Origin of the sequence: Nitrospira sp. (assembly GCA_029194535.1) — a bacterium.
Taxonomy (GTDB): Bacteria; Nitrospirota; Nitrospiria; order Nitrospirales; family Nitrospiraceae; genus Nitrospira_C.
Genome location: JARFXR010000001.1, coordinates 57,672 through 115,342, shown reverse-complemented (window position 1 = coordinate 115,342; position 57,671 = coordinate 57,672). Strand labels below are relative to the sequence as shown.

Sequence of the window (57,671 nt, the reverse complement as noted above, 5' to 3'; positions counted from 1 at the left end):
GTGCGAAGCTTCACCCTGCCCGAGGATGCCGATGGATCCAAGATTGCCGCCGAATACAAGGACGGCCTCCTCAAGGTGCATTTGCCCAAGTCCGAAAAAGCCAAGTCAAGAGCTGTGGAGGTCAAGATTGTCTGAGGCTCCGAGAGGCCGGGATCAAGACGAGGGAGGGCAGCATGTTTCGCCATCCGCATTATCTCGACGTTCCATGGGAGATTCACTGGCATGATACGTCCGGCACAACGCATCGGCGTCTGTGGTGGCTGGTCGCCATTGTCGTATTGTCGGCGATGTTCGTGATCGGTGTCGGAGTCCTCAGCGGAAAGATGTGAGCGTCCGTCTGATCGACGCCGTGTCGGGAAAGCCGAGTGGCTTGTGATTTTCCGAAATCGTGAAGAAGCGGGTCGACGGTTAGCGGGAAAGCTGCAGCAGTATCGCGATGAGCCGGACGGCCTGGTCCTCGCGCTGCCCCGCGGCGGCGTGCCGGTCGGCTATCAACTGAGCCTGGAACTCCATCTTCCTCTCGACGTGTTCGTGACGCGCAAGATCGGACTGCCCGAGAATCCCGAGTACGCCCTAGGCGCCATCAGCGAAACGGGAAATGTCTATTTGAATCCCGATGCCGTGGGCGAGTTCCGTTTGTCCTATCAGGAGGTCGAAGGCCTCGTGCAAATTCAGCGCGAAGAGATCCGCAGGCGGCAGGGGCTCTACCGGCGTGGCCGGCATTCAGCGTTGCTGAAGGATCGATGCGTGATTCTGGTTGACGACGGCGTCGCCACCGGCGCGACGTTTTTCGCCTCGGTGGCGGCCATCCGCAATGAATCGCCGCGCCTGTTGGTCGCTGCCATCCCGGTGGGTCCCATGGAAACCATCGAGAAAGCCAAGCCGCTGGTGGATGACCTGGTGGTGCTCGCGATGCCGGAGCCTTTCTGGTCCGTCGGAGAACACTATATCGAGTTTGCCCAGGTGTCGGACGACGAGGTCGTGAAGTACCTCAATTCGGCGGATGCGTCGCATCGTGATCGGATGAAAGGGCGTCGTCTTCACGGTTGAGTTGAACAGCAACGCCCTGTAGCATGCCCTGTCATGGAGATCAGGATGAGGACGTTGCCGGACCTCTCCGTTTGTCTGAAACTCAGCACTCAGACTCGGCGCTGAGCACTACTGGAGCGACAAGGATTGTCCGATGAAAATCGTGATGGGAGTAGACTGGTCGGAGGAGGCATTCACCGCGGTGAAGCAAGTGTTGCAGCTCTATCGCCCGACGGAGGTGATCCTGGTTCACGGCATCGAAATGGGCATCTTCGAATATCCGGCGCTCGCCCAGATCGCCAACGTGCAGGGGTACGAAGAATTTCGCCGCGCGCTGGCCGACGCGGGGAGGCAGGTTTTGGATCGGACGGAGCAATTGCTGCCGGCCGGCGCTGCCGCGATCAAGCGAGTGAACGAGATCGGCAACCCCGCCCGCCTGATTCTTGAAGAAGCGAAGACCAGGCAACCCGATCTGATTGCGGTCGGCGCGCGCGGCAAGGGCCGGGTGGCGGAGGCGGTGCTGGGCAGCGTGTCTCATCGAGTGTTGATGCATGCGACCTGTCCGACGCTGGTCGTCCGGGGTGAGGCCAGGCCGGCGCGGCGTGTGCTGGCGGCGGTGGAAGGGAAGGACGATGCCGAGCGCCTCGTCCAATGGTTGCGATGTCACCCGTTCATCAATCCGGTCGAACTCTGCGTCCTCAGCGTCGTGGTGCCGCTGAAGACCGGTGGGCTGTTCACGGCGGCGGGCATTGAATCGTGGGCGACGGCGGCGCAGGGCTATGCCGAGGACTTGGTGAGCAATGTCGCCGCATCCTTGTCGCCTCCCGCGTACAGAGTCACGACCAGAGTGGCGACCGGTGAAGCAGCCGCTACGGTGGCGGAGCAAGCGAAGGATATGGACCTCGTCGTCGTGGCCTCTCACCAGCGTCATGGCGTAGACCGGTTTCTCCTCGGAAGCGTGTCGCATTCCATCGTGCATCGGGTAGCCGGTCCCGTCCTCGTCATTCATTGAAAGGAGGAACATGAACGTCACAGGCCTTGTCATCGGACTTACGATCGTGTTCGCCGCGGCCTTGGGCGTATCAGCCCAAACCGTCCGCGGGAACCCTCAGGAAGGCGAATCCATTTTCAAACAACATTGCCTCCGTTGTCATGGAGAGAAGCTGGACGGAAACGGTCCGGACAGCGGAGATCTCATCGTCAAGCCCACGAATTTCCTTGCCCCCGCGATCCGCAACAAGTCGGATTGGGAGCTGCTCGTCACGATATCGAACGGCGTGCTGTTCACGCCGATGCACTCCTTCCGAGGCAAACTGAAGGATCAACAGATGCTGGATGTCCTGTCGTACATCCGTTCGGTCGCCCCGTTTGATACGGTAAGTTAGACGCTACCCGGTGGTGCCGGTCAATGCTGTGTCTCGTCGTCGCGCGGCAATCGAGTCGTTGAAGACCGTCACTCACTCACAGACCGTTGCCGTCATCGGGGCCTCGCGCGACAAACGGTCTATCGGCTCGCGGCGGCTCGAAGGGCTCCAAACCCGACGGGACTCGCAGACTCAAGATCGTCCGGCCCGCCGAAGCGATCGTCGTCCCATCGATCGCGCCGTGATCGCCGTGTCTCCAGAAACGTCCTTCACCGCCAGAGCTTGGCCGCGCGCCGCTCCAGCTTGGACCAGACGGCAGGCAACGACGCTCTCATCTCACGGCGACGCTCACACTGACGTTCGATGAGGCGGCCCAGGGAGACGGCGGTGAGCTTCCCTCGGGAACGCCGGAGCAGCTTGCGAAATCGTTGCTCGCAGACCACGGCATCCTGGTGTTCTCCCAGCAGGTCCTGAAGGGCTCGGATCTGACGGATGACTCGCGTGGCCGGTTTACCGAGAGAGGCCTCCGCCAGTTCAGTCGCGTACCGTGCCCGTTTGCCTTTGATGCGGATCTTGTGCAGCGCTTTGTCGCTCGCCTCGGAGCCGCCTTTACGCACGGCGCGGCGAAGTGTCCGGTACTCCGCGTGAGCGATCTCGAGCAGCGAGACCGTGTCTCCTGTGACCACTGGAAATTGAGCCGCGGCTTCCAATCGATCGAGCAGTGCAAGATAGCGGTCGCTTTCGAGCGCCTGCATCAGCAGATCGCGCGCTTCCGTTCGTTCGCGTTGCAATTCATCGATCACCGGCTGAAGCGCCCGCCGTTCCGGATGACGAAACGCGGCGCGTTCGGCGTTGAGATAGCTCAAGAGGACATCGAGGTCGCGCACCGGCCCAAGCATGCGACCCAGCCAGGCGAGTTCGGTCCTGAGGGCCTCAGCCCATTCAGGATTGAGCATTGGAGCTGCCGCGCGGAGGTAGGCTCGAAGCCGCCTGGCCGACACCCGCATTTGGTGAAGGTCCTCCGGGTCGCTGCCGAGACGCGTGCCGGGATCGTGCAAGAGCAGTCTGGACGTTTCTCCGCGCAGGAGGGCTTTTACCTGCTCGATCGGCTCGGGGCCTGAAGGGGTTCGGCTGATCGGGGATGGCGGCCATCCCAGGATCCGGAAGAACTTCGGCCGCGGGTCCCCGTCGCGCGCGCCGGCCTCGCGAAGCCTGTTCTCGATTCGCGCGAGATCCTTCTCCGAGCCGTTGAGGAGCTCGATTTCCAGCTCGTACAGACGATGTGTGACGCGCCGGCCATCCAGCGAGGCGACGTCATCCATGACGACCTCAGCCAAGGGACCGTCGTCTCCAGAGACCCGAACCCCGGTCCGCTTCGTGCGGAGTCTGGCGAGAGGCCTGAGCGGCCGGCTACGGGTGTGAGCGAGGAGGATCTCGGTCAGCGAAGCGGGAGGAGCGGTGAGTTTGCCCGCGAACTCCAATTCCAAACGGCTGCCGTTCCGGGGGAGCTTCAACTGCCAGACTCCCGCTCGCGCTTCTGTGCGATAGCGGAGCGTGATCCCGCTTCGTGCAAGCCGGTGATCTTCGGTATCGAAATAGGTCGAGGTAAACGTCCGGGGCTTGATGGGTTCGCCGGGCAGATCCGGCAAACGAAACCCCCTCTCCACGCCGAGCTTGGTTTCTCGCTCCAACGTGTGTTTCATGACGGGGGTCATGTGCGAAAGACTCCGAACACCGAGTTTTCTGGCCTGCTTCAGGGCGGTGTGTTACCCCTGGCCAAAATGTCGGCTACCTGCAGCATCTCCTCCATCTTCCGATGGACCACCGCCCGCTCCTCCGGCGTGGTTACTCCATCGATGGATGGATAGAGCACGCGTTCTTCTTTCATGTTGTGCGCGGCGAGGAGCCCCAACAGAGCTTGTTCCTCTGCATCGCTGTCGGAGTTCTGCGCTTCCACCTTGTCGTGAATCGCTTCCAGCTGTTCAGCAATCCGGCGGTGCTCGGTCCGCATCACCACCGTCGGCCCGCTCTCGTACATGCCCGTCTTCTCTTCCCAGAGCGGGAAGAGGAGCTCCTCTTCCCACTCAATGTGTCGCTGCAGTCCGAACCTGAACTGTGTAAACGCGTCTTTCGCTTTGTCGAAGTTCGACCGTTTGAGGGTCTGAAACGACTTGAACAATTCGTCCAAGCGGTCGTGATCGTCCTCGAAGTATGAACTGATGGTCCTTGCATCCGTCATGTTCTTCTCTCCCACTTGCCTTCTCTCAGATGAAGGCGCCAATCCTTGTTACAGAGTCCTGTCCCGACCATTCTACCGTGTATTCGAGCTGGCAGGCCACGCAGGCCTTCGGCACATTGTTGAATGAGAGCAGGATCCGCTTCAGATCTCGTCACTTCGGCAACTTCGGCATGTCGAACTTGATGGGCTCACCGGTCAGCGCTTTCAAAAACGTGACCAGGTCGGCCTTCTCCTGTGGAGTCAGAGCGAGCGGCGTCAGCATGGGGCTCAGGTGCGGATTCTGCCCGCCGCCCTGATCGAGAAAATCCACCACCTCTTCAAGCGTCTTGAAGACGCCGTCATGCATGTAGGGCGCCGTCTCGGTAACGCTCCGAAGCGTCGGAGTCTTGAACGCCCCCTTGTCCTTCTCCTGCCGGGTGACGTAGAAGCGCCCTAAATCCTCTTTCATCGGCCCGACCTGGGCCACGCCCAGGTTATGGAACTCATTGTCCGTGAAGTTCGGGCCGTGATGACAGAGCACGCAACGCGCCTTCCCTTTGAACAGCGCCATCCCCCGGACAGCCGATTCATCCATCGCCGTGCTATCCCCCAGCACGTATTTGTCGAACGCCGAGTTCGTGGACACGATCGTCCGCTCATACGCGGCAATCGCTTCGGCGATTCCCTGCAGATTGACCTCTGTTCCGAAGACCGCCCGAAACTGCTCTCGGTAGCCCGTGATCTTGCCGAGCTTCTTCACCACGTTCTCATGGGTCTCCGCCATTTCAACAGGGTTGGCGATCGGTCCGATGGCCTGTTCCTCAAGCGACCCGGCGCGACCGTCCCAGAACTGGAGCGGATTGTGTCCCGTGTTGTACACGGTCGGCGCCTGCCGCCCTCCCACGCCTCCGCCGACTCCGATCGAGGTCTGGCGGGGATCGGCAAATCCCGTCATCGGGTTGTGGCAGAAGGCGCAGGAAACGGCATTATTCTTCGAGAGCCGGCCGTCGAAGTAGAGCTGCTTGCCGAGGTCCACCTTGGCCTTGTAACTCAGGTTGGTGGCCGGAATCGGCACAACGGTGGGCATCGGCCCGATGTCCGGCACGGTGATACCGTCCACGATAACCGTTCCGGCCGTTGCCGGCGATTGTGCCTGCACCCTGCTTGAACCGATCGCCGCGCCGATCAACAAGCCGGCTGTGAGCCAGCCGATCGTGGCAACAAGAACTCTTCTTCCGGTCAGCATGTTTCCTCCCTCGTTCCGGTGAGCTTCCCTACTGCGACGCCTGAGACCTCTCGATCGGGCCTCGCCGACCTCATGCCCAACAAGTCGGCGGCAGGCCGTCCTCGGGGTCAATACGGTATCATGGGCGGTCTTACTGCGCCATGCCGTTAGGTAGGGCGAGCCGAGATGAAATTGAATGTGGGAGAACGCGCGACCCTCGTCGTGCAGCAGGTATCACGTGATCAGCGATTGCAGCCTTCACCCTCGCAGCCGCCCATCGAATCTTGATGCTCCCTGCCGCTCATCCCGCTCCCGGGATCTCCCATGCACCGGCCATGGCCCATCATGCCCCGTCCACGGCTGCCCGAAAAGCTTCGTTCGGCTTCGTTCCAGAGCCAGAGCACCACGTCATGCCCCCGCGCACTCGCCGTCTTTGCCGCCGTGAAGGGAAGCGTTGCATTGTCGGGTCGTCCGTTCCCCGGCTGCCTGAAATAATGAAACTCGCCATGCATTCTTCCTTGTCGTTCCTATCGAGCGAGCGTTCTGATGTAATGAATCAGTTGCCAGACCTGATCGTCCGGCAATGCCGCGAACGACATCATGCCGGTCCCGGGCGAGCCGTTCTTGATGATCCAGAACAGCTGACCGTCCGGTATGTCCTTCATCATCGGGCCGCATGTGAAGTTGCGCGGCGGCGGCACGAGCGCGGCGCCCATGAACCCCTTCCCATCCCCCAGCTCGCCATGGCACATGACGCAGGCGACAGGCTGTGCGGTCTTGAGGAACAGCGTCTTGCCGGCATGGATTGTTCCGGTTGAGGCGGGAAGCGGATTCGTCATTGAGAGGAAGCCGTCCGGCGCCTTGGCGGTCTTTCGAGGTTGCATGCAGGCGTCGCCCTGGTCTCCGCTCGGCACATTCGCCATGGCCGGCGCCCCTCTGAACGTCGCCTTCAAGTAGGCGATCACATCGGCCACGCCCTGCTGGCCGATCGTCAGATTCCAATAGGGCATGCTGGGGGACTTTCCCATGGCTGCGCCGCCGTGATTGATCACGTTATAGAGATAATCCATCGGCAGTTTCTCGAACGGGATGTTGGCATGGATTGCCGGCTTCGGTTGCAGTCCTGAAGCGGCAGGACCGTCGCCCTTCCCCGTGAACCCGTGGCACTGGGCGCAATACTCCTTGTAGAGTCGTGTGCCGCGATCGACGCTCGCATGGGCGAACTCCTGACTCGTCCAGGGCTCGTAGTAGGTGAAGTCCTTGACCCCCTGCGCGGCAAGATACCCGATCACCGCCCGGAGTTGCGGATCGGTCGCGTCGGCGAGAAATTCCCCGGTATGGACGATGAAGTCCTGCGGATTCTGTCCGAAACGATAGAGCCAGTCCAGGTTGTAGCGCTGGCCGGCGTTCTGAAGCGCGATGCTCTGCGGTCCGCCGATGAGCGTCCCGTTCTCTTCGATCGTATGGCAGCCCAGGCAGGCATGTGCCTTATAGGCCATCCCGCCGAACGTCACATCGAATTTGCTCACCTTCGACACGTCGAAGGCGCCGACGTTCACCCGCGGATCTTTGTTGTTCTGCTCGAAATACTCGGCGATGGCGTTCGCGTCGGCCTCGCTGACGACCGGGTGCTTCATCGCGCCTTCGCTGAGATCCCAGCGATAACCCTTCGTATAGAGCGGCGCTTCTTTCCCGGTGAGCCAGCGGATCAGCCAGGGGCGCTGATACTTGCTGCCGGCCCAAATCAGATCCGGCGCCCTGAGATTGAAGCGCGACTCGGCCGTACCTTGCAGCCGATGGCATCCGACGCAGGCCTGCTCGAGCAACTCCTTGGCGCGCTGGTGATCGCTTCCGAAGAGCAACTTCGGCGTCGACATCACACCTGCCAGAACGAGTAACGCACCACCGATGACCAGCCCGCGTGCCGCGCGCATCTTCCAACCCCCTTTCGATTAAGCAACCTTCACCGAGATGTTTCCCTTGCCGACAACCACGCATGAACGTCCGCGATGTCCTGCTGGCTGAGCACCGAGCCCCAGGCCGGCATCGGCCCGCGACCGTGCAGGACCGTCTCCCAGAAGAGGTCCTCATACTTGAGGATGGGATTGCCCGCCAGCTTCGGTCCCATGCCGCCCTCGGCGCCGGCTCCGTGGCAGGCCTGGCAGTTGTGCTCAAAGATCCCGGCGCCTCGTTGCGCCACGCCGATCAGCGGGCCGTCGGCCTGTGTCTCCGGGACCAGCGGCTCCGCAGTACCCAGCTCAATCGGCGCAAGCCGTTCGGGAGCCCGTGGATGGTACCGGGCCGAGAGATAGCGCACGAGCAGGTCCGCCTCATCCTGCGAGACCTGGGCACCCCATCGCGTCATCTTTTCAACGATCGCTTCCCATCGCTCGCGCGGGAGCCGCTGTTGCGCGATCAGCTCCTCGCTATGGCAGACGGTGCAGCGGGCGACGATCAGGCCTTCCGCCCGCGGGGCCAGGGCGACGGCGATCGAATGGCTGTCGTCTTCCTGCGCGGCCGTCGTCAAGACGACGGACAACAGGCTGCCGATGATCACGATGCCGGAGATGGCCCGCATATCTCGCCTCACAGGGGGTCAGGAACCATGTGTCGCCCTTGGAGAAGGGCTCAGGTCCCACGCGAAGCGCGGAGAATGGGACCAGACCCCGCGCTTCGTGCAAATGGTTCCTGACCCCTCTCCTTCACCAGTTTTCCACCGCACGCCTGATTGTGACCGGGACAGGCACCGCCGCCGACGGCGGAGCCAGTCCCCTCATCCGCCTGCCGAAGCCATGCGGCGGGCAGGCCGATGCGAAGAAGGGTGTCAGTCCCCGACCGTCACGGTCACGCGGTCCCAGCCGTTCCAGAGAAATCCGCCCGGGTTCCAGGGCGACGTAGCCGGCTGCACGGCCCCCACATCGTCCGTCGCTCGACACAGAATCGAAACGGGGCCGGCGCTGCGTGGGGTCCAAGCCAATTGCCATTGTCGCCAGGCGTACGGCTGCTCTTCTCCGATAAACCGGGCCGGCTGCCAGCTCTTCCCTTCGTCAAGGGAGAGGTCCACTGCGAGAACCCTCGATTCCCCGCTCCAAGCCACGCCCTGAATCATGACCGGCGCCAAGGGCACCGTGGCGCCTTCTGCCGGCGTGGCGATCAGCGACTTCACCACCATCGCTTCCACCGGTCTGGTCCGGCGGCCGTCCGCCACTGCTCCCGGTTCAAGCGGATCGAGCGGGAGACGATAGGCCGTCTGCATGTAATAACCGTCCGATTCCTCGGACCGCAGGGTGATGTCGGTCAGCCATTTCGTAGAGGCGTCCGCCATCCAGCCCGGCGTGATGACCCGAAGCGGCGCCCCATGCAGGAGCGGCAGCGGACGCCCGTTCATCTCGTACGCGAGAATCGTGTCTGGATGAAGCGCTTTCTCCAACGGAATGCTTCGCGTGAACAGCGGCACCGTTGCGAGCGCCGGTCGGTCCGCACCTTGGAATTGTACGTGGCGCGCGTCCTCACGGATCCCGACCAACCGGAGCACATCGCGCAGTCGCACACCGGTCCATTGGGCGTTGCCGACCGCTCCACGTTCCCACTGCACGCCGGCGACGCGCGGCCTGTGGAACGCGCGGCCGTTGCCGCTGCACTGCAGCACCGCGGTGACGGTCACGGCCTCCAGGCGCTTGACGTCGCGGAGAGTCAGTTCTCGGGATTGTTCGACCAAGCCGGCGATGCGGAGTCTCCAGCCGGCTTCGCCGACGGCCTCCGGCGGAGGAGGACCGAAGTGGCTCCGAACGAAGAATCGATGATTCGGCGTGAGGAAGGACACGAACTCGCGAGCCGGGGTTTCGGCGTCGTACGGCCGGCCCACGCGGATCGTGAGCGGTCCGGTATCTCTGGGGACGTCGCCATCCTCGCCGGTCGGCGCGGCTGCGAGTCGTCCGCCGGCCAGAAGCCCTGCCGCGCCGATGCCGCCCAGCAGCCGCGTCAACCAGGTTCGACGCGAGATGATCCTCGCCGCTCCGCCGGCGCTCATGCATTCGCCTCGCCGGGGCCTGATTGGATCAATTCGATGTCGAGCTTGGGCGTGACCACGACCGACTGATGCACCGTGCAGCCATGCGCTGTCTTGAGGAGTCGCTCCTTCAATTCAGGCGGAACGGGATGCGGGAGATGCACAGACAGCCCAATCCGTCCGACACGGTGCGGTCTCTCGTCCGTCGCCCATTCGGCCTCGATCGTCAATCCTTCTCGCGGAATCCCGTGCCGCGCACAGAATCGTCCGACAAAATAGGCGACACAAGCAGCCATGGATCCGACGAACAGCTCCACCGGGCTCATGCCGGCGTCCTCCCCTCCGTCCGCCACCGGTTGATCCGTCACGACATGATGACGGCCGCTGGTGATCTCGTACTGTAGGCCTCGCTGATAGGTCGCGCGTAGTTTCATGATCTGAATGGCGCCGCGTTTGTGCTCCGTTGCGAGCAGGCGGCCGCTCCCCTAGCGCTTGGCCGCCGGATGAGCGGCACAGGTGTTGAGACCCAGCAGTGCCCACAGCGGGCAGAAGCTGATCGCTCCCGTCACCAAGGCGATGGTGCCCGCGACAAGCGTGACGCCCGTCGCCACCGGCGACAAGCCGGCGAAGGCTCCGATTCCCAACAGCAGAATGCCGATCAGAAGACGGATGGACCGTTCGACCTTTCCCAGATTGCACGGCATCTCGCACCTCCTTGTGATGTCCTGTTGAGTCTGAGACGCTCTGCAACAGAAGGATTCATCCTGTCGGCATGTGCGACGGTCGTGCCAGGAGGAGGATGAACTCGTGGGGTAGTTTCAGGATGATGGAAAGTCAGTGGGGTCAAATTCCCCAAGCTCGCGAGCGGCGCCGGTGCAAGATGCCACAGCCGCCGATCATCGGGATGCCGCGCAATTTCCCGGTGAATCGCCGCCCAGCAGTTCGTAGACCGACCGGGCAATCTCACTCTCCTCGTCGGTGGGAATCAGTCGAACGGTCACCTGCCCGTCCGGCCTCGACAGCACCGGTTTGCCGGCGCGGTTCCGCTGCGGATCGATCGTGATCCCCAAGAACTCCATGCCCTCGCAGATCCGCGCGCGAACCGGTCCCGCATGTTCGCCGATGCCGCCGCTGAAGACCAGGGTGTCCAATCCGCCCAATGTCGCGGCCAGGGCTCCGATTCCCTTCTTGGCATGGTAACAGAACAGCGCGACCGCTTCGGCGGCTCTGGGATCGCCGGTTTCCTGCGCCAGCAAGTCGCGCATGTCCGGACTCAATTCGGACAGGCCGAGCAGGCCGGATTCTCTGTTGACCATCCGGTGGAACCGTTCCACGTCCATGCCTTCCGTTCGAGCCAGGTAGGCAACGATTCCGGGGTCCAGGTCGCCCGAGCGTCGGCTCATCGGCAGACCCGAGGTCGGTGTAAACCCCATGGTGGTCTCCACGCTCCTGCCCCGATGCACCGCCGTCAGGCTGGCTCCGTTGCCGAGATGGGCTAGTATGACTCGGCCGTCGGCTTCTCCGGCTTTCCCGATCCGAGCCACCTCTCGCATCAGAAAAGCGCAGGACAGGCCGTGAAATCCGTATCGGCGCAGCCCCTGCGCGGCATAGCGGCGCGGGATGGGCAACAGGGACGCCACGCGGGGCAGGCCGTGATGGAACGCCGTGTCGAAACAGGCCACCTGGGTGAGGTGCGGACATTGTCGGCCGATGGTTTCAATCAAGGAGATTTCCGACGGCAGGTGCTCCGGGTCGTACGGGCTGATCCGCCGCAACTCCGCCAGCATGCCCGGCGTCACACGTTCGGGCCGGCTGTAGGTCAAGCCGCCATGGACGACCCGATGGCCGACGGCGTGTAGATGGGTGAGGCCGACGGTCTGCTCCAGCCATTGCATGAGCAATTCTGCACCGGTTGCATGATCGGGCACGGCGACCGTTCGGTGCTCCGACTCCCCGGTCGCGGCGGGAGTGATCACCATCCCGCTGTCCGGTAATCCGATCCGGCTGACCAAGCAACGTACCGTCGGGACCGGAGGGTTCTCGCTTCGAAACAAGGCGGCCCTGAGACTGGAGGAGCCTCCGTTGACGGTGAGTAGGAAGGGGCCGGAGCCGCGCGTCGATTGTGGCATGTTGAGAGGTCCGTGACTGTGCCGCTATGACCGGTCCTTGCCGGAGATCCTGTACAGGTCCGATTCTCTTATCATCATAGGAATCGTGTAGGGAATAGGCAATTGCTCATGGACTGAGCCGCCGCCCGGCTCTGCCTGTGGGAGATTGATTGGAATGGGAGGTGTTTATTAACGTCCGTGAGATTCGCTACTATGGCATGCCGGTCATCGACGTTGCTTGGTGAGCAGGATGCGGACCACCTCGCCACTCCTTCTGGCGCTCGCGCTCGTCGGTTCATTTCTCTGTCTCTTCGTACTGACCGGAGTGTTGCAGGCCGAATGGCCCGAGTGGCGCTGGCATCAGATGCCGCTCCACTCGACCATGGAAGCGCTCGGCGGACTGGCCTCCATCGCCATGGCGGTCATGCTGCTGCAGAAGCACGATGAACGTGCCGGTCGTCGGTTGCGTGCTCCGGCGGCGGGGTTCCTCGGCATGGGCATCCTGGAGTTGTTTCACGCGGCGGCGCAGCCGGGCGACGGATTCGTCGTACTGCGGAACATGGCCAGTCTGATCGGCAGCGCGGGATTCGTGATGCTCGGTCGTCGTCGGCCCGATCACGACGAGTCGGGACGAGCCTGGCTGCCCTGGGGCATCACGGCCGGCGCAACGCTCTTCGGGATATTGACGATTGCGTATCCCGATCGGATTCCCGAAATGATTCGGAACGGGGAATTTACCCCGACGGCGGTGGCGCCGCAAAGTTTCGCCTGTCTCTTCTTTCTCGCGGCTTCGGCGCGATTGCTGTGGGATTATCGGCAATCGGCCGACAGAGCGGATCTGGTACTGGCCTCCCTGGCGGGTCTGTTCGGGATGGCGGAACTGATGTTCATGTACTCGATTCCGTGGGACGGCCGCTGGTGGTTCTGGCACGGCCTGCGCCTGGCTGCGTATCTGCTCGTATTAGGGGAGGTGGGGCGCGGCTACCTCCGCACGATCTCGGATCTGAACCGGTCTTTGGAACATACGACGTTGGTCCAGCGAGCGCTGCGGGAAAGTGATCAAGACCTCCGGCGCAGTCTCGAGGATCGGGAACGGATCGCCCAGAATCTTCATGACGGCATCATCCAATCGCTCTATGCGGTCACCTTGAGTCTCGAACGGTGCCAGCGGTTCGTGACGGAGCGCGCCGGCGACGTCGTCGGCCTGTTGGGATCAGCCATCGCCGATCTCACACTCGTCATCCGCGACTTGAGAGGGTATCTGGTCGGACTGGAGCAGCCGATCCTCAACGGACGCGAGTTGGAAACCGCATTCGGTTCCTTGGTACGGAGTATGGCGGGCCCGGCGCATCCGCTCTTCCGGTTGGCGATCGATCCGGCCGCGGCCGACTTGGTCACCCCCGAACAGGCGGCGCATCTGTTGGCAGTCGCCCGGGAGGCCGTGAGCAACAGTCTGCGGCACTCCGGAGCCACAACCGGCATGGTGTCGCTTTGCATGGATGCGGGCCACGTGCGTCTGATCGTGGAAGACAATGGAACGGGATGCCGGCCGTCGGCTTCCCCTAACCAGGGGCACGGGCTCAAGAATATGGCGGCCCGCGCCAGGGCGCTCAAAGGAAGGTTCGATATCCTCTCTGAGCCGGATCGCGGGACGCGCATCATTTTCGATCTGCCTGATCACGAGGCGTCGCATGCGTCGGCCTGAGGCCAAGACGATCCGGCTGTTGCTGGTGGACGACCATGAGGTGTTGCGCATCGGCCTGCGCACGCTGTTTACCGAAGCCGGAGGATTCGATGTCGTCGGAGAAGCGGGTACCGTGGCCGGCGCGGTCACTGAGGCCCTGCGGCTCAAACCGGATATCGCGCTGATGGATGTACGCCTGCCGGACGGCAGCGGAATCGAAGCCTGCCGATCGATCCGCGCGGCGCAGCCGGACATCGCCGTGCTGTTTTTGACCTCCTTTGCGGACGACAACGCAGTGCTGGCGACGATCTTGGCCGGAGCCGGTGGATTTCTCCTCAAGGAGGTCAGCGGCGATCACCTGATCAATGCGGTGAAGATGGTGGCCGGCGGTCAATCGATTCTGGATCGCGGCGCGACGCAGCGGGTGCTGGCCCATGTGCAAACGATGACGGGCGGGACCGCCGCAGACCAGCGGGATCCCCTCTCGCCCCAGGAGCAGCGGGTCTTGGCGCTGGTGGCCGAAGGGCTGACCAACAAGGAAATCGCCGCCTCGCTTTCGCTGAGCGACAAGACGGTCGGCAACTATCTCGGTCATATCTTCCAGAAGCTCCACGTCACGCGCCGCACGCAGGCGGCGAGATACTTCACCCAGCGACTTCCCAACAAATAGAGGCGTTTTCCCCTATCGGTAGGGGAAGAAAAGGCGGCAGCGCCGGGGATCTCTCCTCTGCCGGTCCGGCCGTTGAATGGATAGGCTGTGCTCAGAAGCCTTGCAACAGGCCGTTCATCACAAGGAGGAACCCATGAAGATGCCATCGATCATGCAGGTACCGGGACTCGCGCTGACGCTGTTTGCCATCGGCATTCTGGCGGGCTGGTCGAATCCGTCTCACGCCGCGGATGGAGTTCCCAATGAAAGGGTCAAGGTGCTGTACCACGTCGACGGGAAGGATCCGGAGGTCGCGAAATACGCACTGGCGCTCATCAACAAACACATCGATGCGGAAGGAGGCCCGGACAAGATCGATGTGGAGCTGGTCGTCCACGGCCCCGCGCTCGAGCTGTTCGAGAAGGACAACATGGATGCCGAGATGACGAAGCGGTTCGGCCAAATCATCGAAAAGGGCGCCAAGGCTGAGATGTGCCAGGTGTCCATGAAGGCCTTCGGGAAGACGATCGACAACTTGGCGAAAGGATTTGTCGCGACGTTGCACCCGGTTGCCGTCAAACGGATCGCGGATCTTCAAAAAGAAGGCTACCTGTACATCAAGCCTTAACCCACATTATTCATGAGCGCTTCTACTGCAACCGCCGATACGCCGCTGCGACTAGCCAGCATGCGGCCTCGAACGCATGCTGGCGGGCAGGCTCGCGCCTCGCGACCTCAACATACTGTTTCAAGTATGCCTCGGCGCTCCGCGCGCCCATCTCGCTTGGCGTCTTGGCGATTTCGTCACGAACCGTCATGAATAATGTGGGCTAACAAAGGAGGACCGCAATCATGTCTCGCGTCACCGCAGCCATGCTTGGTCTCGTGATCGTGCTGGCCGTCCCGGCGGGATTCGGTGTCGGAACGGGGGCGCCGGCCGCCGACGCGGCGTCGAGCGCCGCGCCGGCCTTCGAACTGGTGACTCTGTCGGGAGAGGCCTACAGCCACGCCTCACTCAGAGGTACAGCCGGCGCTACTGGTTTTCTGGGCTCCCTGGTGCAAGGTATGTCAGCGTGAACTACCGGCCCTCGCGACGTTTTACGAGCGGGACAAGCCGAACGCTCTCCGGGTCGTGTCGATCGGGTTTGCCGACACGAGGAGCCACGTCGAAGCCTTCGTGAAAGAACGTCCCGCCACCTTCGTCTTTCCGACGGCCTACGATGAAGACCGTTGGACGGCTCAGGCCTTCAAGGTCAACGCTACGCCGACCTACGTGTTGCTGGATGTCCGTGGCGACATTGTGTTGGTCCACCGTGGAGGCGGGATACTCCAGAACCCTCAGTTTCGCGAGTTTCTCTCGACGCTCAAAGGATGACGTGACCCCTCGACGGCGGGAGAGCAGACTCTCTTCCGCCGCGTACTGAAACCGGAACCGTCGCCATGCTGGAGACTCTGCCACATACGTCCTTGCTGACGGCCTTTCTCGCGGGCTTGGTTTCGTTCGTTTCGCCCTGCATCCTTCCCCTCGTGCCCTCCTATGTCATGGTGATCACCGGACTGTCGCTGGATCAACTGTCAGCCCCGCTCGAGCGCCGGATCCGGCGCAGGACGATCCTCGGCAATGCGCTTTGCTTCATCGGCGGATTCTCGGCGATCTTCATCGCGTTCGGAGCGTCGGCCAGCTTCCTCGGGCAGCTCCTGGCCGACTATCAAGCCCTCATCAGAAAGATCGGCGCGGTGATCATGATCCTGTTCGGCCTGCAAGTGACGGGGCTCGTGCGGCTCGGGTTCCTCATGGTGGAGAAACGTGTCCATCTGCGCCGCCCTCCGGTCGGTTTTCTGGGGTCATGGTTGATCGGCGCCACGTTCGCCGCGGGTTGGACACCCTGTGTCGGTCCGATTCTCGGCACCCTGCTGCTGTATGCCGCCACGGCCGACACCCTGGCCGACGGTGTGACGTTGCTGGCCTTCTACGCGCTGGGACTGGGGTTGCCGCTGCTGGCGGCGGCGCTAGGATTGGACCGTTGTCTCGCCTATCTGAAGCAGGCGGGACCCTGGGCAAGCCTGCTGTCGAAAGCAAGCGGCATTGTCCTCATCGTGCTCGGAGGGGTGCTGTACGCCGATGCCTTCTCGAACGTGACCGCCTTCTTCGAACGGTACGGGATCGGCGTGGCGGTGGATCTGGAGGACGGCCCGCCGGGCTAGCTGCTGCGGGCCAAGAGGGCGGCGGCGACCAGCACCGCGAGCGCGGTCAGGAGGGCAAGACGCGGAACCAGCCTGGATGCGCTCAGCAAGAACCGATCCTGCGCCGTCCAGGCTGCAGTCGGTTGCGAGCCGATGCGAAGGACGCGCGGGCCGACGAGGAGGTCATGCAACAGTGTGAACAGAAGGAGCAGGCCGACGAGCGTCAGCTTCACCCAGAGAACGATCGGCCACGAGGACGGCTCCGTGATGGAGAGCCCTCTGGCTTCCAGCAGCAGCGGACCGGTCCCGATCAGGACGACGATCGCCAGTCGGACGACGAGGCGAAAGCGGCGGGCGGCCGCGCCGAACAAGACCTTGACGGAGGACGGGTCGTCGGCCTGCCGCAACAGCGGTGCCAGGACCAACGACAGGAACAGCATGCCGCCGATCCATGTTACGGCGGCGCCGATGTGCAGGGAGATGAGAGTCAACGACAGAACGGACATCAGCAATCAGTTACGCATTGGAGCCATGACAGGTCGTCAACGGTTGCCGCCGCCGTGCCGGCTCACGTTCAGAGATTCGCGTCGAGACCATACGTGATTCCCGAGCGATCCTCAAGGACCGAGCGCGCCTCGCACCGGCCGGTTCGAGGACGCCATCCCCTGTGCTTCCGTCTTGGCTCGGCTGAGACTGATTGATCGCGGGCTCAAACGGAGGTGTGCCAGCTCATCGGTACGCTGCGGAATCCGCGGCGCGTTTACCGATTGTCCATGATGGCTTTCAATTGCTCTCCGGTGATGACCTCCCGCTCCAGCAGAAGCTTGGCCCCTTCTTCCAGGGCAGCCTTTTTCTCGGCGAGAAGCCGTTTCACCCGCTCATACTCTCCATCAATAATCCGCCGGACTTCGCAATCAATTTCCCTGGCGGTTTCTTCCGAATAGTCGCCCTTTTCGGCAGGACTCTGGATCTGCATGAATTGAGGCTGCCGCTCCTGTTCGAGGGTCACTGTGCCGATCTTCTCGCTCATGCCGTAGGCCTTCACCATGCTTTTTGCGATGTCGGTTGCCTTCAACAGATCGTTCTGCGCGCCGGTGGAGGCCTCGCCGAAAATCAACTCCTCGGCGGTCCGACCGCCGAGGAGAACCGCGATCTTGTTCTCCAATTCAGACTTGGCCATGAGGAAGCGGTCCTCGGTCGGGAGTTGGAGGGTATAGCCGAGCGCGGAGATTCCGCGAGGAATAATCGAGATCTTCTGTACCTGATCGGATCCCGGGATGGACAGCGCGACCAACGCATGTCCCGTTTCATGATAGGCGACCCGTTCCTTCTCCATCTTGTTCAGGACGCGGTTTTTCTTCTCCAGGCCTGCGATCACACGCTCGACGGCTTCCTGCAATTCTTCGCTCCCGACGCGGTCTTTCCCCCGCCGGACGGCCAGGAGGGCGGATTCGTTGATTACGTTGGCGAGGTCTGCGCCGGAAAACCCCGGTGTCATGCCGGCGATGATTCCGAGGTCGGCGTCCGGTCCCAGCGCAACCGACCGCGCGTGGACCTTGAGAATGGCGAGCCGGCCGTTCTTGTCCGGCCGGTCCACGAGGACGTGCCGGTCGAATCGTCCGGCTCGGAGCAGCGCGGGATCGAGAATTTCCGGACGATTGGTGGCGGCCATGAGGATGACGCCGATGCGCGGGTCGAAGCCGTCCATCTCGACCAGCAGTTGGTTGAGCGTCTGTTCGCGCTCCTCGTGCGCCATCGGCCCCATTCCCCTCGCCTTGCCGAGGGCGTCCAACTCGTCGATGAAGATGATGCAGGGCGCCTTGCTCTTGGCCTGCTCGAAGAGGTCGCGCACGCGGGCCGCCCCGACCCCCACGAACATCTCGACGAATTCCGAGCCGCTGATACTGAAAAACGGCACGCCGGACTCGCCTGCGACGGCCCGGGCCAGCAAGGTCTTGCCCGTGCCGGGTGGACCAACCAACAAGATACCTTTCGGAATCTTGCCGCCGAGCTTGGTGAACTTCTCCGGCGTCTTGAGGAATTCCACGACTTCCCGCAGTTCTTCCTTGGCCTCGTCCACACCGGCCACGTCGGCGAACGTTACTTTGATGTCCTTCTCCATGTAGATCTTGGCCTTCGACTGCCCCACCCTCATGAAGCCGCCCTGTGCCTGGCCTAGCCGTTGGATGAAGAAGAACCAGATGCCGACGAACACGAGCGCGGGCAAGATCCACGAGAGGAGGTCACGCAGAAACGTGGACTCGATGACTCCGGTGACCGTGACCCCGTGTCCGCTGAGGTCCCGCACCAAGTCGGGATCCTCGATCCGGATGGTCGTGAAGAGCTGCGGCTCCCTTGCCGCTTCTTTCGATTCTCCCTTGGTCTCTCCCACCGGTTTCAACTTGCCGGTGATGGTTTGGGCGCTGACGGCGACTTCGGTGACGTTGTTCTCGGCGACCAGCGTCTTGAACCGGCTGTAGGGAATCTCTTCGATCTTGTTCAGCGTCGAAATAAAATCGTGCAGGAGAATGACGGCCCAGATCGCGAGAAAGACGTACCAAATGGAAAACGAGACTTTTCTGTTCATGTGGAGCTCCTTGGAGAGCGACTCCGGCACGGCCGGTGCCTATCCGGTTGTTCGCGAGCGATCCCTGGGTGCGAAGCTCAGGAGATGAGTATAAGACGGACGGCCGGCGCGATTGCAATCGCGATCCTCCACGCGACACGGCCGTGGGTTCCGTCAACCGCCTCCGGGGTTCCGTCGAAAGACTATTCGAATTGCCGCCGGAACCGCCACATCCCGAAGGCGAACAGTCCCCCGCCCAACAGCGCCATGGTCCCCACGGACTTCCAGAGCATGTCGAGTCCGGCGCCCTTCAAGAGGACGCCGTACGTGATGTCGATGTAGTACCGAAGCGGCGAAATCCCCATGACCGTTTGCACCCACTTGGGCATGGATTCATAGGGGGTCGTGATGCCGGACAGCAACAGCATCGGACCCACGAGGAACAGCGTGATCATGCCCACCTGCGCCTGGTTTCTCGTCACCGTGGCCGCCACCAGACCCAAGCCCGAGGTGGTGAACACGTACAGGCCCGTCAGCAGAAAGAACAGCCAGGCCGGCCCCTTCATTGGCACGTGAAACAGCGGCTGCAGAACGCCGTACACCGCGATGAAAGCGCAAAGCAGGATGACGGCCGTCATCGCCAGGACTTTGGACAGCATGATCTGCACTGGGGAGAGCGGAGAGACGAGGAGTTGTTCGATGGTGCCCCGCTCTTTTTCGCGGACCAACGCCGCAGCCGGCAGCAGCACGGCGAAAATCGTGATGGTGCGCAGCAGATGGGAGATCGATTGGAACCACGTCTCGTCCTGGTTGGGGTTGAACCACACGCGATGAGCGCTCACGACCATGGGCATGGCGGACTGCGTCGGGCCAAGACCGACGGACGCGAGCCCGACTTCGGCGCCGAAGCGACTCACGATTTGTGCCGCGTAGCCGGCGGCCGACAGGCCCTGTGGCGCATTGGTCGTATCCACCAGCAGTTGGACGGCCGTGGCTTCCCGCCCGGCGAGAGCCTCATGAAACCGGGGCGGAATGTCCAACACGACCATGGCCGTACCTTCATCCATGCGCCGACGCCCATCGCGCGGGTCGTCGATTTCGCCCTTGAAGCGAAAGTAGGGCGGCTGAAAGCGGTGGATGAGCTCGCGCGACGACACGCTGTGATCCGCGTCATGCACCAGCAGGTCGGCGTTCCGCAGTTGCATGGTGAGTCCGACGCCGCTGACATAGACGGAGAGGGAAAACGAGTAGAGCAGGAACAGAAGGAGCGGGAGATCCCGTCCCAGTTGCCACACTTCCTTTTGGGTCATGGCGGCAAGACGGCGCCACCATCTGACCGCGCGGTGTCCGTCCATCGTCATGCTTCCCGTCAGGCTTTTGGCCGCTTGGTGAACAGCCGATAGGTGATGAGCCAAAGTGCGGCTGCAAAGATCGCCAGCGCCGCCACGTCGGGCCACAAGACGTCCAAGCCGACTCCCTTAAGAAAACTTCCGCGCACGATGTCGGTGTAATACATGCCGGGGAAAAGATGGGCTTGAAACCGAGCTCCTCGGCTCAGTGAAGCCACGGGCACCAGCAAACCGGAGAACAGGATGGTGGGCAGTATCGCCAGGACCATCGTGATGATCAGCGCGGCCATTTGGGTCTGGACCAACAGCGAAATCAACAGGCCGATTCCGGTGGTGCAGAGGATGAAGAAGACGGAGGCCGAATAGAAAAACAGGAAGCTGCCCTTGAACGGGACATCAAACAGCAGGACGGCCATCAGCCAGAGCATGCCGACGTTGAGCAGGGAGACGGCGATGTAGGGGAGCAACTTCCCGGCGAGGAACTCGGCTCGGCTCACGGTAGAGCTGTAAATGTTGTAGATCGAGCCGGTTTCCTTCTCGCGCACGAGGCCCAAGGCGGTCAGGAGCGGCGAGGCGAGCATCAGGGTAAACATGACGAGCGCCGGCACCATCGACCAACTGCTTCGGACTTCTTCATTGTAGAGATACCGCACCTCCATGGCGACGGGCCGCACCGCCCGCCCGGCTTCCTCGCGCGATACCCCCCGGGTGCGGCTGACATAGGCGCTGACCAGGTTCTCGGCGAACGCCTGGTTGATGGCGATGATATAGCCTTTCGCGATATCGGTCTGCAGCGGGAAGGTGCCGTCGAGAAGGATTTGGACCGACACCGCTTCTCCTCCCGAGAGTTGTTCCTGAAACCGTTCCGGCACGATGAGCGCCGTCCGGATCTTCGTTTCGGTCAGCAGCCGGTCGAGGTCCCGTAGGTCCGCCGCGTGGCCGCGATAGGAAAAATAGCGAGACTGCATGAACCGATAGACGTAGTCCCGGCTCATCTGGGTTTGGTCGTGATCGATCACGGCGAACGGAATGTGTTCGACGTCCATCACAAGACCGTACCCGAACACCGTCAGCCAGAGCGCGGGCAGGAGAAAGGCCAGACCCAGGAACAGCCGATCCCTGGTCGTCTCCTTCCATTCCTTGAGCGCCACCGCTGTGATGCGTCGAAGATTCATGAGTCGAGGCCTGGGGTTTACGAGCCGCGTCGAGCCGACAGCGTCTCCGGCGCCTGGTGTTCCAAGGCGCGGACGCGGGACACGAACACATCTTCGAGGCTCGGCTGTCTCGTCCGTGCGCCCTCCACGGAGATGCCGCAATCGGACAGCACGGCTCGAATCCGGGCTTCATCCCGAGTCGGGTCCTGTGACAAGAGATGGATGGCCGTTCCCGACAGAGCGGCATGGATCATGCCGCGGTTCGCCAGCTGTGCCAGCGCACGGGCCGGCTGGTCGGTCGTGATTTCGAGCAGCAGCCCCATCTCTCGGACGAGTTCCCGCTTCAAATCTGCAGGCGAGCCTTCCGCTACCAGGCGTCCCGCGTGCATGAGTCCGAGCCGGCCGCAATGTTCCGCTTCGCTCATATAATGGGTCGTCACGAGAATCGCCACGCTCTCCTCGCGGACCAGCTGCGAAAGAATCTCCCAAAACCGTCTGCGCCCGATCGGATCGACGCCGGACGTCGGTTCATCCAGAAACAACACGCGCGGCCGGTGGACCAGGGCACATCCCAGAGCCAGCCGTTGGCGCACGCCCATCGGCAGTTTTCCCGTTCGATCGGTCTCGTAGCCTGTGAGTCCCGCCATGTTGATGATCCAGGCCATCCGTTGTCGCGTCTGCTGACGGGACAACCCGTAAATGCCGGCGAACAGCTGGATGTTTTCGACGACCGTCAAATCCAAATAGAGGGAGAACGCTTGGGACATATAGCCGATGCGTTCCTTGATTGCCCCGCCCGCCTGACGCATATCGGCACCGGCCACCCACCCTTCACCTGCCGTGAGAGGCAGGATGCCCGTCAACATTTTGATGACGGTGGTCTTCCCGGCGCCGTTCGCGCCCAGCAGGCCGAAAATATCTCCGGGCTTCACAGAAAAACTCACCCGATGCACCGCCCGAAAGTCGCCGAAATCTCGGATGAGATCTCGAGCTTCGACGGCCGGACCCTCGAAGCGAGCGCGTGCGCCGTCGACCCGGGACGTGCCCGTCTCGGCACGGATGGCGGGGCGGCCCTGGCGTTCCTGCAGCAGCAGTGACACCACCACGTCTTCTAATTCCGGATCATCCGTATGGGCATGATCGACTGGCAGTCCGTCCAACGTGGCCCGGATCCCCGCGAGCGCCAAGTCGGCGTTCCTTTCGGGACTGAAGACGTGGATGGACGGTCCAAGGGTTTCGACCTGGACGTAACGCGTCTTGAGCCGCTCGACCGCCTCAGTTTGATGGCTCGTTTCGAATGTCACCACCAGACCTTGGGCCAGAGCGCGAATCTCAGACGGACTGCCTGCCGCCAAGACCAGTCCTTTGGACATGAACGAAAGACGGTGAAACCGGACTGCTTCATCCATGTAGGCGGTGGACACGAGCGCGGTCATACCCTTGGCGTCCAACCATTCGGTGAGGATGGTCCAGAAATCCCGTCGGGAAACAGGGTCCACTCCCGTCGTGGGCTCGTCCAGAATGGCCAGGGCCGGCTGGTGAATCAACGTACAAATCAAGGCGAGCTTCTGCTTCATCCCGCCCGAGAGGTGTTTCGTCACCCGCTCACGGAACGGGTCCAGCCGTGTCATGGCCAGCAAGCGGGCTTTGTCTTCCCTCAGCCGTTCTTCCGGGACCAGCCGTAGTCGCGCGAAGAAGTCGATATTCTCTTCGACCGTCAGTTCCGGATACAGGTTCAATCCCAAGCCCTGCGGGAGAAAGCCAAGACGCGGCTTCACCGCTTCGGCGGTCCGCTCGGAATCCACCAGCATGCCGAAGACCTCGATACGGCCTTCCTCATAGGACAGCACGCCGGCGATGGCCTTCATTAGACTGCTCTTCCCTGCGCCGTCGGGCCCGATCAGGCCGTAAATTTCGCCTGGCTTGACCGTCAGATCCACGCCGCTGACGGCCTCGTGCCGCTTATAGCGCTTGACGAGTCCGGAGACGCGGACGACCGGAACATCATGGCTCATGATGGGATCTTTCACTGGGCGCCTGCAAGCGTCGTTACCTCCGGAGATCGGCGCGGTCCGCCTACCGGGGCCGCGCCCATGCCGCGCCGTCGTTCCAGCGAATCACGGCGTCGGCCGGCAGGCCGGGCGTCAGACGATGTGCCGGATTGTTTTTCAGATAGAGGCGGACGGCATAGATCAGCTTGACCCGCTCGTCGGGCGTTTGGATTTCCTTGGGAGTGAATTCGGCTTTGGAGGCGATGTACCGCACGGTCGCCTCGAACGGCTGATCCGGAAAGGCGTCCGTATAGATGCGGGCAGGCAAATCGAGATGGACTTTCCCGATCTGTACTTCCGGGACGTAGACCTGCAGATAGAGTCGATCGAGATCGACCAGCTCGAGGAGCGGCGTGCCGCTGACCACCACTTCACCGACGTCGACCATTCGTGTGGTGACCGTTCCGTCGGCGGGAGCGACGATGGTGAGGTCCTGCAGGACGCTCTGTGCTTCAGCGAACGCCGCGTCCGCTTGATCCCGCTGCCGTTCCAGCGCCGACACCTCGGCTTCCTTTGATCGAATCCGCTGCCAACCCAATTCGGCCTGCCCCAATTCCTTGGCGGCCTGGTCGAGGGCGGCCTTGGCGACAGAGATCTCGGTAGCCGAAACTTTCCATCGGGCTTCGGCCTGGTCCAGCTGCTGCTCCGAGACCGCCTGCTCGCGGATGAGCGCGCGCATCCGCGCTACGTCGCGACGCGCTTCATATTCCACCGCGCGGGCCTTCTGCACGGCCGCATTCGCGCTGGCCACTTTGGCCGATGCGGCTTCTATGCTGAGGGGCACGTCCAGATTCAGCACGGCAAGCTGCGTATGGGCAGCCTCCACCTGCGCGGAGATCGTGTCGACCAGCCTGGCCGCCTGGTCGACCTTGGTCTTCGTCTGTGCATCATCCAGCCGGATGAGGACGGCCCCCTTGACCACCTTCGCACCTTCTCGGGCGGCCAGCTCGACGATGCGGCCGGGAAACTTACTGGCCACCGTGATGTGGTCACCCTCGATGCGGCCGTTCGCCTGAATCAGTCCCTCGGGCAGGCCGGGGGATCCGATGAAACGGGCCAGCACGTATCCCGACAGTCCCAGAATGACTGCGCCGAGTGCGAGAGGCAAAGACGTTCGCGTGATCTTCATGGACAAGAGCGGCCGATGATCATGCGGCGCGATGCCGGACGGCCCTTTCCTGTTCGCATTCGGCGTCGAGTGGCGCGCATGACAGATTGCCGCCGGAACTGTAACACAAGATCGGGGCGCGAGGGGCGCCGTGGTCTCCCGTGCCCTTCGTGCCTCACCTCCGACGTCCGCTCATGTGAAAGTACAACACGGGAATGACGACGAGCGTCAGCAGGGTAGAAGCGCCGACGCTGAACAACAACGAGACGGCCAGCCCCTGGAAGATCGGGTCCAGAATAATGACGAAGGCGCCGACCATCAGGGCGGCGGCCGTCAAGAGGATCGGCCTGGTGCGGATCGCGCCGGCTTTGATCACGGCCTCGAACAGCGGAATCCGCGCCTCTTCCTGGAGTTGAATGAAATCCACCAGTAGGATGGAGTTCCTGACGATGATACCGGCCAGCGCGATGAATCCGATCATTGACGTTGCCGTAAAATACGAGCCGGTCAGCCAATGCCCCGGCAGAATGCCGATCAGCGTGAGCGGGATCGGCGCCATAATGATCACCGGGGTGAGGAAGGACTGAAACTGACCGACGATGAGCAGATAGATCAGCAGCAGCGCCACGGCAAAGGCGATCCCCATGTCGCGGAACGTTTCATACGTGATGTGCCACTCCCCGTCCCACTTGATCGCGATCTTATCCTCCGACCAGGGCTGGCTGGCGTAGTACTGCTCGATCTGATAACCCTCGGCCGGTTGATAGCCTTCCAGTTTCTTCCCGACACCCTGGACGCCGTACACCGGACTCTCCGCCTGCTCGGCGCCGGGACCTCCCACGTCGGCGACGACGTAGACCACCGGCTTCTGATTCTTGTGGTAGATCGCCTGCTCCTGGATGGTGTGCTCGACCACGAGCAGTTCGGACAGCGGCACAAGGCCGCCGGTCTTCGTCCGCAATGCGATCTCCCCGATATGCTCAAGCCCGGTCCGCGCCGTGAGCGGCAATCGCAACATGATCTGCACGGGACTCTTCTCCCGTGGAATATGGACCAAGCCGACGTTCGTCCCCTCCAACGCCATGCGCAGCGTGTTGACGATGTCCTCCGACGGAATCCCCGCGAGCGCCGCCTTCGCTCGGTCCACCGTGAAGAGGTATTTCGCCTGCTCCGCCTCGATAACATCGTCCACGTCCACGACGCCGGGGGTGGATTCCATCACCCCGCGGATCTCCCGCGCGACGGCGAGCTGCCGGCCGTAATCAGGACCGTAGACTTCGGCCACCAGCACCGATAACACCGGCGGCCCCGGAGGCACTTCCACGATCTTCACATTGGCGCCGTAGCGGCGGGCGATCTCCTGTACGTGAGGCCGCATCCGCCGGGCGACCTCGTGACTCTGCGCGGCGCGTTGATCCTTCGCCATCAGGTTGATCTGAATATCGGCCTCGTGCGGCTGCTCCCGCAGATAATAGTGGCGGACCAGGCCGTTGAAATTGAACGGCGATGCCGTGCCGATATAGGCCTGATAGTCACGCACCTCCGGAATCGTGCGCACATACTCCGAGAGAGCCTTCGTCACGCGGGCCGATTCCTCCAGCGTGGTCCCTTCCGGCATATCGATGACCAGCTGGACCTCGCTCTTGTTGTCGAACGGTAACATCTTGACGACCACGTGATGCGTATAGAAGAGCAGGCAGGACCCGATGAGCAACGCGGCAACCCCCCCGAGGAACACGAACGCCAGGATCGGGTGCGTCAAGAGCGGCGAAACTAGGCGGCGGTACAGGCGCGCGGTGAGGCTCTGTTCGTTCCTCTCGTGATCGACCCCCGAGACTGCGGCGCCGGGTCGGTAACAGGTCTGGCAGAACCAGGGAATGACTACGAACGCCACCAGGAGCGAAAAGAACATCGCAATCGAGGCGTTCACGGGAATCGGACGCATATAGGGCCCCATCAGGCCTGACACGAAGGCCATCGGAAGCAGCGCCGCGATGACCGTGAAGGTTGCGAGGATGGTCGGATTCCCGACTTCGTCGACGGCATGGATGGAGGCATCGCGATGGGACCTGAGCCGCAACGTCAGATGCCGGTAGGTGTTCTCAACCACCACAATGGCGTCGTCCACCAGAATGCCGATGGAAAAAATCAGCGCGAACAGCGTGACGCGGTTGATCGTGTACCCGATCAGCATGGAGGTGAAAAGGGTCAGCGCCAGCGTGAGGGGAATCGCGATCGAGACCACGAGCGCGGGGCGCGGTCCGAGCGCGACACCGAGAAAGGCCACGACCGCGACGACGGCAATGAGCAGATGCCACAGGAGTTCGTTGGCCTTCTCCTGCGCGGTCTCTCCGTAGTCGCGCGTGACGGTGACGCGTACATCAGCCGGGATCGTCAGGCCCTTCATCTCTTCAACTTTGCGGATCACGTCGTGCGCCACCGTGACGGCATTGATGCCGGCCTGTTTGGCGATGGCCACCGACACGGCGGGCTCTTCCTCCGTGAAGCGCTCCTCGTGACGGGTATCTCGTCCCGAAACTGGGCGCGGGCCGCGTTTTCCATTTCCTGCCGTGAGACGGCTTGATCTTTCAGCAGAGATTGCATGCGGTGCAGGTGTCCCCTGGCATTCTCCTCTTCCGCCGTGGCGCGCGCCAGATCGGCCTTCACGTCGCGATTGTCCAGCTGAATCAGGATCTGACCCTTTGACACCTGCGTCCCCTCCCGCACGAGCAACCGGTCGATCGTCCCCTGAATACGGCTCGCCAACGTGGCCTGGAACGTCGGCTGAACCTGTCCGGTGACCTCCACTCGGACGGGAACCTGGGCGGTCTTGATGTCCACCACCGCGGACTGAATCACCTCTTGTGGAGCCGCCGATACGACGGAAGGGGCCGGATCGTCCTTGGAGTCGCACCCTGCGAGCAGCATCAGCACGATCAGCCACGGTCTCACGCTCCGTCTCCTCCTCGCTCCTGATCGGCGAACGTCTTATTCCTGCACGCCGAATTTGCGCAACAAGGCCATCATCGGACACCAGCCGCTGAAAGCCGATTGGATGAGGTTGAGGGCCACGAATACGGCAAAGTAATTCCAAGAAGGATGCACCGTGGCGCCCAGGAATATCGCGAGCAGGACGAAGACACCGGCAATCAACCGCAACAATTCATTCAGCTTCATCAGGACTCTCCTTTCCTTCTGCTGATGTGAGGCCAGGAACGGCTCGAAAGATTCAGGGCGGAAAGCGGGAGAAATCACCTGATTGTTTCGACCGTTGTGATGTCCATAGCCTGCCGCCTCTCCGGGACGGCATCGACCGGTGTCCTTCACGGAAGGCCGATGGGAGGTTCATTGTGACAGCCGAAGAATCTTGGCGGTGTTGACCGCGATCAGGGTGACCGCGGTGACGACTGTGATGGAGGCGGTCACTCGACCCATCGTCGGGGGCGAAACGATCTGGCCGAGTCGCGCGCCCAGAAGCATGCCGGCCGCGCTCCCGAGCAGCACGAGCGGAAGTAGGGGGCCATGAAGGACGCCGGTTTCCAGATGCCGGGCCAGTCCGCCCAGGGAAATGATCGCGATGACACAGAGCGACGTGCCCACAGCCTCGCGCGCGGCGAAGCCGGCGAAGAGGGTCAACGCCGGCACGATCAGGAAACCTCCACCCACGCCGAAGAACCCGTTCAACAGGCCCACCGCCAGGCCGAGAGCCGCCAGCTTGAGCCAACAAGCCCTCGAAAATCGGGCAGCACAACTCATGTCAGACTCTGCCTGGGCGGTGCGACTGTGCCGGTGCGTCAGGTACCTGGCCAGCAGTAGCATGATCCCAAACCCGATGAGCAGCACCTCCCCCTGGACAAGTTGATGCCCGTCGGCCCCCAGCCAAGAGCCGATGCTGCCGGTTCCGGAAAAAGCCACGGCGGCCTTGGGTCGCACGAGACCGAGCCGGCTGTAATCCCACATGCCGAACCATGCGGAGGCGGCCACGATCACGAGCGACATGGCGGCAGCCTCCTTGGCCGGAACGCCTGCTAGGTACACCAGCGCCGGCACGGCCAGGAGCGCGCCGCCGGTGCCGGTGGCTCCGAGCTGAAGGCCGATCGGCAGACCGACTGCGATTGGCAAGACCACCTGGCCGATCACGTCAGTGTCCCTTGCGTCACGGCTCGCCTCGTGCGTCTACTCTTGACGCTCCAGCTTTCCGGTGCCGAACGTTTTGACAATCGCCTTCTCCAAGAACGGTTCGCGCACACCCCGGGCCCTTGAGGAAACGCTGATAGGCTCCACAGGCCTGCTCCGCATGATCCACGGTGCAGACCGATTGGGTGTAACCGCTCGGGCCGAGCCCCGGCACCGCCTCGAAATTCAGCTTGGGTCCGGTCTCGATGATCGGATAGTCGTACGGCACTTCCCCATGTGAGGTGATGACCCGATTCTCCTCCGGTTCGAACCGATCCACTGGGGCGTGGACGAATGTGATCCTTTTCTTTTCCAGTACCGGCCTCAACGCGAAACTGATGTCGGTGCGTTTGCGCCATCCCACCGCTACCCAGGGATCCGACGAGACGAAGTGAGACGAGTCCACGTTCGAAAGCACCGTCACCGTGTGCTTGTTGTCCAGCATCGCCCGGGCCTCAAAGGCCGCAGGCAGTCCTCCGATTGCTGCTCCGATAATCGCAATCCGAGCCGTAGCGCCTCTTTGTCCCGCCGCTTCGTGCCACCGGGCCGCCGATGGCACGCGTTCTCGGACGAAATTCTCAACATGCGTATTCTGAGCATTCACCCGTCAAAAGGATTCGTCCATGGATGGGTGCGAGGAGCGCGTGATGGCATCCGATTCTCGCGTTCGCGCTGTCAGCCGATCGCTACCGAGGGCGCGACAATTGATCGGCGCTCAGTCGATACAGGTCATGGCAGGTCGTGCAGCGGGCGGTCATGCTCGACAGGCGCCGCAGGATCTGCTGAGAACTTTCCTTCTCGACGATCGCATCCGCCAGCGCATCCATGTCTCCGTGGATCGACATGCCCATTTGTTTGAACGGCAGGGGAAGTTTGGCCATGATCGCCGGATTGACGTCCGCCGCCATTGCCATCCCCGCCGCCCTCGCCGCTTGCTCTGCGGCCGGCAGGTCCGGCTGCGGCTCCCCGAGGCTTCTGAGGATGCCGTCCACGGCCTTCAGGAGATGGCGCATTTCCCCGAGGATTTGATCGCGCTCTGCGGGAGCGAGCAGGATTTCCGTGCGGCCGTCGACACCCGGTACCGTCCAGCCCTTGACGAACACCCATCCGGCGGCGCCGAGCGTGACCACCCACAGCAGCATCGCGATAACACAGACCTTCCCTCTCATGGAAGCCCGAGAGTGCAAGGAAGAAACCGCAAATTGAGAGCCCGCAGCCGGACGCTTGCGCCGGAAAATCTGGGCGGTTTCGTACCTGAGATCGGAGACAAGGGGAGCCCTGCCCCAAGTCGCGCTCCACGGCTGTTGCAGAAAGGGACAGGAGAGATCACGCCCGCGCCGACGGAGTCGGCGTTCCGGGGACGAAGTCCTTCCTGACCGTTGGAGCGAGGATGAAGGAGAGAAGCAGCGTGCCGCCGGTCAATGAGAGGCCGGCGACGCTGTTGAAGAGAACGGACGGCGACCCAGGGAATCAACAAGGTGGGATGGAGGTCACCGTCCCGCCCTCGTGCGGATGCGTTACCGTTGCCTGTCTCTGTCGTTAGGCTCTGAGCGATGGGAGAACGCCGCTCGCGGACTTTATCGGTGTCCTATTAAAAGCCGATGCCTACGTAGGCGCCCACGGTTCCATAGTTGTTGACGGTATTTGTCGCGCCTGATGCCAAATGGTATCGACCGTCCACCCCGAGCCATAATTCTTTCCACACGCGGACTTCACCGCCGACTCCGAACTGCGCCCCGATGTCGAGATAGTTCGTTTGATTTGAAGGTGGGCTGATCACGTGAAAGTCCAGGCCGACCGGGATGAGCCAAGGCTGGAAGTCGGTCCCCTGTCGGAATTTTATCTTCGGCGCCACGTCGATCGTCAGCATGGTGACCTGGGTTTTGTAAAAAGGAGCGCCGGTCAACGCCGTATCGGAGTTCGCGACGGTTTGTGAGCTAAAGCGATTGTACTCCATGCCGATTTCGCCAAGGATGCCGACTTTGTCCGCCAAGCCCCAGGCGTCTCGCGTCAGCATCAAGTCGGTTCCAGCGCCGATATAATAGCCGGTGCTGTCGTCATTGGATGGGCCGCCGGCGAGTCCATGGACGTTTGTAAACAGCTCCCCTCCCCGACTGCTGTTCAGCGCTGCGAATCCCCCGCGGAAAAAAACCCTGTTGCCTGTCCTCGTCGTCTCTTCCTCAGCAGAAGCCTGCGAGGCACCACAGACAACGACTCCCGCGGCGATTGCAATTCCGACAAGCCACGCTCCAATGGTCCGGCTGCTCTTCCTCCGATGAATCTGCATGATGTCTCTCCTCTTCGGTTGTCGTCGAGGAGCACGGCCCTTCCTTCGAGCGATGCGCTGACATGCGCACGCCGGCCCGAGACATCAGCGTGGTGAATAAGTAATTCACGATGGAGTTCCCGTCATACGTCAGTCGTCATTCGCGGAGACGCGCCATCCGGTCGTCCGATTCGATGGACGATTGTCGATTGACGTTTGACGTTTCCACCGATTTCGCACAGCGGAAACCCATCCAGTTGATCTTGGTGTTCGGATCGGTCCCGTTGCGCATGGCCGCCCGCATCGTCGTGGTGCTGTCCATCCAGCCCCCGCCGCGGAACGCCTTCTGGGTCCCGGTCATCGGACCTGTGGGATTCCGGTCGGGCGCGGTGGCGTAGTAATCCTTGTCGTACCAATCCGCCACCCATTCCGAGACGTTCCCCAACATCTGATACGCGCCGTACGGGCTCACGCCGTTCTCGTACTTGTCGACCGAAATAATCGGCGGATAGAGCAGCAGCCTCTCCGGACGATCCCTCACAGGCCCGGACAGGCCTGTACGGCCGAAGTTCACGCGGCTCAACCCGGCCGGTTGATTACCCCAGGGATTGATCCGGCCGTCTTCGCCTCGGGCGGCCTTTTCCCATTCGGCTTCAGTGGGCAGGCGCTTCCCGGCCCAGCGGCAGTAGGCATCCGCATCGTACCAGGTGACGTGCATGATGGGGTGATGCGCCATCGCCTCCTGGAAATTCCCGCCGTCATAGCGCCAATCCAGTTGCGGCGGGCGGCCGGTGGCGAGGACGAACGCGAGATACTCCAGCGCCGTCACTTCGTACTTGCCGATTTCGAACGAATCCAGGTACACCCGCCGCTGCGGAAGCTCCGACCGGTATGCGACCCGGTCGAACTTCTTGTCGCTGCCCATCAGAAACTCTCCGGCCGGGACCAGCATCATCTCGTCCTTCGTTTTCCAGTTCGCCACCCGGTCTGAGGCGATCTGTTTGCCCTGCTCGGTCCACTCGATCGTGATGTCTTGCGTGTCCAATCCCCAGGCAATGCGCGTCAGACCAATCAGGGCGGCAACAATCAGGCACGCAGTGATCGTCCAGTCCAATGTCCGCCGGCTCTCTAGGATATCTCGTTTCACGATACGGCCTCCTTGTTGTTGCGATGTCCTATAGTGAATGGTCAATGGTGGGTGGAATCAATGTGTTGATTCGATTCTCCGCCTTTCACCATTGACCAATGACCGTTCACCCTCGTCTCTGATCGCGCGCAGCGGAATCCGGTGAGATAACTCCGGCGATCGGGCGCGCCGGCATTCCGTCCGGCCGAACGGGCGACTTCAGGATCCTCGTTCCATGACCCGCCGCGAAACACCTTGTCGGCTCCATGCCGCGGCCCGGGCGGATTCTTGTTCTCGTCACGCTGGTAGTACTCCGGATCGAACCAATCAGCCACCCACTCGCTGACGTTTCCCGCCATCTGATGCACGCCATAAGGGCTCACGCCTCGGTCATAGCGATTTACGTTCGCGAGCGGAGGGTACTTGAATCCACGTTTGGAACCGGGATGCGCGATGTTGCTCTTGAGCCAGCCGGCAGGCTCATTCCCCCACGGGAATACTCGCCCGTCTTCGCCCCTCGCCGCTTTTTCCCACTCTGCTTCCGTGGGCAGCCGCTTGCCCGCCCACCGGCAGTAGGCATCGGCGTCATTCCAACTCACATTGATAACGGGGTGAAGAGCGGCCTTTTCCGGGAAGGGACTCTCGCGCCAGAACTGCGGCCAATCCGCTCCCATGGCCAGGACGAACCGCAGGTAGTCCACGTTCGATATCTCGTAACGATCGATCTCGAATCGGTCGAGAAACACCGAGCGCTGAGGCAGTTCCTGCGGTCCTGCCGCTCGGTCGAGCTTCGGATCGCTACCCATGAGGAACCAGCCGGCCGGCACCTCGACCATGCCTCCCGGCGTGTCCATCGCGGCGAGCCGCTCTGGTCCGTCAAGCGGCGTCCAGAGCGGCGGTTGCTTCGACGATTCGTGATCGGCCTCGGCTGGTGCCGCAGGCGCGCAGAGGCAAATCAAGAGCGCGACCGCCAGTCTCCATTCACTCCTTTGTCCCGTTACCCCCATATCCCGCTACCCCGTTTGCTCCTCTATGCGTCCATCCCCTCTTCAGCGGTCCTGCTTCTCGACCATCGGCTCGATTTCTTTCTGGGTGTCCTCTGTGACGTTGTAACGGACGTACGCATGATCCAGTACCTCGTTCGCGTACAAACGCCCCGTGGGAGCCGGGACCGCGATACGGATTTCCGTCGTCGACTTCGGGTCGATGGTCACCGTTTGCTCAATCGCGCTTCGAATGTAGGGATGCCAGACGACCACCTTATAGGTGCCGGGCGGCACATCAGTCATGGTGAAGCGACCTTGCTCGTCTGTCTTAGCGAAGTACGGATTCGTCACGGCGAGCCCCCAGCTCTCCATGTAGGCGTGAAAGCCGCATTGCATGACGAAGATCCGGCGGCCCTTGCTGAGATTGACCAATTGCTTCATCGGCGCCCCGGCCATGTGTTTGTGGTACAAGGCGGCATCGCTCCGATCCTTGAAGTTGCGCGGGTGTTGCGGGTTCATCGGCAGCGGCACGTTGAACAGGACGCGCGGGCCCAGGTGGGAAGTCTCGTACGCCTGAATGTCGTGCATGACCGGATCCATGTTGACGACCGTCACCGTCTGATCGTCTCGCACGACGGTCGTGAACGGATTGAAGAGGCAGTCTTTCGCCTCGATTTGCGGCAGCCCCCTGTCCTCGAACGGCTTGCCTTTGTCGATCCCCTCCAAATAGACCACCACCTCACGGAACTCGCCGATCGGCCCGACCTGAAACGGTTGCAGGATGCGCCAGCCCTGCCCGTCGGAAATGCGCCCGCAATAGAACGGGTCAGGCAACGTCGTGAGGTTGTACCCCTTCGGCTTGGGAACATTCCCCTCGAGTGTCACGGTCCCGGTCACCGTGCCGCCTTCTGCAACCGTGATTTCTTGATAGGCGAAGGCTGTGCCGCTCAGGCAAGCGACCATCATCGCCATCGCGATACTGTGTTTCATGCGCATAACTCCGGCCTCCCCTTCTCAAACCAGCGCTGAGTAGTGAAGTTCGAAAACTTGCATTGTCCAACTTGAGGCTCAGCACCCAGCACTCAGGACTTCTTAAAGAACAGGGGAGCTACACCGTCGGCGCAGCTCCCCCCCTTGTTGAGTGATCAGTGCTGAGGACTGAGGTCGAATGCTCTTAGCCCCCAGTCCTCACACCCTGGTCCTTACTGTTCTACCGCAAAGCGGTCGGAACAGCCTGAGGCTGCGGCGCGGCATCAGCCCGCTTGGCTCCCATGCCGACGGCGCCCAGCGGCTGAATCCGTGAGTCGCCGACCGGCAACACCCGGAGATAGCCCCATTGCCCTGATTGCGTGTAGGGCAGCCGATTGTTCGACCACACGAAGTCTCCGGCCAGGCGATACGGTCCGCCCGCCCCGCCGCGGATGAAGACATCGAGAGTCTCGGAACCGGCATACTCCACCACGCTGATCATGTCGGCGCCCGGCATGTAGGGCTCGATCGGCCATTCATGGCCTTCGACCCCGAACATCCCGTTCTGCTCGCTGTTGGCCCCGATCACGTGAATTCGGATCGGGTCGCCGGCGTGCGCCTCGATCAGAGGCGTGGCCGGATCTTCGGGCTTGTCCACGACGCAGGGCTGGAAGATCTTGCCCAGCGAGCAGCCCTGTTCTTCACGGAACTTGTACGGTTCGGCACGGTAGTTCACCGACGTCAACCCCGCCACGTTCTGCACGTAGGGCATGAAGGCGGTTCCGATGATGTTGTCCTCGTCCTGGAAGTAGAGGGCGACATCACGATAGTTCCGCTTGCCCACGTTCTCCGGCAGGCTGGCGTCGACGATGACGTCGGCCCTCCAGGAGTTTTTCTGTGACAGGTCGGCACCGGTGACAGGGTCGCGGTACAGCGATCCTTTCGGACCGACGATGATGGCCCCGTACAATCCGTTGCGCGGATTGACGACGACGTTGCCGCCGTCCCATACCAGCGACGTCGTCTCCTTGTTGGCAGGATGCGCGTAGTAGGTATAGGCACGGCTCTCGCCTGGGCCGATGGTCTGATCGCCGCCGTTGTTGCCGACGTTCAAGCCTTGGCTGTCTTTCGGATCGAAGGCCAATCCAGGAGCGAAGAAGGACGCCCGGCTGGCCTTCATCTTGTTCTTCAGACTCACCTTGATACAATCGCCCAGGTTGGCGCGCAGCGTCAGCGGATGCGGGGTCGTCCCGCTGGCCACCGTCGTCGCTTCCTCTTCGAGCGCGAAGATCTTGCCTTCCGGCATGGTCATTTCAATCTTCCGTTCGAAATCCACCTCGATCACGTCCGGCGCCTTCTGGTTGAGCTTCATCGGGCGATCCAACGCCACGACGTTGAAGCTCTTCACGGGAGCGTCGGCCGGGCAGACGGAACTCGGAGTCGCGGGAATTCCGAGGGGGTTGGTCCCCTTCGGCAGCGGCTTGAGATCCGCCGTTTCCTTATCGAGGACACGCACGATCCCCCATCCGCCTTCGGCGAAGTGGGAGCTTCGGCCGTTGAAGTGGATGTAGTCGCCCGGCATGCCCTGGAATCCTCCCGCCTTGGTCACGAGGTCATACCGCTCGGCGATCCCGACGTGAATCGAGTTCTTCCGATTGGCGTCCGCCGCGTACCGTTCCGTGAGGAAGGTATGGCCGGAGATCGTCCAGACGTGCGACTCGTTCATCAGCTGGTGCAGCAGACGGAACACCATGGTGTCGCCTGTGTACGCCCGCAACAACGGGGTATCAGGATCTCCATGGATCGCACTGCTGAACAGCTTGGACGTATCCGGATTGTTCGAGAGGCGTTGCGCAAACGGTTCCGCGCGGAAGTTGAACCCGCTGCCGGTCGTGTGCGTGCCGCCGTTGATGTACTTGTTCGGCGCGTTCAGAATCTTCTCCGGCATCTGGAACGACACCGTCTTGCCCGCCTCGAGCGCCACCTCCACCGGCTGTCCGGGAGGATTCCCGGCTTCGATGATGTTGACCGTGTGCGGCACCGTGTCGTGGATGGATACCATCAATTCACGGAAGCTGCCGCTGACACCGGCGCCGATCGGCTCGTTGCTGTGGATGTCTGCGATCGGACCGCTGTAGACGAGTTTGCCGTTCTTCGGATCGTGATAGGTCGACCCGAACGGCTCGACCAGCGTCACGCCGAACCCGCCGTGCGGCCAGGTCGTCGCGCCGAACGCGTGGTCATGCCAGAACACGGTTCCCATATCGACGTCCACCCACCACCGATAGCGGACAAACTCCGGCGACACGAGATCGTTGGCCGGGTGGTTGTGCTTCAGCGGTTTGAAGAACGTCACCTGATCGCCTTTGATGTCCTTGATGCGGGCGACCTCGGAGCAGCTCTTATCGCGCGGCAGCGAGGCGGTCGCGTCGTTGCCGTTCTCCAGGCAATCCATACCGACCATAACTTCGGTGTTCACATGGAACGCCGTGGCGCCAGGAGCCATCTGGATCTTGATGCTGGTGGCTCCCGCCTTGGCCCCTCCGACAAGCTTGGCGACCATCGGCGCCGGCAGCCCGTGCTTCGTCTTCTTCCCGAACATGGTGAACGGGCGCACGGACATCTCATATTCGAATCCGGAGATCACGCCATCCGAGTTCCCCGTGTCGAACTGGAAGAAGTGGGGATGGATGTTGATCTTGGACGACTGGAAGTTGGTGTAGTCGTCGTCGTCCCACTCGCTGGTGAGCACCAGGTCCACGCAGTCATACACGTTCGCGCGAATGACCGCGGGAAGTTTGAGGTCGTCGTTGGCTCGGATCAGACGCTCTTCTTCGTGCAGCACGTAGATGAGGCCGTCCTTGTCCACGATGGCCGGCTCTTTGCCCTGCTTCTTTGCCAAGGTGATCGGCATCCGGGCAAAGTGAATGTTGTAGAACTTCTGATTGGCGTTGTCGGGACAGAGACTCCAACGGCCCTGCTCGCCCGGCTTGGCCGGCTCGGAGGTCCGTTCGCCGTTCGCATCCTGGTGGATCGGCTCCAGCCAGGGCGCGCCGCTGTGGTTCGCCGAGAACGGCACGCGTTTGCCGAAGTGCGGCTTGAAGAGCGGCCAGGCCAGCTTCCCCGTCGTCGGATCGAACAGGATCGCGGGTCTGGTGCCGTCATCCCACTTCGCGGCCCACTGATACTTAGGATTTTGCGCGGTGCTCTCGCGTTCGCCGCGCGCGATGTTGCCGTCCCACTTCCAGTCCCACACCGTCGAGTCATAGGACAGGATTTGGCCCTTTTCGTCGTTCGTGTGACCCGGTTGCCCTTGCGCCGGCACGAACATCTCGACCCAATCCTTGATGTTCACGATGACCGGATCGGACTTCCAGTTGGTCTTCTGGCTCTTGTCGACGATCTTGAACGTCTTGCCGAACCAATCGAGGGTGGTCCCGATCAGTTTGTCGGACGAGACGCCCTGCTTAATGCGACCCTTCCGGTCCGGCAGTTCTTGTAGATCCGGCATCGTGTCGGTATGGGCCGACCCGACCTGCAACGTGTTGTAGAAGCGGCCATAGCCCCACATGCCCGCCACATAATGATGGGCGACGTGGCAATGATAGAGGAACTCGCCTGCCAAGTGCTGGCAGCCGCCGCCGCCGCATTCCGGTTCCAGGTCCAACGCCTCAGACGGCCCGATGACCTCGACGTCCACGCGGTCCGACTTGGTCCGGACGACGGGATATTTCACCGGCCCGTCCTGACCCATGGCCCATAGATTGTTGGGCTCTGTTCCCGGGCTCCGCTGCCAGCGGATCGATCCGCTGTGCGGATGATGCGAGTGGAACACCTCGGAACCGCCGTGGACCAGCCGCCATTTGACTGGTTCGCCCAGATAACCGCGGGCGATCGTGGTGGGCGTATCGCCGAAGGTGTAGGCGCTATAGGCCATCGATTCGTCTTCGAAGCCGAAATATTCATGCTGCAGGTGCATCTGATCGATTCCGAACGGCTCGCTGCGATAGTTGATCGCGCGGCCGCCCGGACGGTAGGCATCCGTAAGCGGATCGCGTTGGGGGAGGAAGTCGCCCTTCTTGTTCAACGGGCGGAAGGCTTCGTCGCCGATCTCGTGGTAGAAGAGCACGAACTCGCGGAAATCCGGCCCGGTCCCGTTGTCGATATTGACCTGCCAGCCGGTCCTGACCGGCTTGTCCGGGCCCGTACCCAGTGAATCGAAGTACTTGGAGCCCTTCGGCTCGACGATAAAGGCTCCAAAGAGGCCCAACACGGTCAATTCACGGTCATGGCTGTACGAATGGAATTGCCGTACGCCTTCCTGCATGTGCGGATGGATATACCATTCAAACTCCTGGGCTTTGCCCGGCGCCACGATCGACTCGGGATTCGTGGTCGTGGCCGGCTTGCCGGTCGCGCTGACGATCATACTGGAGGCCTGGATGAACAGGCTGCCGTCCTCGCTCTCCATCTGGTTGCGCAGCGTCATCTTGACGCAGTCGCCTTGGTTGGCGCGGAGGACCAGCGGTTGAATCACGTCGCCTTGCAATCCGGTGCTGACGGCGCCCGGGTCATAGCCGTCTTTTTCGCGGGCCGCCTTATTCTTGGCTTCCTCTGCGCGGGCCTTCTCGAGGTCCTCGCTCAGGACATACATGTAGCCGGGGTAGTAGTCGAGCCAGCGGTTCAACGTGATTTCGATGTTGATCATCGACACGTCATAGGTCTTCGTCGGCGCGTTGGCCGGACACTTGCCTCCCGATGAGAGGACCGGCTCGCCCTTGCCCGAATCCGTCATGAGCAGGAAGCTGCTGCCGTCCTGGCCCATGTACTGGTGCATCATGGACATGTTGTTGAACGCGCCGGAGGTTTGTTGCGCCTGCGCGTCCTTCTGGGCCTGCTCTTCGAGCCGGCGCATCAGGCGATGGTGCTGGAGCTCCATCTTCTCCGATCGTTCCGGCCGTCCTTCGATCGTGTCCTCCACGACCGTCTGGCCTTTCAGCTGTTGGGTCCATCCGGGCAACGCCACTTGGGTGGCATGGCCATCGTGCGAGCCTGCATCTCCCGCAACCGACGGCCATGGTGCCGCCAGCAGGCTTCCGGCGAGCAGCGCACTTTGCAGCATGAAAGCGGCACTCGTGCGCTTCCGCCTACGTTGTGGTTTATGATGAGACATACGGCCTCCCCCTGTTGTGCCCGCCACTGTGGGCGGCTGGTTGAAACACACTGGCTGTTGAGTCTTCAACGTGCTCTCCCTGGTTCCTTGTCGAAAGAGAACCGGCCTCCGACTGACTTCCGGCCGTCATTCCTTTGGAGGGTTAAGAGCTGGTGAAGGCTTCCTTCTTACGAAGGGAGGGTTATTCGGAGGCCGGTCCTAATCACCCAGACCTTCACCAGCGCTCGTCACCTAGCGCAATAGCCGTGCCGATGTGCGGCCGCCGATGCGGAACAAGAATATCCGGCCAGATAAAGGGCTTATGTCTTTCGGTTCGGAGCGGTGAAGGCACCGAGCTTGGCGTACGTTCCAGCGACTTGGACAGTTTCATGAAGGTTTTAGGCGGGTCGAGGAAAATCAGCGCGTTACGCTGTCCAATCTGTTGGACAGATTTCCGAACAAATTGACGCACAATGGGACAGGAGGTCGTGAGATCGGCCGTGCCGCATTCGAAGGCCGATCGCCGCATGCAACGGGACAGGGTGAGTCGAGACTCCGACCGGAGTCTCGGATTCGCTCAGCGTTCGTGGATGCCGATGGAACTAATGGAACGAATGATGATGAAGCAGCAACAGATAGCCTGATCTACTCGATCTGATAGCTGCGCAGTTTGGTATACAGGCTGGCACGGCTGATCTTGAGCAACCTGGCGGCTTTGACTCGATTGCCGCCGGCCTGCGCCAGAGCCTGGACGATGCGCGCTTTCTCAGCCTCCTTCATGGCCTGGCGTGATACGGATCGGAGATCGTGCGCCGAACCGGATCCCATGGCGACGATGTCGGCGCAGGTCAAAGAAGGGCCGGCGGTGGTGACGACCGCGCGCTCGATGTAGTGCTGCAGCTCGCGCACATTGCCCGGCCAGGCCGCCTCGCTCAGCGCCTGCAGGACCTCGGGGGATATCGTGCGCGGCTGCTGGCGGTGTCGTTCGCAGGCCGCTGCGAGGAACCGTTTGATCAGCAGAGGGATGTCCTCGCGGCGGTCGCGCAACGGCGGCAGGAACAAGGGCAAGACGGCCAATCGGTAATAAAGGTCTTGCCGGAAACCCTTGGTCTTGACGAGTTCGGCGAGGTCCTTGTTCGTGGCCGATATGACCCGCGCGTGGATCTTGATTCGCTCGGTGCCCCCCACCGGTCTGATTTCGCCTTCCTGAAGGACGCGAAGCAGTTTCGCCTGAAACGTCGGCGTGGTGTCGCCGATTTCGTCGAGAAAGATGGTCCCGCCGTCGGCCGATTCGAACAACCCTCGCTTGTTCGCAGCGGCGCCCGTGAAGGCCCCGCGGACGTGTCCATACAACTCACTTTCCAGCAGGGTCTCGGGTAAGGATCCGCAATCGACGACGACGAAGGGTCGGGTCCGACGCTCGCTCAATTCGTGAATGGTTCGCGCGACCAATTCCTTGCCGGTCCCGCTTTCCCCTTGGAGGAGCACGGGGGCGGAGCTGTCCGCCACCAGCGCGATCATATCGAATAGTTCCTGCATCGCGGGGCTGCGCCCGACCAGGCCGCACAGGGAATTCCGGGGGGGCAGGGGTCCGGATCCCTGGATCGGCGCCTCACGAGCCGGTTCGTGCCTGAACAACACGAGCATGGACGTCGTCTCTCCACGGCTCGAGACGAGGGGAAAGAATTGACGCACTCCGCAAGGGGTGTTGTACTCGGCGGGGGCGCAAGTCGTCGAAACATTCCGCGTCTCGATCTCGTTGAAGGCCGGACAGGCTTCGCAGGGCTCGCTCCGGCGGGCGAAGGCTTCATAACACTTTGCGCCATGCCGACCTTCTCCTGTGGCCGTCGACCAAGCTGCGTCGTTGGCATAGATCACGTTGAAATGACTGTCCATAACGGCCACCCGATCGGTCAGCCCTCCGGCGAGCAACTTAATCGCTTCGATGCGGGCGTTCAGAACAAGGTCGGCGACAGCGGAGTCACGGGTCGCGTCTTGCGGAGATCCGGCCATCTCGGTTGTCCCTCTCTTCCTCTTCTATGTGATATTTTTGGTGGTCCATGTTCGCTCAGGGGGCGACTGGGGAGTGGTCTCGGGGCGTGATTCGCCCGGCTTGAGCAACAGCTGCTGGACGCAGATTTTCAGCTCCCCGACTCTGACCGGCTTGTCGAAGTAGACTGTGGCTCCCGCGTCGAGCACTGCGGCCTTGACAGCCGGGTCACCGAAGGCGGTCATGACGACGATGGGGCAGGCGGGCGCCACGGTCCGCAGGCGGCTGATGTATTCCGCTCCTCCGGCCGGCATGCGGAGATCGGTGAGGATGAGGTCCGGCACGGCCTGCAGGACGGCCTGAAAAGCCTCGTCTCCGTCTCGTGCCTCCCGAAGCTGGTAGCCGGCGCTCCAGAACTCGTCGCACAGCAGACTGCGCATCTCTCGGTCATCTTCCACGATCAGTACAACTTCGGTACGGCGGTGAAGCACGATCGTCTCCTTTTCGGTTCGCAAGGCCGGTCCTAGACGAAGACCTGGACGAGCAAGGCACGTGCCGCCGTGAGACCGCATGCGAAGGTCGCGATTTTCCGGTGCCTCATCCTCCGCGACGGAGGAGGGGCAGGACGACTGGCGAGAAAGACGACAGGGGAGCATCGAACGCTGTTGCGAGATGCCCCAGAGCCTCTCAACCTGAACCTGAGCCTTCACGATGCGTCGGTAACAGAATCGTGAACGTGGTCCCCTTGCCCGGCGCACTCTGTACCGCGATGGACCCCTGATGCTCGTCGATGATGCCCTTTACGACCGTGAGGCCGAGGCCGGTGCCTTTTCCGAACTCCTTCGTCGTGAAGAACGGCTCGAACACCCGGCCGAGGATGTCGGACGGTATGCCCTGGCCGGTATCGGTGACCGACAGCGCCACCGAGTCGGTTCGGGGCTCAAGCCGGATCCGCAAGGTGCCTTCCTCCGGCATTGCGTGGAGCGCGTTCATGATGAGATTGATCAGGACCTGGCTGATCTGGTCGGCATCGGCTGAGACGGCGGGACAGATCGGGACGAGATCCAGCTCAAGCCTGGTCCGGCTTTGCGTCAGTCGTTCGTGAAACATCTCGACGGCGTTCCCCACGACCGTCTTCAGGTCGACCGGACCACGCATGGGCGGCTTCCGGCGGGTGAAGGCCAGGAGCTGGTTCATGACTCTGGTGATGCGTTCGACTTGGACGATGATCGTCTGCAGGCCTTTCTTGACCGATTCTTCTCGGACGCGATCCATCAGATATTCCGCGCGGCCAAGAATGACATTCATGGGCGTGCCGATCTCGTGCGCCATGCCGGACGCGAGGGTGCCGAGCTCGGCGATCCGTTCGGTCCGCCGGAGCTGCTCTTCCATGCGTCGTCGCTCGGTGAGATCGCGGAGAATCACCGTGTAGAATCGCTTGCCCTCGACCGCGATTTGCGAGATCGAGGCTTCGACCGGAAACTCCTCCCCGTCGGCCCTGAGGCCCGTGACGGCGCCGAGCGCGCCCATCTTGCGCGCCGTCACGCCCGACCGCCCGAAGTTTTCGATATGATGCCGGTGCGCCTCGCGGAAGCGGGCGGGGATAAAGCGGTCGAGCGGCTGTTCCAGCGCGTCCGCCTGCGGGCAGCCGAACATCAGCTCGGCCGCACGGTTGAACATGACCACACGCTGCCGGTCGTCCACCGTCAGGATGGCGTCCATCGCCGATTGAATGATGCCCTCCAGCCGGAGTTCCGTGATCAGGTAGCGCTCTTCCGCTTCTCGCCGTCCGGCCACCGCGCCCATTGCGGCCGTCTCCGCATAGGCCCGCGCTTCTTGCGCGGCCGTCAGCAGCCCTTGCGCATCCGTACGTTCGGCCTTCAAGGCCTCCAGGGCTTGGTGGCGTCCGGCTTCCGTCGTCTCAAGCGAGGATTGCGCGCGCTTGTGGCGGATCAAGAGCCACGCGATCAACCAGAGCACGCCGGTGCCCAAGCCGCGGTTCACCATGGCGTACGCTGGCGCGCCTTCGGGACTGAACGCCAAGTCCGCCCAGAGCAGCGCCGTCGCGGCGGTGCAGACGACGAGCGGCGCACCCTCGCGGTGCGAGAAGAAGGTCAGAAGCAGCGGGAGGACGTAGAGTACGGAGACGGCGATGCCGGTGGGCGCCAGGATGTCCGCGAGGAAAATCCCGAAGGTCAGGAGGACGGGCAAGGTCAGGGGCATGGGGTGGAATAATGCGCTGGTCGCGTCGTTCATCTGATCGATTCAGGCCTGAGCCCGGGTCTCACCCATCCGATTGCGCCGATTCCGCCGCCTGCCCCGTCCCCTCAATTTCGTCGAGCTTGCGGTAGAGGGTCTTGCGGTCGATGCCCAGCAGGAGCGCGGCCCGATACTTGTTGCCCCCCGTCTTTTCCAGGATCTTCCGGATATATTCTTTTTCAACCTCGTGCAGCGGCAGGGTTTTTTCGGCCGCCTCATCGAGGACGCGGCGGTCGCCGCGCGATCCCTGAATCGCCGCAGGCAGGTCGTCCGGCAGGATCTTGTCGCCTCGACTCAAGGTCACCGCCCGTTCGATCACATTCTCCAGTTCTCGGACGTTGCCCGGCCAGTCATAATCGATCAACATGGCCAACGCGGATTCCCCCACCCCTTTGACGCGCATACAGCGCGCCTCGCCGCACTTGTTCAGAAAGGCCTCAACCAGCAAGGGGATGTCTTCCCGCCGCTCCCGGAGGGGAGGCAGCTTCAACTCGATGACATTCAAGCGATAGTATAAGTCGTCGCGGAACCGCTTGGCCTTCACCTCTTCCGTGAGGTTCAGATTGGTCGCCGCGATCACGCGCACGTCGACATCGACCGGCCTTGTGGCGCCGACTCTCCGGATCTCCTTTTCCTGGATGGCCCGGAGCAGCTTGGCCTGCAGCATCAACGGGAGCTCGCTGATTTCGTCCAGGAAGATCGTCCCCCTCTGTGCCTCCTCGAACAACCCCCGTTTGTCCATCTTGGCGTCGGTGAACGCGCCGCGGACATGGCCGAACAGCTCGCTCTCCAATAATTGATCCGGAATCGCGGCACAATTGACCGGCACGAAAGACGACTCCTTCCGGTCGCTGTTATAGTGAATGGCTTTTGCGACGAGTTCCTTCCCGGTGCCGCTTTCTCCGGTGATCAGGATGTTGGTCGGGCTGTCCGCGACCCGTTTGATCAGGTCGAAGAGGGCCAGCATGGGTTTGCTCCTACCCAGGATCTGATGAAAACTATATTCCTTGTGCACCTCTTTCCGGAGCCGGCCGACTTCCCGTCGCAGAGAGGCCTCGCGGATCACCCGTTCGATCACACGAAGCAGCTCGTCCTTCTTCACCGGTTTGGTGAGGTAATCGCTCGCCCCGTACTTCATCGCCTCGACCGCCGTTTCCACCGATCCGAACGCCGTCATCAAGACCACCCCGATGTCCGGATAGAGACGCTTGATCTCGACCAGGAGTTCCAGGCCCTCCACGCCTTTCATACGGAGATCGGTCAGCACCGCGACGTAATCGGCCTCCTTCAATCTCCCCAAGGCCTCTGAGCCGCCGCCGGCCGTCGTGACGTGATGTCCACGGTCCTTCAACAGGTCGGAAATCGTCTCTCGCAAGTCCTCGTCGTCGTCCACGACGAGGACGGCTCCCCACTCTTCCGTCATGAGTCGTCCCTTTTCGATCGAATCGGATAGGTCGCCGCGCCGGCGCGCCGCCTCATACCCGAGAGGGTAAGTGCTGCCGTCGCCTTTTGCAACAGCCCGCCCCGCTCCCGCGCCTCGCCAGGCGTCAAATCAAGGCCCGAGCGGCCCCTCGGTCGATGCGGTTCGATCTCGGCGCAAGAGCAGGGCCCATCGTCGAAGCGCGGGCAGAGGAACGAGGCCGGACGGCAATCGTGGAGGTGCCGGATCACGAGCCGTGAGATCGCTTGTGAACATGAGGCGCATGGCCGGCCTCGCGCGAAGCCGTCGAGAGGTCCAGGCCACGGATCAGCAGCATGAGCATGTCCGCCACTTCGCCTTGATGATCCAGGTAGTAGCGCGCGCGTGAGCCGGCCTCCCGCCCGACACGCACTCCCATGACCAGACCCTCGGTCAGCGAGAACACCGATTCGTCCGTTTCGTCGTCCCCGATGTAGAAGAGACCGTCACGACGGAGATGCGTCATCAACGCCGAGGCCGCGGATCCCTTGCCGGCCTGGCCGTGAGGCAGGACGTTGACCGACTGCTTGCCCATGATCAGGACAGGCGCGGGTGTCAATCGGTTGAGGATTTGGAGCACCTGAGCGCTGGCGGCGGCGGCGTCGAGCGCGCGGCGAAAGTGGATGGTGAGCGTGTAGCGCTTGTCCTCGATCTCGGCGCCCGCTGCCGCCATCGAGCGGGACGGTCCGTTCGCGATCTGGCGCCGCCATCGCTCGCAGACGTCCTCCGCCAGCCGGAGGGTCTCCCGACTCGACAGCGGGCCCTCGATGCCGTGGTTGCCGATCAGGTGCGGAACCGAACCGTTCACGCGCGGCGTCAGATCGGCCAACGCCCGCCCGGAGATGATCGCGCAGGCCGCGCGCTTGGCCAGTTCCGTGAGCTGTCCGCCCGTTCCGAGCGGTAGGGTGACGCCGTCCCGGTCGGGCGAGATGGGAGCGAGCGTACCGTCGAAATCGAATGCATACAGAAGCGGCCGGGCCGCCAGGCCGCCGAGCGCACGTCGTCCCTGCTCCGACAGCAGATGGATCATGCTTGGCCTCTGGTGCTGGTGCGGATGTCGCGCGCACCCGTTTGGCGGGCGACGCGGGCGCGCTGTCGCATGCGGGCGGCGTCCATCAGCATCCGGCCCGCCCAGCGATAGACGTTGAACTCCTGGACAATCCCGCGCATGCTGCGCATCCGCGCGCGCTGTTCGACCGGCGGCATCTTCAACGCGACATGCAACGCCGCGGCGCATTGATCGATGTTGTAGGGATTCACCACCAGCGCGTCCGGCAGCTCCGTCGCGGCGCCCGTGAATTGACTGAGGATCAAGACGCCTTCCTCATCATCACGCGCCGCCACGAATTCCTTGGCGACGAGATTCATGCCGTCGTGCAGGCTGCTGACGATGCAGAAGTCGGCGCCCCGGTAGTAGGTCGTGACTTCCTCCGGGTCATGGTGCTCGATCCGCAAGTGGATTGGACGATAATCTTCCCGTCCGAACCGATGGTTGATGCGCTCCGCCGTGGCGACGACCTGCTCCGTGAGCTGCCGGTACTCGTCGATCTTGGACCGGCTGGGCGCCGCGATCTGCACGAACGAGAACGAACCGATCCATTCGGGTTCCAGCTCCAACAGCCGTTCGATGGCGAGAAACCGCTCCAGAATGCCTTTGGTGTAATCCAGGCGCTCGACCCCGACCCCCAGGCGATGGCTGTGGGACAGGCCGTTGATGGCTCGGATGTGCGTTCGGCAGCTTGGGACCGAGGGCTGCTCCGGCTGTCCCCGAGTCGGCCAAGCGATCGAGATAGGGTACTGCTTGACGGTGGTCAGCTTGCCGCCGTGGGAAATCGTGGAGCTGTCCCAGTCGATTCTGGCCTCCAGGGAGCGGTCGACCGTATTGATGAAGTTGCTGCAATGGAAGCGCGTGTGGAATCCCAGAATGCTGCTGCCGAGCAGGCCTTCGAGAATTTCACGGTGCCAGGGACAGATCGCGTAGCGCTCGGGATTCGGCCAGGGAATATGCCAGAAGGTGATGATGGTCGCATGGGGCAGATGATCGCGCACGATCTTCGGGACCAAGGCGAGATGGTAGTCCTGCACGAGCACCACCGGATTGTCGGTCTTGGCCTCTTCCAGCACCGCCATCGCGAAGCGCTCGTTGATTTCCTTGTACCGTTCCCAATCCGAGGTACGGAAGACGGGGCGCACATGGGCGAGGTGGCAGAGGGGCCACAGGCCTTCGTTGGCGAACCCATAGTAGTATCCGTCTTCTTCTTCCGGCGACAGCCAGATGCGCCGGATCTCATAGGCCGGATGCTCCGGAGGCACCCGCACGTGGGCGCGGGCGTCGACCACTTCTCGATCCGCGGTTCCACTACCATGCGCGATCCAGACGCCCGAACAGGCGCGCATCACGGGCTCCAGAGCGGTCACGACGCCGCTGGCGGGAACCTGAACTTCCATGTGCGGCCCATTCCACATGTGAATGTACGGCTGGCGGTTCGACACGATCAGCACCTCGTCGCCGGCCAGATGATCGTGGAGGATGGCCTTCAGTGTAGCCGGGGTCCAGCTCATCTGACTTTCGTCGCGCATGCGCTTGTCGGCTTCGAGATCATTGATCAATGCACGAAGATCCTGAGCCACCGGCTGCAGTTCGGAATGGTGACTCTGGTTCTTGATGAGGGCGACCAGGCCTTCGCCCTGCAGCATGGATTGAACGCCCGCCACCCATCCGCGCCAGCTCAAATGTGCGACAAGCACCGTCACCAGCGAGATCACCGCGCCGATGACCGCGAACAGATAGAAGAGGTACCACTTCGTGTCGGTGCTGCGTCGTTGCACCCAGCTCATGTCGTGCACGAGCATCAAGCGGCCTATCTGCCGCCCGCTGGCTTCGATGCCTACGGCGGACACGTGGACCGCGCCGTGAGGCAGCCGCAGCATGGCGGTCTGTTCCGCCTTGATCGTCCCGGGACCGTCGCAGGGAATCGAATCGGGATACGTCAGGGTCTTATAGGCCAGACGGTTGTCCCGGTCGCAGAAACCGACGGCGAAGAGTCGCTCGTCCTGGATGATGCGGTGCAGATAGTTCAACAGTTTGGTCTTGGAGTCGGAGGCCAGGAGATCCGCCAGCGGGGCTTCGACCATGCGACCGATGAGTTGGGATCGGATTTCCAGATCCCGCACGAACCATTTCAAGGTCAGGCTGTCGACCAGGGGAATGACCGCATAAGCCAGACCGGCCAGCACGAGGGCGAGGGGAAAAAGAAATCGCAAGGATAAGCGCATACATTCACCTCTCGTTTACTTCGGTCGGGAAATCGCCTATGGTGGGAGGGTGTACCCCTACGGTCTCATCGGCAATTGCCAGACCTCCGCGCTGATCAGCGTCGCGGGCGCCGTGGAATGGATGTGCGCGCCCCGTCCCGACAGCCCTCCGATCTTCGGCCGGCTCCTCGATCCTGACGGGGGTCATTTCTCGATCATGAGCCCGGCCGGGGCCAAGGAACCCACCACGAGCCAACAGTATCTGCCGAATACCAACATCCTGATCACGACGGTCACCAGCGCCAACGGCGACGCGTTTCAAATCACCGATTTTTGCCCGCGCTTCGAGCAGTACGGCCGTATCTACCGTCCGGCGGCGCTGTTCAGGCTGGTCGAACCGCTTCACGGCACGCCGGCCATCCGGGTCAGTTGTCAACCGGTGTCCGGGTGGGACAAGGCCCCCGTGCCTCCCGTGAGAGGGAACAATCACCTCCGCTACGACATCCGCGGGGAATCCCTTCGGTTGCTGACCAACATGCCGCTGACCTATCTCTGCGACGAGATTCCGGTTGCGCTGACGCGCAAATTCTATTTCGGCCTGACCTGGGGGTTGGGCATCGAGGACGATCTCATCAAGGTCACCCATGACTTCCTCGAGCAAACGGCCCGCTACTGGCGGACGTGGGTCAAGCATTGCTCCGTTCCGCTGCTCCACCAACAGGCGGTCATCCGCTCCGCCTTGGCCTTGAAGCTCCATTGCTTCGAGGATACGGGCGCCATTCTTGCCGCCATGACGACCAGTCTGCCGGAAGAAGCGGGCGGTCCCCGCAATTGGGACTATCGCTATTGCTGGCTTCGGGACGCCTACTTCGCCCTGACCGCGTTCAACAATCTGGGGCACTTCGAGGAGATGGAAGCCTTCCTGAACTTTCTCCTCAACATCGCCCATACCCATGAACATTCCCGCGACCGATTGAGGCCCGTCTATACCCTCAGCCAGGGGCTCCCGCTTCCCGAGATCGAGCATGCCAACTGGGCCGGCTACCGTGGGAGCACTCCGGTCCGCAGTCACAATCAGGCCGCCGACCAGATTCAAAACGATGCCTACGGAGAGATGATCCTGACCTTCACGCCGATTTTCTTCGATGAACGGTTTTTCGATCTGCGCACCAAGGATCTGGACGGCCTCCTGGGTCACCTGGCGCACCTGTGCGTCCGCGGCATCGGCCAGCGGGACGCGGGCTTGTGGGAAATCCGCGGCGGCTGGCAGGAGCATTCCTTCACGAACCTGCTCTGCTGGGCCGGGCTGGAACGTCTCGAGCGTATTCAGCAAGCGGGGCACCTCCGTTCGATTCCGTTAGATTTGACCGCCGCCCGGCTTCAGGCGGCCCAGGCCTTGCTCAAGGGCGTGCAGGAGGGAGCGCTTCGGAACGGTCCGACTGATTCTAGCCACGATGCGGCCCTCTCGCAACTCGCCATCTTGGGCTATCCGGATCGCCACCTATGCGAGTCGACCGTCCTGCACATCGTCGACGACCTGGCCATGAAGCGCGACGGTACGGAGACAGGGTTTTTTTACCGGTACGTTCGCAAGGACGATTTCGGAAAACCGGAGTCCGCGTTCGTGATCTGCTCCTTTTGGATCGCGCAAGCTCTGGCCCGCCTGGGCCGGCTTGCCGAGGCGCGAAGCATTCTGGATCGCGTGCAAGCCGCCGCCAATCACGTCGGGCTGTTCTCGGAACACTTCATGCCGGGGGTGAACATCCAGTCGGGGAACTTTCCTCAAGCCTATTCTCATGTAGGCATGATCAACGCCACCTTTGCCGTCAGCCCCCCGTGGAGCGACGTGCTGTGAAGGTGCTGAGTGATGGAGCCAAAGAGCTGGCACGGGTCCTTCATTTGCGGGCTTCGACGTGGATGGTCGCGGTCGGGCTGATCTCGCCTCGCGGGTTGTCCGCATCGAACCACACGTTGAACTGCAGGGTCCCGGATCGCAGCGGACAGAGGCTGGCCGATTCTCCCGGCCCGATCGTGATGGTGTCGCTGACTTCTCCGAGGAACGAACTCACGCCCTTCTTGCACCCCAATTCTTCAAGCAGCCTCCCGTGGAGAAACCCGATTCGCACCGGGGTGGCCCGAAGATTCTCCCAACGGATCTCCTCGCCGGAGCGGGCATAGACGGTCGAGGGCTTCACGATGTCCGAAATGCGGATTGTCCGGACGGCCCCCCGGCTGTCCGACATCGGGGAATGCCCGCAGGCTTGGAGCGTACAGCTCGCGATCAGGATGAGAAGACCGACACGTGCCCATATCATGGTCAATGCTCCCTCTCGTGTGTTGCGTTAACCTGGTCCGGCGGATGCGGGTCGTTTCCCTCGGGACGGCTCGCTTGCGCGTGTCTCCCTGGGTCAGCGAAGCGGAGGATGAAACAGCGTGAGCGTGAGTACAGGCAGATGCAAGGACGACAAGGTGTCCTGAGCCGCCACGATGGCGGCGACGGGTGGAGGCTGTACAGCGGTCGTCGGGATGGGAAATCCTTCCAAGATCGACGTGCCCAGGAGCTCGGAGGACGGCGCCTGGATCAGCCACGTGCCGGCGACCCCGAGCAGCTGGATCATAATGCAGAGACAGAGACATAGGACCGCCGCCAGGGCGCTGCGCCTCAGCCTTCCGGAGCGCGGTCGATTGACAACCCCGGCCGGAAGCCGGACCTCGGCCCGCGTCGGGCCAGACACCCCGCCCTTCTGATTTCTGGGATGGATCATTGCACGGTGAAATGCGCGCGGCGGTTTTTTTGCCAGCAGCGTTCTTCGTGTTGATCACACAACGGGCGTATCTCCCCGTAACTGATGATCTTCAACTTCGCCGCCGGTATGCCGAGATCTTCGAGGTAATGTTTGGTCGACTTGGCCCGCTTTTCCCCCAGGACAAGATTGTAGGCCTGCGTTCCGCGTTCATCGCAATGTCCTTCGATCACGACGGATTTACCCGAAAGATTGTTGATGACCAGCGCGTTCGTCTCCAGCACGGAACGGGCGTCGGCTCTGATCGTATAGCGATCCAAGTCGAAAAAGATGTCGGTCAGGACTGGCTCGGTCTCCAATGCCGCGGCGCTCGCCGGCGATTCCGGCGTTGGGGCGGCCTGGGGCGGGTGTGAATCGGGAGCCGTCTGTGCGGCGGCCTGGTGCGGTCCTGAATCGAGGGGAGACTGTTCACCGCCCGCCGCGGCGACCGAGGAACCGCCGACGGCATGAGGCGGGGCCGGAGCCGGCTGGTGGTCGGGGAAGGTCACGATCTTCTCCGGCACGATGGTCTCGACCGGAGCTGCTTTGGCGGCCGGCGATTGTTGTTCGCCGGCGGAAGAGAGGGCGCGCTTGGCGCACCCGACCGTCGCGCCGAGTGCGCCCATGCACAGACATGCCAGAGCAAGCTTCAGTGTCCATGATTGATTCAGCATCGTTCACCCATAGATGAAGGGAAAGGATCTTGCTCGAATCGTACCTAATAGCATGATACGGGACGGCTTGGCAAAACCCTCATCAAGAGGGCAGGGGGTCGGTTTCCTCCTGTGTCATGCTCAAGAAGGCGGGCATCTCCTCTTCGATCACGATTTCATGCTGAGCAGAAGGCCTTGACTGGATTCCCGCCTCCACGGAAATGACACATATCCGTGTTTCTCATGGCAAGCTGGCCCGTTACCATCAAGTAAGTTCGCCGAGTCGAGCATTTGGGCCCGACATGGACCAGTGGGGTGCTCGCAGGAGACAAGTTGTCCCGGCTGGTCGATACAACGGACAACCTGTCCCGGCGGCAGGGATCGTTCGGGGCGATCGGGCCTTCGGAGAAACCGGTCGGTGATCGAGGGTGTTTCATCCAGGCTTCCGGGGCGTCCCTAGTGCCGTTTGCCGGTCCACGACAGGGGCTTTCGCGAGGTCCTTGAGTCGCACCAGTGACTCTCGGTACACTTCTTCCATATCCGGCAGATCGATTCCACCCTGTCGCAGCGAGGCTATCATGGCGGATACCTATCGCATCCTCTTGGCCGACGATCACGTGTTGGTCGCCGAAGGAATTCAGAAGCTGCTCGAGCCGGAATTCCAATTGGTCGGCATCGTCGCAGACGGACGCGCGCTCGTCGCGGAGGCTGCGAGGCTGCAGCCGGACATCGTGGTGGTCGACATTTCGTTGCCGTTGTTGAACGGCCTGGACGCGTCGGTCCAACTCAAGAAACACCAGCCGGATCTCAAGATCATCGTGCTCACCATGCATTCGGAGCAAAACTTCGTCACACAGGCGTTTCGAGTGGGCGCGTCCGGCTATGTGCTCAAACAATCCGTCGGATCGGAATTGGTCCAGGCGATTCGCGAGGTCATTAAGGGACGGACGTTCGTGTCGCCGATGGTGGCGCAGAGTCTGGTCGACCAGGCGGTCAACAAGTCCTCTGCGGCGACGTCTGTCGATGCGGATCGGGCCTTCGCGCCGACCCTAAGTTCACGTCAGCGGGAGGTCTTGCAGCTTGTGGCGGAAGGAAAAGCGACCAAGGAAATCGCCTCCATCCTCAACGTATCGGTGAAGACGGTCGAGTTTCACAAGACCAGGATCATGAAGGAGTTGCGCTTGCGGACTGCGGCGGAGTTGACAAAATATGCCATCGCGGCGGGGCTGACCTCGATTCACTGAAAAAGTGCTGAGTCCTGAGTGCTCAGTCCTGAGCCTCTCGGCTCGTGCTCAGCGCTCGAAACTCAGCACTCAGCACTTTCTTTAGAGGGTGGTGATGCCTTGGGCGAGCGCAAACTTGATGAGATCGGACGTGGTATGCACCCCGAGTTTTCGAGTGATGTTGGCTTTGTGAAATTCCACGGTTTTCATCGAAATCTTCAGCTCTTGGGCGATCAGCTTCGTGGATCGGCCGTCGGCCAGGAGCACCAGGATCTCTCGCTGGCGGGCGGTCAGATCGCTTGAGAAGCCTTCCGGCCTGAACCATTCGTGTTCCATCGCCTCACGGACCTCGGGATCGATCGTCGACGAGAGAAATCGCTTGTTGGCCAGGACGCTGTCGATGGCCGCACGCAGCTCATCCGAGGCCGATTGTTTGAGGACATAACCGGTGGCGCCGGCCCGGAACGCTTCACTGATCGCGACGGCTTCGGTGAGCATGGTGACCAACACGATCTTGACCGACGGCAACAATTTCTTCAGCTGCTTGGTCGCGGCGAACCCGCTTATGCCCGGCATGCAGGCATCGAGAAGGACGACGTCCGGCCGGCACTCCACGGCCTTGCCGATGATGTTCCCCGCATCCTGCACGGTTCCGACGATGGTGAAATAAGGCTCAAGGAGTTGGCGGATGCTTTCCAGCACGAGCGGATGATCATCGACCAAGAGGACCCTTGTCGTCTTCATGGGTACAGCACTCTCCCATCCCGACTCGACGGGCGGTTGTCCAGGCACACCCCTATCATCGTATAGGTCTTCCGACCGTTTCAAGACGGGCCCTCCGTAAGCGTTAAAGACATTATCTCCGACGTGACTGTTCGCAGAAACTAGGCCTGTCCCTAGTTTCTCCTGGAACCTGGGGAAATTCCCAGTGCCGCGTGATGATCCCCCCGGAGTAGCGTGCTCAACCGCGGTGCTCAATGATGGAACGGGGCGGCATCGTCGCGGAGGGCTGTATCTCAGGTCCACGGAAGCGGAGCAGCTCGGGGTTCTCCTCGGTGGGGAGCGATGCCCATCGAGGCTGACGCAGGCGACGGAAGTGAAGCATCATCGTCGGGTGCCCCTCTGGTTGTGGAGAACGAGGCGGGGTCGAGCTGCACCGCGTTCGTCGGTATCGGTACGAGGAGGGCGTGCATGACAAACATCACCGTACGACCGGGTCATCCCTATCCGCTCGGAGCGACCTGGGACGGTGAAGGCGTCAACTTCGCGCTGTTTTCCGAGAACGCCACCGGAGTCGATCTCTGTTTGTTCGATCGACCCGACCAGGAGAAGGAAACACACATCATCCGCCTGGAGGAACGCACGAACCAGGTCTGGCACGTCTTTCTTCCGGAGGCCAGGCCGGGCCAGCTCTACGGGTACCGAGTCCATGGTCCGTACGAGCCGCTGGCCGGGCACCGATTCAATCCGAACAAGCTGCTGATCGATCCCTATGCCAAGGCGCTGAACGGCGCGCTACAGTGGTCCGATTCGATGTTCGGCTATCGGATCGGGGACGCCGATACCGACCTGTCGTTCGATGCGCGCAACAATGCGTCGCAGGTTCCGAAATCCGTGGTGATCGAGGAGGCCTTCACCTGGGGAGGCGACGGGCCGCTTCGTCGTCCCTGGAGCGAAACGGTGATTTATGAGATGCACGTCAAGGGATTCACGATGCGGCATCCCCTCATCCACGAGGCGTTGCGCGGCACGTATGCGGGCTTGGCCACGAGACCCGTGATCGAATATTTGCAACGCCTGGGCGTCACAGCCATCGAACTCCTGCCGGTACACGCGTTCGTCGCGGACAAGCATCTGGTCGACAAGGGGCTGACCAACTATTGGGGGTACAACACGATCGGCTACTTCGCCCCCGATCTGCGGTACGCCGCCCAGCCGGAACTCGGAGTGAACCAATTCAAGAGCATGGTCAAGACCCTGCATAGCGCCGGCATCGAAGTCATCCTCGATGTGGTGTACAACCACACGGCCGAGGGCAACCAACTCGGGCCCACCCTCTCCTTCCGCGGCCTCGACAATGCGGCCTATTACCGGCTGGTGCCGGACCAGCCCCGCTATTATATGGACTATACGGGCACTGGAAACACGCTCAACGTGTGTCACCAGCGGACGTTGCAATTGATCATGGACAGCCTCCGGTATTGGACGCTGGAGATGCATGTCGACGGATTCCGTTTCGATCTCGCCTCCACGCTCGCGCGCGAGCTTCACGACGTCGATCGGCTCGGCGGGTTCTTCGACATCATCCATCAGGATCCCGTGCTGTCGCAGGTCAAATTAATCGCCGAGCCCTGGGACATCGGGGAAGGCGGCTACCAGGTCGGAAATTTTCCCGCCGGGTGGGCCGAATGGAACGGCAAGTACCGCGATTCCATCCGGCGCTACTGGAAGGGCGATGGCGGGCAGGTCAGTGAACTCGGCTACCGGCTGTCCGGCAGCAGCGATCTGTACGAGGCCAGCGGACGGCGCCCATTCGCCAGCATCAATTTCGTGGTGGCCCATGACGGGTTCACACTGCGCGACCTGGTGTCGTACAACCACAAGCACAATGACGCAAATCTCGAAGGCAATGCGGACGGGTCGGACGACAACCAAAGCTGGAATTGCGGGGCCGAAGGTCCCTCCGGCGATCCCGCCGTCCGCGAGCTGCGGGTCCGTCAGCAGCGCAACATGCTGGCGACCCTTTTGCTGTCGCAGGGCGTTCCGATGCTGTGCGGCGGCGACGAAATCGGGAGGACCCAAGACGGCAACAACAACGCCTACTGTCAGGACAACGAGATCAGTTGGTTTAATTGGGAAGCATCGAACGAAGAGCAGGCATTGTTTGCGTTCACCAGCGCCCTGATCATGCTGAGGGCCGCGCATCCCGTCTTCCGGCGACGGCAGTTCTTCCAGGGACGCAGCATCTACGGCGCCGATATCAAGGATCTGTCCTGGTTTCGGCCGGACGGCAAGGAAATGACCGAAGCGGATTGGCAGCTGGGATATGTCCGCTGCCTCGGCGTGCGTCTGGCCGGAGATCGCATCGAGGAAAAGGACCATCTGGGCAGCGCCATCCACGACGACACGTTCCTGATTCTCATGAACGCCCACCACGAACCCATTTCATTCATGCTGCCTCCCCATCCGGCGAGCGACCGCTGGCGGTTGGTGGTCGATACCACGCAGGACCTCATTCCCGCTCGTGCGCCCCTCGTCACGGAAGGCACGCACTACGACTTAAAAGGCCGTTCCCTGGCCGTCATGCAGATCAGCACCACCCTGCCCATCAAGCATCCGGCCCGGTCGTTTCCACTCTGACCATGCACCCTATCGGCGCTCCCGCGCAGTCCGCTCAGGCGGCATCCCGTCCTATCCGACTCCAGCGCGTTACGCGGAGAATATCCCGTGGGGTTCATGGCCTGTCTCCAGCGCGGCGCGATGGGCTACAAGATATTGAGTAAGAAACAGCGACGCAGTAATAATTAGCCCGGATTCCGCAGTTGGATTTGAGCCTGTGGGTTTGGAAGGGCGAGGCGTGCTCCACCAGTCTGGACATCAGACGATCAGCCCCTGATCGCCTTGTCATTTCGAACCCTTCGGCTTCACTCAGGGCAGGCTCCGTGAGAAATTCTCACGCTTGGAAATGAGAACAGATTTCTCCCGTTGGTCGAAATGACATTCGAAGTCAATCTCTCGGTTGCTACTGCGGAATCCGGGATGAGTGGCGACAGCATGAATGCCGAAGGAGCAGTTCCTCAGGAAGGTTCCGGAACGGTACGGTGAACGGAAGGATGACATTTCCGATTAGGCCGACAAACGCCGTCAGGGTGACAAGCTGGGTCCTCGGCCTGGGGCTGTGGTACTGCCTGTGGCTGGGAGGAAGCCAGGCGCTCGCATCGGATGAATTTATCGCCGGCTACGCATCGGCGATGCTCGAGCATGAGTTCCGAGTGACCGATGCGGTCGTCGAGGTCCGGAACGGCGACGTGGTCGTCACGGCAAGGACGCTGGGCAACGTCGACCGTGACAAGATCGAGTCCTTCCTGCGCCAGATTCCCGGCGTGACTCGGGTCACCCTCCGCACGGGCGATCCGGCCTCGATTCCCGCGAGCCTGGAGGGTGCCCAGGTCACGATTCCCGAACCGCATGCCAAATGGCTTCCCCGGGGGCTGTTGTTTTCTCCTCTCCATGCCGATCCCCGCTGGCCGCATTTCAGCGCGAGCTATCGACAGTTCACGCAAGGGGTGAATCTCTCCGAGGTCTTTAGCGGCAATTTCGGCGAAACCTTTGCGATCTATCGCAACCGGTCCTTTTTCGGCGGCCAGTGGGATTTCGGCATCCAAGCCGGCGTGTTCAGTATTTTTGACATCAGTTCGGCCTCCATCGATCTGGTCAATGCCGATTACCGGGTGGGAATGTTGAGCAGCTATCGAAACGGCCGATTCTCCCTCATGGCGCGGCTTGAGCATCAGAGCTCGCATTTGGGCGACGAATTCCTGCTGAGTAATCCGGGCGTCACGCGGGTCAACTTGAGCTATGAGGAATTGGACATGAAACTCTCGTACGAGATCTTCGACTGGCTGCGCCTGTACGGCGGCGGCGGCGTCATGGTCCACCGCCAGCCCGACGATCTC

General features: G+C 62.0%; 52 protein-coding genes (2 of these 52 cut by a window edge). 15 read left to right on the top strand and 37 right to left on the bottom strand.

Translation table 11 applies throughout. The annotated features are described in order from the left end of the window. From P0111_00490 to P0111_00470, 5 genes are all read left to right on the top strand, one after another. On the top strand, nucleotides 1–135 hold the end of the coding sequence (locus tag P0111_00490; GenBank protein ID MDF0642479.1) for an Hsp20/alpha crystallin family protein. 339 nt of this gene lie to the left of the window's left edge; only the last 135 of its 474 coding nucleotides appear in the window; its start codon lies beyond the left edge, outside the window; its stop codon occupies nucleotides 133–135. A 38-nt stretch (nucleotides 136–173) separates the two neighbouring features. Beyond that, on the top strand, nucleotides 174–329 hold the full coding sequence (locus P0111_00485) for a hypothetical protein (GenBank protein ID MDF0642478.1): 156 nt from the start codon (nucleotides 174–176) through the stop codon (nucleotides 327–329). Between the two features lie 43 nt (nucleotides 330–372). Further along, nucleotides 373–1,050, top strand: a complete 678-nt coding sequence (locus tag P0111_00480; GenBank protein MDF0642477.1) for a phosphoribosyltransferase — start codon at nucleotides 373–375, stop codon at nucleotides 1,048–1,050. Nucleotides 1,051–1,183: 133 nt separating this feature from the next. After that, entirely contained in the window at nucleotides 1,184–2,041 is an 858-nt protein-coding gene (locus P0111_00475) for a universal stress protein (protein MDF0642476.1), read from the top strand. A gap of 10 nt (nucleotides 2,042–2,051) precedes the next feature. Then, a complete protein-coding gene (locus tag P0111_00470; protein ID MDF0642475.1) occupies nucleotides 2,052–2,414 on the top strand; it encodes a cytochrome c in 363 nt (120 codons plus the stop codon). 248 nt (nucleotides 2,415–2,662) lie between these two features. Here the strand turns inward: P0111_00470 and P0111_00465 are convergent, their stop codons facing one another. From P0111_00465 to P0111_00420, 10 genes are all read right to left on the bottom strand, one after another. Beyond that, nucleotides 2,663–4,096, bottom strand: coding sequence for a CYTH and CHAD domain-containing protein (locus P0111_00465; protein MDF0642474.1), 1,434 nt, complete (start codon nucleotides 4,094–4,096; stop codon nucleotides 2,663–2,665). A gap of 50 nt (nucleotides 4,097–4,146) precedes the next feature. Continuing rightward, complete coding sequence (locus P0111_00460) at nucleotides 4,147–4,632, bottom strand: hemerythrin domain-containing protein (protein ID MDF0642473.1); 486 nt, start codon at nucleotides 4,630–4,632, stop codon at nucleotides 4,147–4,149. A gap of 151 nt (nucleotides 4,633–4,783) precedes the next feature. Beyond that, entirely contained in the window at nucleotides 4,784–5,857 is a 1,074-nt protein-coding gene (locus P0111_00455) for a cytochrome c peroxidase (GenBank protein MDF0642472.1), read from the bottom strand. A gap of 221 nt (nucleotides 5,858–6,078) precedes the next feature. Beyond that, on the bottom strand, nucleotides 6,079–6,348 hold the full coding sequence (locus P0111_00450; protein ID MDF0642471.1) for a hypothetical protein: 270 nt from the start codon (nucleotides 6,346–6,348) through the stop codon (nucleotides 6,079–6,081). 15 nt (nucleotides 6,349–6,363) lie between these two features. Beyond that, entirely contained in the window at nucleotides 6,364–7,770 is a 1,407-nt protein-coding gene (locus P0111_00445) for a c-type cytochrome (protein ID MDF0642470.1), read from the bottom strand. Between the two features lie 29 nt (nucleotides 7,771–7,799). Beyond that, the gene (locus P0111_00440) at nucleotides 7,800–8,414 is read right to left on the bottom strand and encodes a c-type cytochrome (protein MDF0642469.1); all 615 of its coding nucleotides are present in this window, start codon (nucleotides 8,412–8,414) and stop codon (nucleotides 7,800–7,802) included. A gap of 246 nt (nucleotides 8,415–8,660) precedes the next feature. Further along, on the bottom strand, nucleotides 8,661–9,866 hold the full coding sequence (locus P0111_00435; protein MDF0642468.1) for a sulfite oxidase: 1,206 nt from the start codon (nucleotides 9,864–9,866) through the stop codon (nucleotides 8,661–8,663). Next, nucleotides 9,863–10,279, bottom strand: coding sequence for an OsmC family protein (locus P0111_00430; GenBank protein ID MDF0642467.1), 417 nt, complete (start codon nucleotides 10,277–10,279; stop codon nucleotides 9,863–9,865). The genes P0111_00435 and P0111_00430 overlap by 4 nt, the downstream gene beginning before the upstream one ends. A gap of 51 nt (nucleotides 10,280–10,330) precedes the next feature. Continuing rightward, the gene (locus tag P0111_00425) at nucleotides 10,331–10,549 is read right to left on the bottom strand and encodes a DUF2892 domain-containing protein (GenBank protein ID MDF0642466.1); all 219 of its coding nucleotides are present in this window, start codon (nucleotides 10,547–10,549) and stop codon (nucleotides 10,331–10,333) included. A 192-nt stretch (nucleotides 10,550–10,741) separates the two neighbouring features. Then, complete coding sequence (locus tag P0111_00420) at nucleotides 10,742–11,974, bottom strand: acetate/propionate family kinase (protein MDF0642465.1); 1,233 nt, start codon at nucleotides 11,972–11,974, stop codon at nucleotides 10,742–10,744. A gap of 229 nt (nucleotides 11,975–12,203) precedes the next feature. Here P0111_00420 and P0111_00415 point away from each other — a divergent pair, with 229 nt between their 5' ends. The 6 genes from P0111_00415 to P0111_00390 all read left to right on the top strand — a co-directional run bounded on the left by P0111_00415 (nucleotide 12,204) and on the right by P0111_00390 (nucleotide 16,491). Then, nucleotides 12,204–13,658 (top strand): histidine kinase, encoded by a 1,455-nt coding sequence (locus P0111_00415; GenBank protein MDF0642464.1) that lies wholly within the window; start codon nucleotides 12,204–12,206, stop codon nucleotides 13,656–13,658. Further along, a complete protein-coding gene (locus P0111_00410; GenBank protein ID MDF0642463.1) occupies nucleotides 13,645–14,307 on the top strand; it encodes a response regulator transcription factor in 663 nt (220 codons plus the stop codon). Before P0111_00415 ends, P0111_00410 begins: the two co-directional genes overlap by 14 nt. A 133-nt stretch (nucleotides 14,308–14,440) precedes the next feature. Then, the gene (locus tag P0111_00405) at nucleotides 14,441–14,914 is read left to right on the top strand and encodes a DsrE family protein (GenBank protein ID MDF0642462.1); all 474 of its coding nucleotides are present in this window, start codon (nucleotides 14,441–14,443) and stop codon (nucleotides 14,912–14,914) included. Between the two features lie 224 nt (nucleotides 14,915–15,138). Beyond that, entirely contained in the window at nucleotides 15,139–15,363 is a 225-nt protein-coding gene (locus P0111_00400) for a hypothetical protein (GenBank protein ID MDF0642461.1), read from the top strand. Then, the gene (locus P0111_00395) at nucleotides 15,323–15,661 is read left to right on the top strand and encodes a TlpA disulfide reductase family protein (protein ID MDF0642460.1); all 339 of its coding nucleotides are present in this window, start codon (nucleotides 15,323–15,325) and stop codon (nucleotides 15,659–15,661) included. The genes P0111_00400 and P0111_00395 overlap by 41 nt, the downstream gene beginning before the upstream one ends. Nucleotides 15,662–15,726: 65 nt before the next feature. Next, on the top strand, nucleotides 15,727–16,491 hold the full coding sequence (locus P0111_00390) for a cytochrome c biogenesis protein CcdA (GenBank protein ID MDF0642459.1): 765 nt from the start codon (nucleotides 15,727–15,729) through the stop codon (nucleotides 16,489–16,491). Here the strand turns inward: P0111_00390 and P0111_00385 are convergent. From P0111_00385 to P0111_00275, 23 genes are all read right to left on the bottom strand, one after another. Further along, the gene (locus P0111_00385) at nucleotides 16,488–16,976 is read right to left on the bottom strand and encodes a hypothetical protein (protein MDF0642458.1); all 489 of its coding nucleotides are present in this window, start codon (nucleotides 16,974–16,976) and stop codon (nucleotides 16,488–16,490) included. The two genes, P0111_00390 and P0111_00385, sit on opposite strands and share 4 nt — an antisense overlap. Before the next feature lie 254 nt (nucleotides 16,977–17,230). After that, on the bottom strand, nucleotides 17,231–19,057 hold the full coding sequence (ftsH, locus tag P0111_00380) for an ATP-dependent zinc metalloprotease FtsH (GenBank protein MDF0642457.1): 1,827 nt from the start codon (nucleotides 19,055–19,057) through the stop codon (nucleotides 17,231–17,233). 182 nt (nucleotides 19,058–19,239) lie between these two features. After that, nucleotides 19,240–20,397 carry an ABC transporter permease gene (locus tag P0111_00375; GenBank protein ID MDF0642456.1) on the bottom strand — a complete coding sequence of 386 codons (1,158 nt, stop codon included), beginning with the start codon at nucleotides 20,395–20,397 and terminating at the stop codon, nucleotides 19,240–19,242. Between the two features lie 8 nt (nucleotides 20,398–20,405). Next, nucleotides 20,406–21,560: an ABC transporter permease gene (locus P0111_00370; protein ID MDF0642455.1), complete on the bottom strand. Its 1,155-nt coding sequence runs from the start codon at nucleotides 21,558–21,560 to the stop codon at nucleotides 20,406–20,408. 17 nt (nucleotides 21,561–21,577) lie between these two features. After that, a complete protein-coding gene (locus tag P0111_00365) occupies nucleotides 21,578–23,554 on the bottom strand; it encodes an ATP-binding cassette domain-containing protein (GenBank protein MDF0642454.1) in 1,977 nt (658 codons plus the stop codon). Between the two features lie 61 nt (nucleotides 23,555–23,615). After that, a complete protein-coding gene (locus tag P0111_00360; protein MDF0642453.1) occupies nucleotides 23,616–24,719 on the bottom strand; it encodes an efflux RND transporter periplasmic adaptor subunit in 1,104 nt (367 codons plus the stop codon). Nucleotides 24,720–24,873: 154 nt separating this feature from the next. Next, nucleotides 24,874–27,183 (bottom strand): efflux RND transporter permease subunit, encoded by a 2,310-nt coding sequence (locus P0111_00355; GenBank protein ID MDF0642452.1) that lies wholly within the window; start codon nucleotides 27,181–27,183, stop codon nucleotides 24,874–24,876. Beyond that, the gene (locus tag P0111_00350) at nucleotides 27,123–27,650 is read right to left on the bottom strand and encodes a biotin/lipoyl-binding protein (protein MDF0642451.1); all 528 of its coding nucleotides are present in this window, start codon (nucleotides 27,648–27,650) and stop codon (nucleotides 27,123–27,125) included. Before P0111_00350 ends, P0111_00355 begins: the two co-directional genes overlap by 61 nt. 36 nt (nucleotides 27,651–27,686) lie before the next feature. Next, the gene (locus tag P0111_00345; protein ID MDF0642450.1) at nucleotides 27,687–27,875 is read right to left on the bottom strand and encodes a DUF2892 domain-containing protein; all 189 of its coding nucleotides are present in this window, start codon (nucleotides 27,873–27,875) and stop codon (nucleotides 27,687–27,689) included. Nucleotides 27,876–28,043: 168 nt separating this feature from the next. Then, complete coding sequence (locus tag P0111_00340) at nucleotides 28,044–28,838, bottom strand: sulfite exporter TauE/SafE family protein (GenBank protein MDF0642449.1); 795 nt, start codon at nucleotides 28,836–28,838, stop codon at nucleotides 28,044–28,046. A gap of 16 nt (nucleotides 28,839–28,854) precedes the next feature. After that, a complete protein-coding gene (locus P0111_00335) occupies nucleotides 28,855–29,433 on the bottom strand; it encodes an FAD/NAD(P)-binding oxidoreductase (protein MDF0642448.1) in 579 nt (192 codons plus the stop codon). Between the two features lie 127 nt (nucleotides 29,434–29,560). After that, the gene (locus P0111_00330; protein MDF0642447.1) at nucleotides 29,561–30,016 is read right to left on the bottom strand and encodes a hypothetical protein; all 456 of its coding nucleotides are present in this window, start codon (nucleotides 30,014–30,016) and stop codon (nucleotides 29,561–29,563) included. Nucleotides 30,017–30,465: 449 nt separating this feature from the next. After that, nucleotides 30,466–31,161, bottom strand: coding sequence for a hypothetical protein (locus P0111_00325; GenBank protein ID MDF0642446.1), 696 nt, complete (start codon nucleotides 31,159–31,161; stop codon nucleotides 30,466–30,468). 136 nt (nucleotides 31,162–31,297) lie between these two features. Next, entirely contained in the window at nucleotides 31,298–32,287 is a 990-nt protein-coding gene (locus tag P0111_00320; GenBank protein ID MDF0642445.1) for an SUMF1/EgtB/PvdO family nonheme iron enzyme, read from the bottom strand. Between the two features lie 41 nt (nucleotides 32,288–32,328). After that, nucleotides 32,329–33,273: an SUMF1/EgtB/PvdO family nonheme iron enzyme gene (locus P0111_00315; protein ID MDF0642444.1), complete on the bottom strand. Its 945-nt coding sequence runs from the start codon at nucleotides 33,271–33,273 to the stop codon at nucleotides 32,329–32,331. Nucleotides 33,274–33,315: 42 nt separating this feature from the next. After that, nucleotides 33,316–34,242 carry a carboxypeptidase regulatory-like domain-containing protein gene (locus P0111_00310; GenBank protein MDF0642443.1) on the bottom strand — a complete coding sequence of 309 codons (927 nt, stop codon included), beginning with the start codon at nucleotides 34,240–34,242 and terminating at the stop codon, nucleotides 33,316–33,318. Between the two features lie 220 nt (nucleotides 34,243–34,462). Further along, a complete protein-coding gene (locus tag P0111_00305) occupies nucleotides 34,463–39,343 on the bottom strand; it encodes a hypothetical protein (protein MDF0642442.1) in 4,881 nt (1,626 codons plus the stop codon). Nucleotides 39,344–40,018: 675 nt separating this feature from the next. Next, complete coding sequence (locus tag P0111_00300; GenBank protein MDF0642441.1) at nucleotides 40,019–41,386, bottom strand: sigma-54 dependent transcriptional regulator; 1,368 nt, start codon at nucleotides 41,384–41,386, stop codon at nucleotides 40,019–40,021. Nucleotides 41,387–41,410: 24 nt separating this feature from the next. Further along, entirely contained in the window at nucleotides 41,411–41,854 is a 444-nt protein-coding gene (locus P0111_00295) for a response regulator (protein MDF0642440.1), read from the bottom strand. 196 nt (nucleotides 41,855–42,050) lie between these two features. Further along, nucleotides 42,051–43,619, bottom strand: a complete 1,569-nt coding sequence (locus tag P0111_00290; GenBank protein MDF0642439.1) for an ATP-binding protein — start codon at nucleotides 43,617–43,619, stop codon at nucleotides 42,051–42,053. A gap of 28 nt (nucleotides 43,620–43,647) precedes the next feature. Beyond that, a complete protein-coding gene (locus P0111_00285) occupies nucleotides 43,648–45,045 on the bottom strand; it encodes a sigma-54 dependent transcriptional regulator (protein MDF0642438.1) in 1,398 nt (465 codons plus the stop codon). Between the two features lie 244 nt (nucleotides 45,046–45,289). Then, the gene (otsB, locus tag P0111_00280) at nucleotides 45,290–46,111 is read right to left on the bottom strand and encodes a trehalose-phosphatase (protein ID MDF0642437.1); all 822 of its coding nucleotides are present in this window, start codon (nucleotides 46,109–46,111) and stop codon (nucleotides 45,290–45,292) included. Then, nucleotides 46,108–48,357 carry a trehalose-6-phosphate synthase gene (locus P0111_00275; GenBank protein MDF0642436.1) on the bottom strand — a complete coding sequence of 750 codons (2,250 nt, stop codon included), beginning with the start codon at nucleotides 48,355–48,357 and terminating at the stop codon, nucleotides 46,108–46,110. Before P0111_00275 ends, otsB begins: the two co-directional genes overlap by 4 nt. Before the next feature lie 49 nt (nucleotides 48,358–48,406). Here P0111_00275 and P0111_00270 point away from each other — a divergent pair, with 49 nt between their 5' ends. Beyond that, on the top strand, nucleotides 48,407–50,191 hold the full coding sequence (locus tag P0111_00270; GenBank protein MDF0642435.1) for a glycoside hydrolase family 15 protein: 1,785 nt from the start codon (nucleotides 48,407–48,409) through the stop codon (nucleotides 50,189–50,191). Nucleotides 50,192–50,231: 40 nt separating this feature from the next. Here the strand turns inward: P0111_00270 and P0111_00265 are convergent, their stop codons facing one another. The 3 genes from P0111_00265 to P0111_00255 all read right to left on the bottom strand — a co-directional run bounded on the left by P0111_00265 (nucleotide 50,232) and on the right by P0111_00255 (nucleotide 51,745). Further along, nucleotides 50,232–50,651, bottom strand: a complete 420-nt coding sequence (locus tag P0111_00265) for a hypothetical protein (GenBank protein MDF0642434.1) — start codon at nucleotides 50,649–50,651, stop codon at nucleotides 50,232–50,234. A 93-nt stretch (nucleotides 50,652–50,744) separates the two neighbouring features. Beyond that, nucleotides 50,745–51,071: a hypothetical protein gene (locus P0111_00260; GenBank protein ID MDF0642433.1), complete on the bottom strand. Its 327-nt coding sequence runs from the start codon at nucleotides 51,069–51,071 to the stop codon at nucleotides 50,745–50,747. 26 nt (nucleotides 51,072–51,097) lie between these two features. Further along, nucleotides 51,098–51,745 (bottom strand): OmpA family protein, encoded by a 648-nt coding sequence (locus tag P0111_00255; GenBank protein ID MDF0642432.1) that lies wholly within the window; start codon nucleotides 51,743–51,745, stop codon nucleotides 51,098–51,100. Nucleotides 51,746–52,350: 605 nt separating this feature from the next. Between P0111_00255 and P0111_00250 the strand changes: the two genes are divergently transcribed. Beyond that, on the top strand, nucleotides 52,351–53,016 hold the full coding sequence (locus P0111_00250; protein ID MDF0642431.1) for a response regulator transcription factor: 666 nt from the start codon (nucleotides 52,351–52,353) through the stop codon (nucleotides 53,014–53,016). 81 nt (nucleotides 53,017–53,097) lie between these two features. On the opposite strand, the gene P0111_00245 is transcribed toward P0111_00250, so the two are convergent. Next, a complete protein-coding gene (locus P0111_00245; GenBank protein MDF0642430.1) occupies nucleotides 53,098–53,739 on the bottom strand; it encodes a response regulator transcription factor in 642 nt (213 codons plus the stop codon). A 447-nt stretch (nucleotides 53,740–54,186) separates the two neighbouring features. Between P0111_00245 and glgX the strand changes: the two genes are divergently transcribed. Both glgX and P0111_00235 read left to right on the top strand, forming a co-directional pair. Next, nucleotides 54,187–56,355: a glycogen debranching protein GlgX gene (glgX, locus tag P0111_00240; GenBank protein MDF0642429.1), complete on the top strand. Its 2,169-nt coding sequence runs from the start codon at nucleotides 54,187–54,189 to the stop codon at nucleotides 56,353–56,355. A gap of 473 nt (nucleotides 56,356–56,828) precedes the next feature. Next, nucleotides 56,829–57,671: the 5' portion of a DUF1207 domain-containing protein gene (locus P0111_00235; protein ID MDF0642428.1), read on the top strand. The gene runs 279 nt beyond the window's last position; 843 of the gene's 1,122 nt are visible here — the first part of the coding sequence; it begins with the start codon at nucleotides 56,829–56,831; the stop codon falls past the right edge of the window.

Excerpts from the sequence above, each read along its gene's own strand:
- P0111_00485 (MDF0642478.1), top strand. The coding sequence starts at position 174 with ATGTTTCGCCATCCGCATTATCTCGACGTTCCATGGGAGATTCACTGG.
- P0111_00475 (MDF0642476.1), top strand. The coding sequence starts at position 1,184 with ATGAAAATCGTGATGGGAGTAGACTGGTCGGAGGAGGCATTCACCGCG.
- P0111_00470 (MDF0642475.1), top strand. The coding sequence starts at position 2,052 with ATGAACGTCACAGGCCTTGTCATCGGACTTACGATCGTGTTCGCCGCG.
- P0111_00465 (MDF0642474.1), bottom strand. The coding sequence starts at position 4,096 with ATGAAACACACGTTGGAGCGAGAAACCAAGCTCGGCGTGGAGAGGGGG.
- P0111_00460 (MDF0642473.1), bottom strand. The coding sequence starts at position 4,632 with ATGACGGATGCAAGGACCATCAGTTCATACTTCGAGGACGATCACGAC.
- P0111_00455 (MDF0642472.1), bottom strand. The coding sequence starts at position 5,857 with ATGCTGACCGGAAGAAGAGTTCTTGTTGCCACGATCGGCTGGCTCACA.
- P0111_00450 (MDF0642471.1), bottom strand. The coding sequence starts at position 6,348 with ATGCATGGCGAGTTTCATTATTTCAGGCAGCCGGGGAACGGACGACCC.
- P0111_00445 (MDF0642470.1), bottom strand. The coding sequence starts at position 7,770 with ATGCGCGCGGCACGCGGGCTGGTCATCGGTGGTGCGTTACTCGTTCTG.
- P0111_00440 (MDF0642469.1), bottom strand. The coding sequence starts at position 8,414 with ATGCGGGCCATCTCCGGCATCGTGATCATCGGCAGCCTGTTGTCCGTC.
- P0111_00435 (MDF0642468.1), bottom strand. The coding sequence starts at position 9,866 with ATGAGCGCCGGCGGAGCGGCGAGGATCATCTCGCGTCGAACCTGGTTG.
- P0111_00430 (MDF0642467.1), bottom strand. The coding sequence starts at position 10,279 with ATGAAACTACGCGCGACCTATCAGCGAGGCCTACAGTACGAGATCACC.
- P0111_00425 (MDF0642466.1), bottom strand. The coding sequence starts at position 10,549 with ATGCCGTGCAATCTGGGAAAGGTCGAACGGTCCATCCGTCTTCTGATC.
- P0111_00420 (MDF0642465.1), bottom strand. The coding sequence starts at position 11,974 with ATGCCACAATCGACGCGCGGCTCCGGCCCCTTCCTACTCACCGTCAAC.
- P0111_00415 (MDF0642464.1), top strand. The coding sequence starts at position 12,204 with ATGCGGACCACCTCGCCACTCCTTCTGGCGCTCGCGCTCGTCGGTTCA.
- P0111_00410 (MDF0642463.1), top strand. The coding sequence starts at position 13,645 with ATGCGTCGGCCTGAGGCCAAGACGATCCGGCTGTTGCTGGTGGACGAC.
- P0111_00405 (MDF0642462.1), top strand. The coding sequence starts at position 14,441 with ATGAAGATGCCATCGATCATGCAGGTACCGGGACTCGCGCTGACGCTG.
- P0111_00400 (MDF0642461.1), top strand. The coding sequence starts at position 15,139 with ATGTCTCGCGTCACCGCAGCCATGCTTGGTCTCGTGATCGTGCTGGCC.
- P0111_00390 (MDF0642459.1), top strand. The coding sequence starts at position 15,727 with ATGCTGGAGACTCTGCCACATACGTCCTTGCTGACGGCCTTTCTCGCG.
- P0111_00385 (MDF0642458.1), bottom strand. The coding sequence starts at position 16,976 with ATGTCCGTTCTGTCGTTGACTCTCATCTCCCTGCACATCGGCGCCGCC.
- ftsH (MDF0642457.1), bottom strand. The coding sequence starts at position 19,057 with ATGAACAGAAAAGTCTCGTTTTCCATTTGGTACGTCTTTCTCGCGATC.
- P0111_00375 (MDF0642456.1), bottom strand. The coding sequence starts at position 20,397 with ATGACGATGGACGGACACCGCGCGGTCAGATGGTGGCGCCGTCTTGCC.
- P0111_00370 (MDF0642455.1), bottom strand. The coding sequence starts at position 21,560 with ATGAATCTTCGACGCATCACAGCGGTGGCGCTCAAGGAATGGAAGGAG.
- P0111_00365 (MDF0642454.1), bottom strand. The coding sequence starts at position 23,554 with ATGAGCCATGATGTTCCGGTCGTCCGCGTCTCCGGACTCGTCAAGCGC.
- P0111_00360 (MDF0642453.1), bottom strand. The coding sequence starts at position 24,719 with ATGAAGATCACGCGAACGTCTTTGCCTCTCGCACTCGGCGCAGTCATT.
- P0111_00345 (MDF0642450.1), bottom strand. The coding sequence starts at position 27,875 with ATGAAGCTGAATGAATTGTTGCGGTTGATTGCCGGTGTCTTCGTCCTG.
- P0111_00330 (MDF0642447.1), bottom strand. The coding sequence starts at position 30,016 with ATGCTGCTGTGGGTGGTCACGCTCGGCGCCGCCGGATGGGTGTTCGTC.
- P0111_00325 (MDF0642446.1), bottom strand. The coding sequence starts at position 31,161 with ATGCAGATTCATCGGAGGAAGAGCAGCCGGACCATTGGAGCGTGGCTT.
- P0111_00315 (MDF0642444.1), bottom strand. The coding sequence starts at position 33,273 with ATGGGGGTAACGGGACAAAGGAGTGAATGGAGACTGGCGGTCGCGCTC.
- P0111_00310 (MDF0642443.1), bottom strand. The coding sequence starts at position 34,242 with ATGAAACACAGTATCGCGATGGCGATGATGGTCGCTTGCCTGAGCGGC.
- P0111_00305 (MDF0642442.1), bottom strand. The coding sequence starts at position 39,343 with ATGCTGCAAAGTGCGCTGCTCGCCGGAAGCCTGCTGGCGGCACCATGG.
- P0111_00300 (MDF0642441.1), bottom strand. The coding sequence starts at position 41,386 with ATGGCCGGATCTCCGCAAGACGCGACCCGTGACTCCGCTGTCGCCGAC.
- P0111_00290 (MDF0642439.1), bottom strand. The coding sequence starts at position 43,619 with ATGAACGACGCGACCAGCGCATTATTCCACCCCATGCCCCTGACCTTG.
- P0111_00285 (MDF0642438.1), bottom strand. The coding sequence starts at position 45,045 with ATGACGGAAGAGTGGGGAGCCGTCCTCGTCGTGGACGACGACGAGGAC.
- otsB (MDF0642437.1), bottom strand. The coding sequence starts at position 46,111 with ATGATCCATCTGCTGTCGGAGCAGGGACGACGTGCGCTCGGCGGCCTG.
- P0111_00275 (MDF0642436.1), bottom strand. The coding sequence starts at position 48,357 with ATGCGCTTATCCTTGCGATTTCTTTTTCCCCTCGCCCTCGTGCTGGCC.
- P0111_00265 (MDF0642434.1), bottom strand. The coding sequence starts at position 50,651 with ATGATATGGGCACGTGTCGGTCTTCTCATCCTGATCGCGAGCTGTACG.
- P0111_00255 (MDF0642432.1), bottom strand. The coding sequence starts at position 51,745 with ATGGGCGCACTCGGCGCGACGGTCGGGTGCGCCAAGCGCGCCCTCTCT.
- P0111_00250 (MDF0642431.1), top strand. The coding sequence starts at position 52,351 with ATGGCGGATACCTATCGCATCCTCTTGGCCGACGATCACGTGTTGGTC.
- P0111_00245 (MDF0642430.1), bottom strand. The coding sequence starts at position 53,739 with ATGAAGACGACAAGGGTCCTCTTGGTCGATGATCATCCGCTCGTGCTG.
- glgX (MDF0642429.1), top strand. The coding sequence starts at position 54,187 with ATGACAAACATCACCGTACGACCGGGTCATCCCTATCCGCTCGGAGCG.